At 70.3% G+C, this 56,051-nt stretch carries 51 protein-coding genes and 1 pseudogene (1 of these 52 running past the window's edge); 27 read left to right on the forward strand and 25 right to left on the reverse strand.

Going from position 1 to position 56,051, the window contains the following annotated elements; genetic code table 11:
- Nucleotides 1-133: 133 nt before the first annotated feature.
- The 9 genes from ACFXC1_RS09880 (at nt 134) to pssA (ending at nt 11,075) form a co-directional block, all read left to right on the forward strand.
- On the forward strand, nt 134-1,939 hold the full coding sequence (locus ACFXC1_RS09880; RefSeq protein ID WP_381241161.1) for a 3-hydroxyacyl-CoA dehydrogenase family protein: 1,806 nt from the start codon (nt 134-136) through the stop codon (nt 1,937-1,939).
- A 136-nt stretch (nt 1,940-2,075) separates the two neighbouring features.
- Nucleotides 2,076-2,885, forward strand: a complete 810-nt coding sequence (locus ACFXC1_RS09885; RefSeq protein ID WP_381241163.1) for a TetR family transcriptional regulator — start codon at nt 2,076-2,078, stop codon at nt 2,883-2,885.
- A gap of 434 nt (nt 2,886-3,319) precedes the next feature.
- Complete coding sequence (gene ccrA, locus ACFXC1_RS09890; protein WP_381241891.1) at nt 3,320-4,657, forward strand: crotonyl-CoA carboxylase/reductase; 1,338 nt, start codon at nt 3,320-3,322, stop codon at nt 4,655-4,657.
- 17 nt (nt 4,658-4,674) lie between these two features.
- The gene (locus ACFXC1_RS09895) at nt 4,675-6,714 is read left to right on the forward strand and encodes a protein meaA (protein WP_381241165.1); all 2,040 of its coding nucleotides are present in this window, start codon (nt 4,675-4,677) and stop codon (nt 6,712-6,714) included.
- Nucleotides 6,711-7,682, forward strand: coding sequence for an HpcH/HpaI aldolase/citrate lyase family protein (locus tag ACFXC1_RS09900; RefSeq protein WP_019071296.1), 972 nt, complete (start codon nt 6,711-6,713; stop codon nt 7,680-7,682). Before ACFXC1_RS09895 ends, ACFXC1_RS09900 begins: the two co-directional genes overlap by 4 nt.
- A gap of 5 nt (nt 7,683-7,687) precedes the next feature.
- The gene (locus ACFXC1_RS09905; RefSeq protein ID WP_019071295.1) at nt 7,688-8,200 is read left to right on the forward strand and encodes a MaoC family dehydratase; all 513 of its coding nucleotides are present in this window, start codon (nt 7,688-7,690) and stop codon (nt 8,198-8,200) included.
- Between the two features lie 2 nt (nt 8,201-8,202).
- Nucleotides 8,203-9,408, forward strand: coding sequence for an acyl-CoA dehydrogenase family protein (locus ACFXC1_RS09910; protein ID WP_381241168.1), 1,206 nt, complete (start codon nt 8,203-8,205; stop codon nt 9,406-9,408).
- 169 nt (nt 9,409-9,577) lie between these two features.
- On the forward strand, nt 9,578-10,234 hold the full coding sequence (locus ACFXC1_RS09915) for a phosphatidylserine decarboxylase (RefSeq protein ID WP_033279388.1): 657 nt from the start codon (nt 9,578-9,580) through the stop codon (nt 10,232-10,234).
- A 22-nt stretch (nt 10,235-10,256) separates the two neighbouring features.
- Nucleotides 10,257-11,075 (forward strand): CDP-diacylglycerol--serine O-phosphatidyltransferase, encoded by an 819-nt coding sequence (gene pssA, locus ACFXC1_RS09920; protein WP_381241893.1) that lies wholly within the window; start codon nt 10,257-10,259, stop codon nt 11,073-11,075.
- Nucleotides 11,076-11,148: 73 nt separating this feature from the next.
- Here the strand turns inward: pssA and ACFXC1_RS09925 are convergent, their stop codons facing one another.
- Nucleotides 11,149-12,267, reverse strand: coding sequence for a glycerate kinase (locus ACFXC1_RS09925; RefSeq protein ID WP_381241895.1), 1,119 nt, complete (start codon nt 12,265-12,267; stop codon nt 11,149-11,151).
- A gap of 190 nt (nt 12,268-12,457) precedes the next feature.
- Between ACFXC1_RS09925 and ACFXC1_RS09930 the strand changes: the two genes are divergently transcribed.
- Nucleotides 12,458-13,531: an ADP-ribosylglycohydrolase family protein gene (locus ACFXC1_RS09930; RefSeq protein ID WP_381241170.1), complete on the forward strand. Its 1,074-nt coding sequence runs from the start codon at nt 12,458-12,460 to the stop codon at nt 13,529-13,531.
- Here the strand turns inward: ACFXC1_RS09930 and ACFXC1_RS09935 are convergent.
- Entirely contained in the window at nt 13,528-14,124 is a 597-nt protein-coding gene (locus ACFXC1_RS09935) for a Rossmann-fold NAD(P)-binding domain-containing protein (protein WP_381241172.1), read from the reverse strand. The two genes, ACFXC1_RS09930 and ACFXC1_RS09935, sit on opposite strands and share 4 nt — an antisense overlap.
- A 7-nt stretch (nt 14,125-14,131) precedes the next feature.
- Between ACFXC1_RS09935 and ACFXC1_RS09940 the strand changes: the two genes are divergently transcribed.
- Nucleotides 14,132-14,314, forward strand: a complete 183-nt coding sequence (locus ACFXC1_RS09940) for a hypothetical protein (RefSeq protein WP_381241174.1) — start codon at nt 14,132-14,134, stop codon at nt 14,312-14,314.
- Here the strand turns inward: ACFXC1_RS09940 and ACFXC1_RS09945 are convergent.
- Complete coding sequence (locus ACFXC1_RS09945) at nt 14,283-15,173, reverse strand: SDR family NAD(P)-dependent oxidoreductase (protein ID WP_381241176.1); 891 nt, start codon at nt 15,171-15,173, stop codon at nt 14,283-14,285. The two genes, ACFXC1_RS09940 and ACFXC1_RS09945, sit on opposite strands and share 32 nt — an antisense overlap.
- 101 nt (nt 15,174-15,274) lie before the next feature.
- Between ACFXC1_RS09945 and ACFXC1_RS09950 the strand changes: the two genes are divergently transcribed.
- The gene (locus ACFXC1_RS09950; protein WP_381241177.1) at nt 15,275-16,132 is read left to right on the forward strand and encodes a helix-turn-helix transcriptional regulator; all 858 of its coding nucleotides are present in this window, start codon (nt 15,275-15,277) and stop codon (nt 16,130-16,132) included.
- On the forward strand, nt 16,129-16,626 hold the full coding sequence (locus ACFXC1_RS09955) for an NUDIX domain-containing protein (protein WP_381241178.1): 498 nt from the start codon (nt 16,129-16,131) through the stop codon (nt 16,624-16,626). Before ACFXC1_RS09950 ends, ACFXC1_RS09955 begins: the two co-directional genes overlap by 4 nt.
- A 22-nt stretch (nt 16,627-16,648) precedes the next feature.
- Here ACFXC1_RS09955 and ACFXC1_RS09960 read toward each other — a convergent pair whose 3' ends face one another.
- Nucleotides 16,649-16,849 (reverse strand): type II toxin-antitoxin system VapB family antitoxin, encoded by a 201-nt coding sequence (locus ACFXC1_RS09960; RefSeq protein ID WP_381241179.1) that lies wholly within the window; start codon nt 16,847-16,849, stop codon nt 16,649-16,651.
- A 318-nt stretch (nt 16,850-17,167) separates the two neighbouring features.
- Here ACFXC1_RS09960 and ACFXC1_RS09965 point away from each other — a divergent pair, with 318 nt between their 5' ends.
- Nucleotides 17,168-17,896 (forward strand): SIR2 family NAD-dependent protein deacylase, encoded by a 729-nt coding sequence (locus ACFXC1_RS09965; protein WP_381241181.1) that lies wholly within the window; start codon nt 17,168-17,170, stop codon nt 17,894-17,896.
- Here the strand turns inward: ACFXC1_RS09965 and ACFXC1_RS09970 are convergent.
- Both ACFXC1_RS09970 and ACFXC1_RS09975 read right to left on the reverse strand, forming a co-directional pair.
- Nucleotides 17,893-18,381: a methylated-DNA--[protein]-cysteine S-methyltransferase gene (locus ACFXC1_RS09970; protein WP_381241183.1), complete on the reverse strand. Its 489-nt coding sequence runs from the start codon at nt 18,379-18,381 to the stop codon at nt 17,893-17,895. The two genes, ACFXC1_RS09965 and ACFXC1_RS09970, sit on opposite strands and share 4 nt — an antisense overlap.
- 12 nt (nt 18,382-18,393) lie before the next feature.
- Nucleotides 18,394-19,872 (reverse strand): DNA-3-methyladenine glycosylase 2 family protein, encoded by a 1,479-nt coding sequence (locus ACFXC1_RS09975; protein WP_381241185.1) that lies wholly within the window; start codon nt 19,870-19,872, stop codon nt 18,394-18,396.
- A 147-nt stretch (nt 19,873-20,019) separates the two neighbouring features.
- Between ACFXC1_RS09975 and ACFXC1_RS09980 the strand changes: the two genes are divergently transcribed.
- On the forward strand, nt 20,020-21,306 hold the full coding sequence (locus ACFXC1_RS09980) for an aspartate aminotransferase type Ic (protein WP_381241187.1): 1,287 nt from the start codon (nt 20,020-20,022) through the stop codon (nt 21,304-21,306).
- 113 nt (nt 21,307-21,419) lie between these two features.
- Complete coding sequence (locus ACFXC1_RS09985) at nt 21,420-21,806, forward strand: luciferase domain-containing protein (RefSeq protein WP_381241188.1); 387 nt, start codon at nt 21,420-21,422, stop codon at nt 21,804-21,806.
- A 104-nt stretch (nt 21,807-21,910) separates the two neighbouring features.
- Here the strand turns inward: ACFXC1_RS09985 and ppk2 are convergent, their stop codons facing one another.
- The 3 genes from ppk2 to ACFXC1_RS10000 are packed head-to-tail and all read right to left on the reverse strand — an operon-like array spanning nt 21,911 to nt 24,245.
- Nucleotides 21,911-22,801 carry a polyphosphate kinase 2 gene (ppk2, locus tag ACFXC1_RS09990; protein WP_381241190.1) on the reverse strand — a complete coding sequence of 297 codons (891 nt, stop codon included), beginning with the start codon at nt 22,799-22,801 and terminating at the stop codon, nt 21,911-21,913.
- Nucleotides 22,802-22,839: 38 nt separating this feature from the next.
- On the reverse strand, nt 22,840-23,073 hold the full coding sequence (locus tag ACFXC1_RS09995) for a hypothetical protein (RefSeq protein ID WP_381241191.1): 234 nt from the start codon (nt 23,071-23,073) through the stop codon (nt 22,840-22,842).
- A gap of 17 nt (nt 23,074-23,090) precedes the next feature.
- Entirely contained in the window at nt 23,091-24,245 is a 1,155-nt protein-coding gene (locus tag ACFXC1_RS10000) for an inorganic phosphate transporter (protein ID WP_381241192.1), read from the reverse strand.
- Nucleotides 24,246-24,537: 292 nt separating this feature from the next.
- Between ACFXC1_RS10000 and ACFXC1_RS10005 the strand changes: the two genes are divergently transcribed.
- Nucleotides 24,538-26,397 carry a M1 family aminopeptidase gene (locus ACFXC1_RS10005; RefSeq protein ID WP_381241194.1) on the forward strand — a complete coding sequence of 620 codons (1,860 nt, stop codon included), beginning with the start codon at nt 24,538-24,540 and terminating at the stop codon, nt 26,395-26,397.
- Between the two features lie 55 nt (nt 26,398-26,452).
- Here the strand turns inward: ACFXC1_RS10005 and ACFXC1_RS10010 are convergent, their stop codons facing one another.
- Complete coding sequence (locus ACFXC1_RS10010) at nt 26,453-27,598, reverse strand: FHA domain-containing protein (RefSeq protein ID WP_381241195.1); 1,146 nt, start codon at nt 27,596-27,598, stop codon at nt 26,453-26,455.
- Between the two features lie 203 nt (nt 27,599-27,801).
- Here ACFXC1_RS10010 and ACFXC1_RS10015 point away from each other — a divergent pair, with 203 nt between their 5' ends.
- The 5 genes from ACFXC1_RS10015 (at nt 27,802) to ACFXC1_RS10035 (ending at nt 34,968) form a co-directional block, all read left to right on the forward strand.
- Nucleotides 27,802-29,535, forward strand: coding sequence for a serine/threonine-protein kinase (locus tag ACFXC1_RS10015; protein ID WP_381241196.1), 1,734 nt, complete (start codon nt 27,802-27,804; stop codon nt 29,533-29,535).
- A 127-nt stretch (nt 29,536-29,662) separates the two neighbouring features.
- Nucleotides 29,663-30,448, forward strand: a complete 786-nt coding sequence (locus ACFXC1_RS10020; protein ID WP_381241197.1) for an IclR family transcriptional regulator — start codon at nt 29,663-29,665, stop codon at nt 30,446-30,448.
- Between the two features lie 129 nt (nt 30,449-30,577).
- On the forward strand, nt 30,578-32,632 hold the full coding sequence (locus ACFXC1_RS10025) for an oxidoreductase (RefSeq protein WP_381241199.1): 2,055 nt from the start codon (nt 30,578-30,580) through the stop codon (nt 32,630-32,632).
- Between the two features lie 51 nt (nt 32,633-32,683).
- Entirely contained in the window at nt 32,684-33,937 is a 1,254-nt protein-coding gene (locus ACFXC1_RS10030) for an aromatic ring-hydroxylating oxygenase subunit alpha (protein WP_381241200.1), read from the forward strand.
- Nucleotides 33,934-34,968, forward strand: a complete 1,035-nt coding sequence (locus tag ACFXC1_RS10035) for an FAD-binding oxidoreductase (protein WP_381241202.1) — start codon at nt 33,934-33,936, stop codon at nt 34,966-34,968. The genes ACFXC1_RS10030 and ACFXC1_RS10035 overlap by 4 nt, the downstream gene beginning before the upstream one ends.
- Before the next feature lie 21 nt (nt 34,969-34,989).
- On the opposite strand, the gene ACFXC1_RS10040 is transcribed toward ACFXC1_RS10035, so the two are convergent.
- The 4 genes from ACFXC1_RS10040 to ACFXC1_RS10055 form a co-directional block, all read right to left on the reverse strand.
- Complete coding sequence (locus tag ACFXC1_RS10040) at nt 34,990-35,499, reverse strand: O-acetyl-ADP-ribose deacetylase (RefSeq protein ID WP_381241204.1); 510 nt, start codon at nt 35,497-35,499, stop codon at nt 34,990-34,992.
- Nucleotides 35,496-36,905: a phytoene desaturase family protein gene (locus ACFXC1_RS10045; protein ID WP_381241206.1), complete on the reverse strand. Its 1,410-nt coding sequence runs from the start codon at nt 36,903-36,905 to the stop codon at nt 35,496-35,498. Before ACFXC1_RS10045 ends, ACFXC1_RS10040 begins: the two co-directional genes overlap by 4 nt.
- A 109-nt stretch (nt 36,906-37,014) precedes the next feature.
- Nucleotides 37,015-37,857, reverse strand: a complete 843-nt coding sequence (locus ACFXC1_RS10050; protein WP_381241208.1) for an inositol monophosphatase family protein — start codon at nt 37,855-37,857, stop codon at nt 37,015-37,017.
- Nucleotides 37,858-37,966: 109 nt separating this feature from the next.
- On the reverse strand, nt 37,967-39,769 hold the full coding sequence (locus ACFXC1_RS10055; protein ID WP_381241210.1) for a gamma-glutamyltransferase family protein: 1,803 nt from the start codon (nt 39,767-39,769) through the stop codon (nt 37,967-37,969).
- 69 nt (nt 39,770-39,838) lie between these two features.
- Here ACFXC1_RS10055 and ACFXC1_RS10060 point away from each other — a divergent pair.
- Nucleotides 39,839-40,348, forward strand: a pseudogene (locus ACFXC1_RS10060) (alpha-galactosidase); the annotation flags it as partial.
- Between the two features lie 188 nt (nt 40,349-40,536).
- Nucleotides 40,537-40,836, forward strand: a complete 300-nt coding sequence (locus ACFXC1_RS10065) for a GH36 C-terminal domain-containing protein (RefSeq protein WP_381241212.1) — start codon at nt 40,537-40,539, stop codon at nt 40,834-40,836.
- Here ACFXC1_RS10065 and ACFXC1_RS10070 read toward each other — a convergent pair.
- A complete protein-coding gene (locus tag ACFXC1_RS10070) occupies nt 40,817-41,539 on the reverse strand; it encodes a response regulator (protein ID WP_381241213.1) in 723 nt (240 codons plus the stop codon). The genes ACFXC1_RS10065 and ACFXC1_RS10070 overlap by 20 nt on opposite strands.
- On the reverse strand, nt 41,536-42,651 hold the full coding sequence (locus tag ACFXC1_RS10075) for a sensor histidine kinase (protein WP_381241215.1): 1,116 nt from the start codon (nt 42,649-42,651) through the stop codon (nt 41,536-41,538). Before ACFXC1_RS10075 ends, ACFXC1_RS10070 begins: the two co-directional genes overlap by 4 nt.
- A gap of 166 nt (nt 42,652-42,817) precedes the next feature.
- Here ACFXC1_RS10075 and ACFXC1_RS10080 point away from each other — a divergent pair, with 166 nt between their 5' ends.
- Together ACFXC1_RS10080 and ACFXC1_RS10085 are read left to right on the forward strand one after the other, a co-directional pair.
- Nucleotides 42,818-43,822, forward strand: a complete 1,005-nt coding sequence (locus ACFXC1_RS10080; RefSeq protein WP_381241216.1) for a carboxymuconolactone decarboxylase family protein — start codon at nt 42,818-42,820, stop codon at nt 43,820-43,822.
- A 163-nt stretch (nt 43,823-43,985) separates the two neighbouring features.
- Entirely contained in the window at nt 43,986-44,657 is a 672-nt protein-coding gene (locus ACFXC1_RS10085; protein WP_381241217.1) for a hypothetical protein, read from the forward strand.
- 19 nt (nt 44,658-44,676) lie between these two features.
- Here the strand turns inward: ACFXC1_RS10085 and ACFXC1_RS10090 are convergent, their stop codons facing one another.
- From ACFXC1_RS10090 to ACFXC1_RS10130, 9 genes are all read right to left on the reverse strand, one after another.
- Entirely contained in the window at nt 44,677-46,227 is a 1,551-nt protein-coding gene (locus ACFXC1_RS10090; RefSeq protein WP_381241218.1) for an NCS1 family nucleobase:cation symporter-1, read from the reverse strand.
- A gap of 129 nt (nt 46,228-46,356) precedes the next feature.
- Nucleotides 46,357-47,376: a TIGR03842 family LLM class F420-dependent oxidoreductase gene (locus ACFXC1_RS10095; RefSeq protein ID WP_043678720.1), complete on the reverse strand. Its 1,020-nt coding sequence runs from the start codon at nt 47,374-47,376 to the stop codon at nt 46,357-46,359.
- 11 nt (nt 47,377-47,387) lie between these two features.
- Nucleotides 47,388-48,791 carry a dihydropyrimidinase gene (gene hydA / locus ACFXC1_RS10100; RefSeq protein WP_381241219.1) on the reverse strand — a complete coding sequence of 468 codons (1,404 nt, stop codon included), beginning with the start codon at nt 48,789-48,791 and terminating at the stop codon, nt 47,388-47,390.
- Nucleotides 48,792-48,915: 124 nt separating this feature from the next.
- A complete protein-coding gene (locus ACFXC1_RS10105) occupies nt 48,916-49,758 on the reverse strand; it encodes a nitrilase-related carbon-nitrogen hydrolase (RefSeq protein WP_019071248.1) in 843 nt (280 codons plus the stop codon).
- Between the two features lie 155 nt (nt 49,759-49,913).
- Nucleotides 49,914-51,476 (reverse strand): PucR family transcriptional regulator, encoded by a 1,563-nt coding sequence (locus ACFXC1_RS10110; RefSeq protein ID WP_381241221.1) that lies wholly within the window; start codon nt 51,474-51,476, stop codon nt 49,914-49,916.
- Between the two features lie 27 nt (nt 51,477-51,503).
- On the reverse strand, nt 51,504-52,790 hold the full coding sequence (locus ACFXC1_RS10115) for an aspartate aminotransferase family protein (RefSeq protein WP_381241223.1): 1,287 nt from the start codon (nt 52,788-52,790) through the stop codon (nt 51,504-51,506).
- Nucleotides 52,787-53,629, reverse strand: coding sequence for a nitrilase-related carbon-nitrogen hydrolase (locus ACFXC1_RS10120; RefSeq protein WP_019071245.1), 843 nt, complete (start codon nt 53,627-53,629; stop codon nt 52,787-52,789). The genes ACFXC1_RS10115 and ACFXC1_RS10120 overlap by 4 nt, the downstream gene beginning before the upstream one ends.
- A 158-nt stretch (nt 53,630-53,787) precedes the next feature.
- On the reverse strand, nt 53,788-55,536 hold the full coding sequence (locus ACFXC1_RS10125) for a hypothetical protein (RefSeq protein WP_381241225.1): 1,749 nt from the start codon (nt 55,534-55,536) through the stop codon (nt 53,788-53,790).
- Nucleotides 55,537-55,702: 166 nt separating this feature from the next.
- A complete protein-coding gene (locus ACFXC1_RS10130) occupies nt 55,703-55,954 on the reverse strand; it encodes a helix-turn-helix domain-containing protein (protein WP_019071243.1) in 252 nt (83 codons plus the stop codon).
- A 32-nt stretch (nt 55,955-55,986) separates the two neighbouring features.
- Between ACFXC1_RS10130 and map the strand changes: the two genes are divergently transcribed.
- Nucleotides 55,987-56,051, forward strand: the beginning of a protein-coding gene (gene map, locus ACFXC1_RS10135; protein ID WP_381241226.1) for a type I methionyl aminopeptidase. It continues 703 nt past the right edge of the window; 65 of the gene's 768 nt are visible here — the first part of the coding sequence; it begins with the start codon at nt 55,987-55,989; its stop codon lies off the right edge, out of view.

Consider the following 56,051-nt stretch of genomic DNA (forward strand, 5'->3'; position numbering starts at 1 on the left):
GCGAACTCCCGGGCCCAGAGCGGTTGTCCGACGGCCGTGAGCACCTCCGCCAGTTCGTCGAGGTCGTCGGTCGACACAAGCCGCTCGTACGGCGCGCGCTCCCAGTCGTCACCCTCATTCCAGGAGTCCCGCGATGGCAGCTCCCCTGTCCGACGCTCCCCTGTCCCCGTTCAAGACCATTGCCGTCGTCGGTCTCGGCACGATGGGCACCGGTATCACCGAGGTCCTCGCCCGGGCCGGCCGCGAGGTCGTCGGCATCGACGTCAGCGAGGCCGCTACCGCCCACGCCGTCGCCGCCCTGGAGACCGCGACCGCGCACGCCGTGCGGCGCGGCCGGCTCACCGAGCAGGAGCGCACCGACGCCCTGGCCCGTGTCCGCACCTCCACCGACCTGAGCGCGGCGGCCGACGCCGACCTGGTCATCGAGGTGGCCCCGGAGTCGTACGAGATCAAGCACCAGATCTTCCGTGAGCTGGACGGGATCGTGCGCCCCGAGACGATTCTCGCGACCGGCACCAACGCCCTGTCCGTCACCCGGCTCGCCGCCGACTCGGCGCGGCCCGAGCGGGTGCTCGGGCTGCACTTCTTCAACCCGGCGCCCGCTATGAAACTGGTCGAGGTCGTCTCCTCGGTGCTGACCGCGCCCACCGCCGTCGCCGCCGTCACCGAGCTGGCGATCGAGCTGGGCAAGGAGCCCGTCGCGGTCGGCGACCGGCCCGGTTTCGTCGCGGACGGGCTGCTGTTCGGCTACCTCAACCAGGCCGCCGCGATGTACGAGGCGAAGTACGCCTCCCGCGAGGACATCGACGCCGCGATGCGCCTCGGCTGCGGACTCCCCATGGGCCCGCTCGCGCTCCTCGACCTGATCGGTATCGACACCGCGCGCACGGTCCTGGAGGCCATGTACGCCGAGTCCCACGACCGCCTGCACGCCCCGGCGCCGATCCTCAAGCAGCTCAGCGAGGCGGGCCTGACCGGCCGCAAGACGGGCCGCGGCTTCTACTCCTACGAGACTCCCGGCAGCGCGACCGTCGTGCGGGACGCGCTCACCCCTCCGGAGGGCGCGCAGCTCGCCCCGGGTCGTACGGTCCGCTCGGTCGGTGTCGCGGGTTCCGGGACCATGGCGTCCGGTATCGCCGAGGTCTTCGCCAAGGCCGGCTACGACGTGGTCCTCGCCGCCCGCAGCGAGGAGAAGGCGCAGTTCGCCAAGTCCCGTATCGGCAAGTCGCTTTCGCGCTCCGTCGACCGGGGGCGGATGACGGCGGAGGCCGCCGCCGAGACCCTGGACCGGATCACCGCGGCCGGCTCCTACGACTCCTTCGCGGACGTCGACCTGGCCGTCGAGGCGGTCGCCGAGGACCTGGAGATCAAGCAGCAGCTGTTCGCGACGCTGGACAAGGTCTGCAAGCCGGGGGCGGTCCTGGCCACCACGACCTCGTCGCTGCCGGTCGTCGCGTGCGCCCGTGCCACCTCGCGTCCGCAGGACGTGATCGGCATGCACTTCTTCAACCCCGCACCGGCGATGAAGCTGGTCGAGGTCGTCCGTACGGTGTTGACGGATGTTGACGTCCACTCAACAGTTCACGAGGTCTGCGTCAAGATCAAGAAGCATGCCGTCGACTGTGGTGACCGAGCAGGATTCATCGTCAATGCACTGCTTTTCCCGTACCTCAACAACGCGATCAAGATGGTGCAGGAGCACTATGCGTCTCTTGACGACATTGACGCCGCCATGAAGCTGGGCGGCGGCTACCCGATGGGCCCCTTCGAGCTGCTGGACGTCGTCGGGCTCGATGTCTCCCTGGCGATCGAGAAGGTCCTGCACCGCGAGTTCCGCGACCCGGGCCTCGCTCCGGCGCCGCTCCTGGAGCACCTGGTGGCCGCGGGCTGCCTCGGCCGCAAGACGGGCCGCGGCTTCCGCGAATATGCCCGCCGCTGAGCCCTACGGCGACCGGTCCGCGGCCGAAGGAGAGTGGGGCGGGCTGCTCGACCCCACCGGAGGACCCCTGCCCACGGCGGGCGGGGGAAACCCCCGACGTGCGCGGCAGGCTGCGCACATGCAGTACGTTCGGGTCATGCCCCAGCCCGCCAAGCCCTCACGTACCGCAGCCGCGCCCGACGCACCGGAGAGTGCCGCGGGCAGTCGCGCCGCCGCCCAGCGCCTCAAGATGCGGCGCGAACTGGCGGCGGCGGCGATGGAGCTGTTCGCGACGAAGGGGTACGAGGCGACCACCGTCGACGAGATCGCCGCCGCGGCCGGGGTCGCGCGCCGGACGTTCTTCCGTCACTTCCGCTCCAAGGAAGAGGCGATCTTCCCGGACCACGACGACACGTTGATCCGGGCGGAGGCGGTACTCAACGCCGCCCCCGCGCACGAGCACCCGCTCGACACGGTGTGCCGGGGCATCAAGGAAGTCATGCGGATGTACGCGGCGCAGCCGGAGATCTCGGTCGCCCGCTACAAGCTGACGCGCGAGGTGCCCACCCTGCGCGAGGCCGAGATCGCGTCGGTGGCCCGCTACGAGCGGCTGTTCACGCGCTATCTGCTGGGCCACTTCGACGAGCACGCGCACGACGACGACGCCAACGACGACCCGCTGCTCGCCGAGGTCGCCGCCTCGGCCGTGGTCACCGCCCACAACCACGTGCTGCGGCGCTGGCTGCGGGCCGGCGGCCAGGGCGACGTCGAGGCACAGCTCGACCACGCCTTCGGGATCGTACGGAAGACGTTCGGCAACGGCATCGGCGCCGGCCGCACCACGACTCCCAAGCCGGCCACCGCGATGGTGCACCAGCAGGGCGAGGTCCTGGTGACGGTCGCCCGCACCGACGCCCCGCTGGACGAGGTCATGCGGACCATCGAAGAGGCACTGAGGGACCGCTGAGCCCCATAAGCCCCTGCGCTCCCATGTGATGACGGCCACCCTCCGGGGTGGCCGTTTTGGCATGTCAGAGCACCTTTTCACGCGGCTTTCAGACCCCGTTCGATCGATCATCGCTCATTTGTTACGTAAAGATTTCACCTGAGAGCAATTCGTGGCACTCGGTGCCTTGCGGGGTGACACGCAGTGTCATACGTTGAAGGTGTCCGGGCGGCCGGCGTACAGAGATCTCCCGTACGTCGGCTGTCCCCGCAACCCACCACTGGGCTGCGCGCCCGGACGCCTGCGTCACAGGCACCCTCCCGCGCCACAAAGCGCTGCCGAAGCACCACCCGCCGAACCGACGGCACCTCTCCACCCACCCTCAGCAGCAGCACCGACGTAACCATCGGCGCCCCTCCCTCAGGGCGCACTTCGCCGGAGGCAACACCGTGACCGTGAAGGACATCCTCGCCGCGATCCAGTCGCCGGACTCGACTCCGGCCGATTTCGCCGCCCTGCCGCTCCCCGAGTCGTACCGCGCGATCACCGTGCACAAGGACGAGACGGACATGTTCGCGGGCCTCAGCACCCGCGACAAGGACCCCCGCAAGTCGATCCACCTGGACGACGTCCCGGTGCCCGAACTCGGCCCGGGCGAGGCGCTGGTGGCCGTGATGGCGTCGAGCGTCAACTACAACTCCGTGTGGACCTCGATCTTCGAGCCGCTGTCCACGTTCGGCTTCCTGGAGCGCTACGGAAAGCTCAGCGAGCTGACCAAGCGGCACGACCTGCCGTACCACGTGATCGGCTCCGACCTCGCGGGCGTCGTCCTGCGCACCGGCCCCGGCGTCAACGCCTGGAAGCCCGGTGACGAGGTCGTCGCGCACTGCCTGTCCGTCGAGCTGGAGTCCTCCGACGGGCACAACGACACGATGCTCGACCCGGAGCAGCGGATCTGGGGCTTCGAGACCAACTTCGGCGGGCTCGCCGAGATAGCGCTCGTCAAGTCCAACCAGCTGATGCCCAAGCCCGACCACCTGTCGTGGGAGGAGGCCGCCGCCCCGGGGCTGGTGAACTCCACCGCCTACCGGCAGCTGGTCTCCCGCAACGGCGCCGGCATGAAGCAGGGCGACAACGTCCTGATCTGGGGCGCGAGCGGCGGACTCGGCTCGTACGCCACGCAGTTCGCGCTCGCGGGCGGCGCCAACCCCATCTGTGTCGTGTCCTCGCCCCAGAAGGCGGACATCTGCCGGTCGATGGGCGCCGAGGCGATCATCGACCGCAACGCCGAGGACTACCGGTTCTGGAAGGACGAGCACAACCAGGACCCGCGCGAGTGGAAGCGGTTCGGCAAGCGGATCCGTGAGCTCACCGGCGGCGAGGACGTGGACATCGTCTTCGAACACCCCGGCCGCGAGACCTTCGGCGCAAGCGTTTACGTCACCCGCAAGGGCGGCACGATCGTCACTTGCGCGTCGACCTCCGGGTTCAACCACGAGTACGACAACCGCTACCTGTGGATGTCCCTGAAGCGGATCATCGGCTCGCACTTCGCCAACTACCGCGAGGCCTGGGAGGCGAACCGGCTGGTCGCGAAGGGCAAGATCCACCCGACGCTCTCCAAGGTGTACTCCCTGGAGGAGACCGGACAGGCCGCCTACGACGTCCACCGCAACCTCCACCAGGGCAAGGTCGGCGTCCTGTGCCTCGCCCCCGAGGAAGGCCTCGGTGTGCGCGACGAGGAGAAGCGCGCCCAGCACATCGACGCGATCAACCGCTTCCGGAACATCTGAGGTCTGGGGTCCCGTACATGACTGAGCGCCAGAAGGACCGGCCGTGGCTCATGCGCACGTATGCCGGTCACTCCACGGCAGAGGCGTCCAACGAGCTGTACCGGCGCAACCTCGCCAAGGGCCAGACCGGTCTGTCGGTCGCGTTCGACCTGCCGACGCAGACCGGCTACGACTCCGACCACATCCTCGCCCGCGGCGAGGTCGGCCGGGTCGGCGTGCCGATCGCGCACCTCGGTGACATGCGCCGGCTGTTCCAGGACATCCCCCTGGACCAGATGAACACCTCGATGACGATCAACGCCACCGCCATGTGGCTGCTGGCGCTCTATCAGGTCGTCGCCGAGGAGCAGGGTGTCGACATCACCCAGCTCCAGGGGACGACCCAGAACGACATCGTCAAGGAGTACCTGTCGCGGGGCACGCACGTGTTCCCGCCGGTTCCCTCGCTCCGGCTGACGACCGACATGATCTGCTACACGGTCAACCACATCCCCAAGTGGAACCCGATCAACATCTGCAGCTACCACCTCCAGGAGGCCGGGGCCACGCCGGTCCAGGAGATCGCGTACGCGATGTCCACCGCGATCGCCGTCCTGGACGCGGTGTTCGCGTCCGGGCAGATCCCCGAGGACCGCAGGGGCGATGTCGTCGCCCGTATCTCCTTCTTCGTGAACGCGGGTGTCCGCTTCATCGAGGAGATGTGCAAGATGCGCGCCTTCGGCCGCATCTGGGACGAGATCACGCGCGAGCGCTACGGCATCGAGGACCCGAAGCAGCGCCGGTTCCGCTACGGCGTCCAGGTCAACTCGCTGGGGCTGACGGAGGCGCAGCCGGAGAACAACATCCAGCGGATCGTCCTGGAGATGCTGGCCGTGACGCTGTCGAAGGACGCACGCGCGCGTGCCGTGCAACTCCCGGCGTGGAACGAGGCGTTGGGGCTCCCCCGGCCCTGGGACCAGCAGTGGTCGCTGCGCATGCAACAGGTGCTGGCGTACGAGAGCGACCTCTTGGAGTACGCGGACATCTTCGAGGGCTCGCACGTCATCGAGGCGAAGGTGGCCTCCCTGGTCGAGGAGTCCCTCGCGGAGATCGACCGCATCGAGGAGATGGGCGGCGCGATGGCCGCCGTGGAGTCGGGCTACCTGAAGTCGCAGCTCGTGTCCTCGCACGCGGAGCGGCGGGGCCGTATTGAGTCCGGTCAAGAGAAGATCGTCGGCGTCAACATCTTCAACACGACCGAGCCCAATCCACTCACCGCAGACCTCGACACGGCGATCCAGACGGTCGACCCGGCCGTCGAGGCGCGGGTCATCGCGTCGTTGCAGCACTGGCGGGACACGCGCTACCAGCCGCCGTTCAACCACCCGCGCCCGTGCAAGGCGCTGGAGCGGCTGAAGGAGGCCGCGAAGGGCACCGACAACCTCATGGAGGCCACCCTGGAGTGCGCCCGCGCCGGTGTCACGACCGGCGAGTGGGCCGGGGCCCTGCGCGAGGTGTTCGGCGAGTTCCGGGCTCCCACGGGCGTCTCGTCGGCGCCGGTCGCGGTGCCCGCCGAGGAGGGCTCGGCGATGGCCGGGGTGCGCCGCAAGGTGGATGTGACGGCGCGCGAGATGGGCGTCGGCAAGCTGCGCTTCCTGGTCGGCAAGCCGGGCCTGGACGGGCACTCCAACGGCGCCGAGCAGATCGCCGTACGCGCGCGTGACGCCGGCTTCGAGGTGGTGTACCAGGGCATCCGGCTGACCCCGGAGCAGATCGTGGACGCGGCGCTCGCGGAGGACGTGCACGCGGTCGGTCTGTCGATCCTGTCGGGCTCGCACGCCCAGCTGGTGCCGGACGTCCTCGAACGGCTCCGTGTGGCCGGTGCCACAGACATACCTGTCATCGCCGGTGGGATCATCCCCAATGGTGACGCCGAACAGCTGCGGGCCGCCGGAGTCGCGGCGGTCTTCACACCGAAGGACTTCGACATCACCGGAATCATCGGCCGCATCGTCGACGAGATCCGGAAAGCGAACAAGCTCGACCCCCTGCTCGACCCCTTGGAGGTCCCCGCATGACCACGCCCGCCCCCGTCAACCGGCTTCGCCCGCGGCGCTCCTGTCTCGCGGTTCCGGGCAGCAACCCGCGCTTCCTGGAGAAGGCGCAGGGCCTCCCGGCCGACCAGGTCTTCCTGGACCTGGAGGACGCGTGCGCGCCGCTCGCCAAGCCCGACGCGCGGCACACCATCGTCAAGTTCCTCAACGAGGGCGACTGGACGGGCAAGACGCGGGTCGTGCGCGTCAACGACTGGACGACCGAGTGGACGTACCGCGATGTCGTCACGGTCGTCGAGGGCGCGGGCCAGAACCTCGACTGCATCATGCTGCCGAAGGTGCAGGACGCCCAGCAGGTCGTAGCGCTCGACCTGCTGCTCACGCAGATCGAGAAGACGATGGGCTTCGAGGTCGGCAAGATCGGTATTGAGGCGCAGATCGAGAACGCGCAGGGACTCAACAACGTCAATGCGATCGCTCAAGCCAGCCAACGTGTCGAGACGATCATCTTCGGACCGGCCGACTTCATGGCGTCGATCAACATGAAGTCCCTCGTGGTGGGCGAGCAGCCGCCCGGCTACCCGGCGGACGCCTACCACTACATCCTCATGAAGATCCTGATGGCCGCCCGCGCCAACAACCTCCAGGCGATCGACGGCCCCTACCTCCAGATCCGCAACATCGACGGCTACCGAGCGGTCGCCCAGCGGGCCGCCGCGCTCGGTTTCGACGGCAAGTGGGTGCTGCACCCGGGCCAGGTCGAGGCGTCCAACGAGATCTTCTCGCCGTCCCAGGAGGACTTCGACCACGCCGAGTTGATCCTGGACGCGTACGACTACTACACGTCCGAGGCCGGCGGCAAGAAGGGCTCGGCGATGCTCGGCGACGAGATGATCGACGAGGCCAGCCGCAAGATGGCGCTGGTCATCTCCGGCAAGGGCCGGGCCGCCGGTATGCAGCGCACGTCCACGTTCGAAGCCCCGGAGGCCTGAGCACCATGCAGTTCGGACGCACCTACGAGGAGTTCGAGGTCGGCGCGGTCTACAAGCACTGGCCCGGGAAGACCGTCACGGAGTACGACGACCACCTCTTCTGTCTCCTGACGATGAACCACCACCCGCTCCACATGGACGCCAACTACGCCGAGAACACGACGGACTTCGGCAAGAACGTGGTGGTCGGGAACTACATCTACTCGCTGCTGCTGGGCATGTCGGTGCCGGACGTGTCGGGCAAGGCGATCGCGAACCTGGAGATCGAGTCGCTGAAGCACGTGGCGCCGACCTTCCACGGGGACACGATCTACGGCGAGACGACGGTCCTCGACAAGACGCCGTCGAAGTCGAAGAACGACCGCGGGATCGTCTACGTGGAGACCAAGGGCTACAAGCAGGACGGCACGCTGGTCTGTGTGTTCCGCCGCAAGGTGATGGTGCCGACCGAGACGTACATCAAGGAGCGCGGCGGCGAGCAGCCCGGCCGCCCCCAGCTCAAGGAGCAGGAGAAGTAGCCATGGCGCGACTCGCCCAGACCGCCGGTCTCACCGACATCCAGCGGGAAATCCTGTCCACGGTCCGCGACTTCGTGGACAAGGAGATCCTCCCGGTCGCCACCGAGCTGGAGCACCGCGACGAGTATCCGCAGCAGATCGTCGACGGGCTCAAGGAGTTGGGCCTGTTCGGCCTGATGATCCCGGAGGAGTACGGCGGCCTGGGTGAGTCGTTGCTGACGTACGCCCTGTGCGTGGAGGAGATCGCGCGCGGCTGGATGTCGGTCTCCGGGATCATCAACACGCACTTCATCGTGGCGTACATGCTCAAGCAGCACGGCACGCAGGAGCAGAAGGAGCACTTCCTGCCGCGCATGGCGGCGGGCGACATCCGGGGCGCGTTCTCGATGTCGGAACCGGCGCTCGGTTCGGACGTCTCCGCGATCACGTCGAAGGCGGTCAAGGACGGTGACGAATACGTCCTGACCGGTCAGAAGATGTGGCTGACGAACGGCGGTACGTCCTCGCTCGTGGCCGTCCTGGTGCGCAGTGACGAAGGGCACCCCGAGGGCACCGCGCCGCACAAGTCGATGACGACCTTCCTGGTGGAGAAGGAGCCCGGTTTCGGGGAGGTCCGGCCCGGTCTCACCATCCCCGGGAAGATCGACAAGATGGGCTACAAGGGCGTCGACACCACCGAGTTGATCATGGACGGTCTGCGGATCCCGGCCGACCGCGTGCTCGGCGGACAGACCGGCCGAGGTTTTTACCAAATGATGGACGGCGTCGAGGTGGGCCGCGTGAATGTGGCGGCGCGTGGCTGCGGCGTCGCTCAGCGTGCCTTCGAACTGGGCGTCTCCTACGCGCAGCAGCGTCACACGTTCGGGAAGCCGATCGCCCAGCACCAGGCGATCCAGTTCAAGCTGGCCGAGATGGCCACCAAGGTCGAGGCCGCCCATGCGATGATGGTGAATGCGGCACGCAAAAAGGACTCCGGCGAACGAAACGACCTTGAGGCAGGGATGGCGAAGTACCTCGCCTCCGAGTACTGCAAGGAGGTCGTCGAGGACGCCTTCCGGATCCACGGCGGGTACGGATTCTCCAAGGAGTACGAGATCGAACGCCTTTACCGCGAGGCGCCGATGCTGTTGATCGGCGAAGGTACCGCCGAAATCCAGAAAATGATCATCGGGCGCAGGTTGCTCGAAGAGTATCGATTCCAGGGCTGATTGTCCGTTTCGGGGCGTTTTCATCGAGAAGAAGATCACACCCCGTCAACGCTCTTCAGCCGCCGACTCGACTTACTGGCTTAGCCAGTTGTGGCCCGCGACCGGTACGATCCCGGGAAAGCCGCCGTCCCCCGTTACAGTGCGGCATCATCCGCTACGAAGGTCATCCATGCCCCACAGCCAAACCTCTGCACCACGCGACAGCCTGGCAGGCGTACGCCTCGCGCGCGGAGCATCGCCGTGGCTCCTGCCGACCGTCGCCACCGCAGCCCTCAGCCTGGTACGTGCGCGCAAGTCCGGCGCCGCCAAGGCCGTGGCCGTACCCGCCACCGCGCTCGCGGCGGGCATGCTGTGGTTCTTCCGCGACCCCGAGCGCGAGATCACCCAGGGCCGGGTCATCTCGCCCGCCGACGGTGTGGTGCAGAGCATCATGCCGTGGAAGGACGGTCGCACCCGCGTCGCCATCTTCATGAGCCCGCTGAACGTCCACGTCAACCGCGCGCCGCTCTCCGGCACGGTGACTTCGGTCGAGCACATCCCGGGCGGTTTCGTTCCCGCGTTCAACAAGGAGAGCGAGAACAACGAGCGGGTCGTCTGGCACTTCGACACCGAGCTCGGTGACATCGAGATGATCCAGATCGCCGGCGCCGTCGCCCGCCGCATCGTCCCCTACGTCCCGCAGGGCACGAAGGTCGAGCAGGGCGAGCGCATCGGACTGATCCGCTTCGGTTCGCGTGTCGACATCTACCTCCCCGAGGGTGTCGACGTGGACGTGGAGGTCGGTCAGAAGACGGTGGCTGGGGTGACTCGCATTGACCGTGGTTGATCCGGAGACACAGGCGGGCTGGGTGCCCGAGGCCGACGAGGTGGACGACGAGGAGGAGATGCCTCTTTCTCTCCGCCTCTCAATAGCGGACACCCTCACCCTCGGCAACGCCACCTGCGGCTTCATGGCGGTGTACTTCACCACCACCGGCATTCTGATCCCGCACCTGACGGGCAACGACGAGTCGACCGGCATGGCCCGCCACAGCGCGGCCACCGCGGTCATCCTGATGCTGTGCGCGGCGGTCTTCGACCTCTTCGACGGCCTCGTCGCCCGCAAGCTGCGCTCCTCCCCCATGGGCGCGGAGCTGGACAACCTGTCGGACCTGATCAGCTTCGGCCTCGCACCGGCGTACTTCGTCCTCGTCTACGGCATGGTCGCGGACGACGCGCACCAGAGAGTGGCCGCGGTCGGCGCCATCGTGGTGCTGCTTGCGGTGGTGCTGAGACTGGCGCGCTTCTCCTGTGTGACCCCGCCGAACGGCATGTTCCAGGGCATGCCCTCCCCGTTCGGCGCGCTGACGGTGGTCTCGATCGTGCTCCTGGAGCTGCCCTTCGTGGCGACGCTCCTGGCGATCCTGGGCACCGCCTGGCTGATGGTGAGCCGGGTCGAGTACCCGAAGCCGCGCGGTCGCCTCGCGGTCGCGATGCTCGCCTGGATCGTCCTGTCGATGGGCCTGCTGGCGGCCTGGGCGTTCGACGCCCCGAGCGGCCAGCTGCTCCTCCAGACGGGCTGCGCGCTCCAGCTGGTCATGGGCGCGGTGATCCCCCTGTTCGCGACGGCCCGCCGCGTGAACACCTTCCGCGACAACCGGCGCGAGGCGCGAGCAGCGCAGCCGTAACGGTCGTAGCAGACGAAACGAAGGGCCCCGAGCCACTTGGCTCGGGGCCCTTCGGCGTTCCTCGTGCGGGGTATCAGACCAGGAAGTCCCGGGCGATGTTCTCCGCCACCCGCTCCAGGATCGGTCCCGCGTCCGCGATGCACTTCACCACGTCCGGCTCGACCGACGTGAGCGGGTAGGCGCGGCGGATGCCGGCGTGGCCGAGGGCCTGTGGGGGCAGGGCGAGGCGGCCGCAGACGGCGACGACCTCCTTGCCCTCCGCGCGGGCCGCCGCGGCGACGCCGGCCGGGGCCTTGCCGTGCAGGGTCTGTTCGTCGAGGGAGCCCTCGCCGGTGATGACCAGGGTGGCGCCCTCCAGGGCGGAGGCGAAGCCGAGGACGTCGAGCATGACCTCGATGCCGGGGCGGAAGCGGGCGCCGAGGAGGAGGGCGCCGTAGCCGATACCGCCCGCCGCGCCCGCGCCGGGGGCGACGGCGTACTCGGCGGCCCTGGCGCCGATCGTCTCCTCCAGGATCTTCGCGTAGTGGCCGAGGGCCGCGTCGAGGGCGTCCACGTCGTCCGGTGCGGCGCCCTTCTGGGGGCCGTAGACCGCGGCGGCGCCCTTGGGGCCGGTGAGTGGATTGTCGACATCGCTGGCGAGGACGAGGGCGACGGAGGCGAGACGCGGGTCGAGGCCGGAGAAGTCGGCCGAGGCCAGCTCGCTCAGGCCGCCGCCGCCAGGGGGCACCGGTTCGCCGTCCGCGTCCAGGAAGCGCGCCCCGAGCGCGGAGAGCATGCCCGCGCCGCCGTCGGTGGTGGCGCTGCCGCCGACGCCGAACACGATCGTCCTGGCGCCCGCGTCGAGCGCGGCCCGCAGCAGTTCGCCGGAGCCGTACGTCGAGGAGGTGAGCGGGGCGAAGACGCCCTTGGGGAGTCTCTGCAGCCCGCTGGCCTCGGCCATCTCCACGACGGCCGTGTCGCCGCGGACCGCGAAGGCCGCGGTGACCTCGTCGCCGAGGGGTCCGGCGACCCGTATCTCCCGTCGCTCGAACCCGGCCGCGACGGCCGCGTCCACCGTGCCGTCGCCGCCGTCGGCGACCGGCATGGCCTCGACCTCCAGATCGGGCACGACCCGGCGCAGCCCGGCCGTCACCCGCTCGGCGACCTGGACGGCCGTCAGCGACCCCTTGAACTTGTCCGCGGCGATGAGCACCCTGTGGGTGCCCCTCTGTGCAGCGTCCGCCACCTTGCGATCCCCTTGCTCTACGGGCCCTTAAGGACCAGTCGCGCCGCTGCGACCTTAGCCGCCGGACGCCCCCGCCGTCATGCGCCGCCCGAACGCTGGGACCGGGCTGAGCGCCTCCTGTGCCACTGCCCCGCCCGGAATCGGGTACACCGGAAACATGACCCCAGAGCGCACCGAGCCGGCACTCGCGGACCGCATCCTCGGGGGCTGGCTGGGCCGGATCGCGGGCAACATGCTCGGCAAGCCGGTCGAGCAGGGCGACCTGTGGACGCGCGACCGCATCGACCGCTACCTCCGGCGGGCCGCCGCCCTGCCGCTCACCGACTACCTGCCCGAGCCGGCCGGCGAGGACGACGGCTTCGAGCTGCGCCCCGAGTGGCAGCGGTGCGTGCGCGGCCGGATCCACGGCAGCTGCCGTGACGACGACGTCGACTACGCCATTCTCGGCCTCGACCTCCTGGAGACCCACGGCTTCGGCTTCAGCACCGAGCAGGTCGGCGAACTGTGGCTGCTGCGCCTCCCGTACCTCCAGACGTACACGGCCGAGCGCGCCGCCTACCGCAACCTCGCCAACGGCCTCAAACCGCCGCTGACGGCGACGTACGACAACCCGTACCAGGAGTGGATCGGCGCCCTGATCCGCGCCGACATCTACGGCTGGACCAGCCCGGGCGCCCCGCGCCGCGCGGCCCAACTGGCGCGCAGGGACGCCGTGTTGTCCCACACCGGGAACGGTGTCTACGGCGCGATGTGGGCCGCCGCCCTGATCTCGGCGGCGTTCACCGCGCCGACCGTGCGGCACGCGCTGGACACGGCGCTGACCGTGATCCCGCCGGGCTGCCGCCTCGCGCGCACCGTGCGCCGGGTCCTCACACTGCACGAGACCCGGATGACCTGGGAGGACACGCTCGCCACACTGTCCGAGGAGACGGCCGGCCTCGGCTGGATCCACACGATCCCGAACGCGGCGGTCCTGACGGCCGGACTCCTGTACGGCGACGGCGACTTCACCCGCACCATCACCCTCACCGTCCGCGGCGGCCTCGACACCGACTCGAACGGCGCGACCGCCGGTTCGGTCGCCGGAGTGCTCACCGGCGCGGACGCGATCCCGGGGCAGTGGAAGGACCCCCTCGAAAACACCGTGCGCAGTGCGGTGTTCGGGTTCGACGGCGCGCGGATCACCGAACTGGGCGAGCGGACAGCGCGGTTGGCGGTCGCGGACAGCTAGACGGCTCCGTGCGCGATGAGACTCCGGGCGCAGTCGAGGACGGCTTCCCGGGCCGGGCGCGGTTCCCAGCCGAGGACGCGGCGGGCCTTCTCCGTGCTGTGGCGGTTGCGGCGGCCGAGCGCGGGCGTGATCTCGCGCAGGGACCGGTCCAGGAAGCGGGCGGCGAGGCGGACCGCGAAGTCCGGGAGGCGGCGCGTGGAGACGGTACGGCCGTGCTCGCCGAGGCCGTCGCGCAGGGTGCGCGCGATGTCCTCCATCCACACGAACTCCCCGGTGGCCAGGAAGCGTTGACCGGCGGCGGCCGGTGAGGTCATCGCGCGGATGTGGACGTCGACCAGGTCCCGCACGTCCACGACCTCCAGGCCGATGCGCGGGACGCCCGGCATCTTCCCGCTCACCATGCGCGCGATGATGCCGACGGAACCGAGGTTCGCGGCGGTGAGGACCGGTCCAAACACCGCGCCGGGGAGCACGGTGGTCAGCTCGGTCGGACCGTCGTAGCCGCTCATGAAGTCCCAGGCGGCGCGCTCGGCGAGGGTCTTCGAGCGGCGGTACGGGATCAGGGTCGGGTCGTTGGGATCGGTCCACAACATCTCGTCGGTGACGCCTTCCGAGGCGTACGACGAGGGGCTCGCGGCGTTCGCGGCCGCGATCGACGTACTCCTGAAGGCCGGGGCCGCCGACGGTTCGCTGAAGTCCGGGATCGATCCGGCGCGGGGCGGGGAGGCGCGCGCCGGGCGGATCCTCGACCTCATCGTGGACGGGCTGCGGGCGACTCCCTAAGGGGCGCGTCCTCGAACGCCTCCGCCGTCACTCCGAACGCCTTCAGCACCACCCGGTCCCGCAGCCCGTCCGGCAGGAACCGCAGCAGGGCGAGGGCACGGCCGTCGCGGCCGCTGGTGGTGAGGGTCGCGGGGCGGCGGGCGGTGAGGGCGCGGACGACCGCGTCGACGGCCGGGGTGACCGGGCCGAGCGGCTGGCGGGCGGCTGTCGCTCGTACGGCGTCCAGGGCGCGGGCGTAGTGCTGCCGCGTCTCCGGCGAACCGGCCCAGCCCAGCTCCGCGCTCGCCTTGTCCGCCGTGGCGAAGATCGGGGTGTCCATGGCGCCGGGTTCGACGAGGGTGACCTTGACACCCTGGTGGCGGAGTTCCGCGCGCAGGGAGTGGGTGAGTGCGGCGAGCGCGGCCTTGGAGGCGGCGATGGGGCCGAAGAAGGGCGGCGGGACCCGTGCCGAGACGGCGCCGATGTTGACGATACGGCCGCCGGAGGCGCGTAGTGCGGGCAGGAAGGCGCGGATGACGGTCGCCTGGCCGATCACGTTGATCTCGAACTGACGGCGCCATGCCTCTGCGGGCGTCAGTTCGACGGGACCCTGGCCCATGATCGCGGCGCTGTTCACGAGTCCGTCCAGGCGCGGTCCAATCTGGTCGGCCGCGGCGAAGACGGAGTCCTCGTCGGTGAGTTCGAGCCGGACGGGGGTGAAGCCGGCGTGCCGCAGCGCTTCCGCGTCCTCGGGGCGGCGGTGGGCGGCGTACACGGTCCAGCCGGAGGCGTGCAGGGCTCGGGCGACGGCGGAGCCGACGCCGCCGGTGGCGCCGGTGACCAGGACGGTGCGGGGAGTGGACAGGGGAAGCTCAGCCACAAGGGCCGCCTTTCACAAGGGAGTTCAGAACACCATGGAGTCCGGTGTCCCTCTCACCCTGCGCCGGGCCGCCGCCCACTTGAAGAGTGCAGAATTAACTGGTGCCAGCGACACCACCACCAGAATCCGGGGATCACGGCCGCAAGGCCCTCGCCGCCTTCCTGCGGTCCCGCCGTGAGCGGGCGGATCCGGACGGGACGGGGCTGCCGGCGGGCGGCCGGCGCCGAACTCCGGGTCTGCGTCGCGAAGAGGTCTCCCTCCTCTCCGGTGTCAGCCTGACCTGGTACACGTGGCTGGAGCAGGGCCGTGACATCAATGTCTCCCCGCAGATCCTGCTCGCCCTGGCCCGGGCGCTGCAGTTGGACGAGGTGGAACGCGCGCACCTGTTCCGGCTGGCGGGCAGGGCCGCGCCCGAACCGGCCGAGCGGTCCCTCCAAGTGCCGGACGCCGTACGGACGTTCCTCGACACGCTGATGCCGAACCCGGCCTTCGTCATCGACCGCTGCTTCGACGTCCTGGCCTGGAACCCGGCCCAGGAGGCCGTCCTCGGCGCCGCCCTCCTCGACCGGCCGCGCCGTGAACTCAACAGCGCCTGGCTGCTGTTCAGGGAACCCGGCATCCGCGCCCTGATGCCCGAGTGGGAGGCGGAGACGGAGTGGATGGCGGGCCTGCTGCGACAGCAGGCGGCGTACGAACTGGACAACCCGCGCTTCGCCGAGCTGATCGACGAACTCACCGCCACCAGCCCGCACTTCGCGCGGCTGTGGGAGGCCCACGAGGTGGTGGAGTTCCGCTCTTCCCTGCGCCGCTACCACCACCCCCGCGCGGGTGACATCGAGGTGTCGTTCGTACGGCTCGCGGTGCAGGAGGCGCCCTGGCTGAGCCTGGTCTGTCACTTCCCGGAGCCGGGCAGCGAGTCGGAGAGACGGCTGCGCGGGCTGGTTACCCTTCCTCAATGACCACCACGCCAGACTTCGCCACGTACCTCGCGGGTCTCCCCCGTATCCTCGCCGGGGCCGCCGCCCTCTTCCGCGACACCGAGGGCAACGTCCTGCTCGTCGAGCCCAACTACCGTGAGGGCTGGGCTCTTCCGGGCGGCACCATCGAGTCGGACGACGGCGAGACACCACGCCAGGGCGCGCGCCGCGAGACGCTGGAGGAGATCGGCCTCGACGTCGAACTCGGTCCGCTCCTCGCCGTCGACTGGATCTACCACGGCCCGGACTACCCACCGCTGGTGGCCTACCTCTACGACGGCGGAGTCCTCACCCCGAACGACCTCAAGTCGATCCGACTCCAGGAGGAGGAACTCCTGTCCTGGCGCCTCGTCCCGCGCACGGAACTCACGGAGTACCTGCCGGGTTCGCTGGGGCTCCGCGTCCTGGTCGGGCTCGATGTGCTGGCGGAGGGGTCGGGGACGGCGGAGCTGGAGAACGGGCGGCGGGTGGGCTGACGCCTTCCCGCCGGCGCGGCTCTCAGCCCTCGACCTCCCGGGGCTTCACGTCCACCTCGCGCAGCGCGTCATCGCGTTCCTCGGCCCTGGCTTCCGTGCGGTGGCCGCGCTGGATGAAGTCGCGCAGGACGAGCTCGACGGCGTCCTGCGGGTTGCTCACGCCTGCAAGCACCATGACTTCCACGACGAGCGCTGCGTCGAGCGAGACGTTCACCTTGGCCATGGGCGGACGCCAGCACTCACGGGCGCATCCCGAACATACGGACGAGGCCGGGAGCCCACGGCACCGATGCCCGGCCCTTCCCCCGTCGGGGCCCTGGGACGACGACGCGTACGCCGGGATCGTGCTCTCGTGCGTCCTCGCGATCGGTGCCGCCGGTGCGGTTGTGGGGGTGTGCCGGCCGCCGTCCGTGCGGCGGATCACGGGCTGGTGGTGGACCGGCCCGGCCGTTCTGGCCGCTCTGATCGCGGCGACCCGCTGGGGCGACGGGCGGTTGATATCCGTTCGCCTACCGGCGCCCGGGCGACCTACCCTCGGCCCATGAACAAGCCTCTCGTCGCCCTGCTGAGTGGCGCGGGCATCTCCACCGACTCCGGGATCCCCGACTACCGCGGGCCCAACGGGGTGTGGCGGCGGGATCCCGAGGCCGAGAAACTCGTGACGTACGAGTACTACATGGGCGACCCCGAGATCCGGCGCCGGTCGTGGCAGATGCGGCGGAAGAACCGCACGCTCCAGGCCGAGCCGAACGCCGCGCACCGGGCGATCGTCGAGCTGGAGAAGTCCGGCGTACCCGTGCGGGTCATCACGCAGAACGTCGACGGACTGCACCAGCTCGCCGGCCTGCCCGCCCGCAAGGTGCTCGAACTGCACGGCACCGCACGGGAGTTCAGCTGCACCGGATGCCATGCGCGCGGGCCGATGCAGGACGCCCTCGCCCGGGTCGCGGCCGGCGAGGCGGATCCGCCGTGCCTGAAGTGCGGCGGGATCCTGAAGTCGGCGACCGTCTTCTTCGGCGAGCGGCTCGACCCCGTCGTCCTCGGCGAGGCCGCCGCCATCACCAAGGCCTGTCAGGTGTTCATCGCCGTCGGCAGCAGCCTCCAGGTCCAGCCCGCCGCAGGGCTCGCCGGGGTCGCCGCCGACCACGGGGCACGGCTGATCATCGTCAACGCCGAGCCGACGCCGTACGACGAGCGGGCCGACGAGGTCGTACGGGAGCCGATCGGGACGGCCCTGCCCGAGCTTCTGCGGACTCTGCAGGGCGTCTAGAAAAGCGCCGCCCCGCTCTCGAAGTCCAGCAGCCGCTGCTTGCGGTCCAGGCCGCCGCCGTAGCCCGTGAGGCTGCCGTTCGCGCCGACTACCCGGTGGCAGGGGACGATGATCCCGATGGGGTTCTTGCCGTTGGCGAGGCCGACCGCGCGGGAGGCGCCCGGGTTGCCGAGGGCGTCGGCGAGGTCGCCGTAGGAGCGGGTCTCGCCGTAGGGGATGCGGCGGAGCTGGTCCCAGACCATGCGCTGGAACGGGGTTCCGTGCAGGCGCAGTTCGAGGGTGAACTCCTTCAACTCGCCCGCGAAGTAGGCCTGTAGTTGCGCGGTGGCCTCGGTGAAGGGGATGTCGTCGGGGGTGCCGAAGGATTCCTCCGGGGGACGGTGGCGCTGGTCGACCATGTAGAGACCGCAGAGGGTGCCGTCGTCGTCAGCGACGAGGGTCAGTGGGCCGTAGGGGCTGTCGATCACCGTGTGGTGCTTCGTCACTTCTGTTTTCCCTTACACAGGAAGGAAGTTGATCGGATGGTTGTCGGTCGCCCACAGGTACTGGACCGCGTACGCCCGCCACGGCCGCCAGGCCGCCGCGCGGGCGGTGAGCGCGGCCGGGGTCGACGGGAGGCCCAATTCCTGTGCCGCGCGCCGGATTCCGAGGTCGGTGGGGAGGAAGGCGTCGGGGTCGCCGAGGGCGCGCATGGCGATGACGTCGACCGTCCAGGGGCCGAAGCCGGGGAGGGAGAGGAGCCGGGCTCGTGTCTCCGTCCAGTCGCTCTCCACGCCCAAGTGGAGTGTTCCGTCGGCCAGTTGGGTGATCAGGGTGGTGAAGGTGGTGCGGCGGGTGTGTGGCATCGCCAAGGAATCCGGGTTCACCGCCGCCAGTGACTCCGGGGACGGGAACAGGTGGGTCAGGCCGCCCTCGGGGTCGTCGACCTGCTCGCCGTGGGCGGTGACCAGACGGGCCGCGTGGGTGCGGGCCGCCGCCGTGGAGACCTGCTGGCCGAGTACGGCCCGTACGGCGAACTCGGCCTCGTCGACCGTACGCGGGACACGTCGGCCCGGTGCCTTGTCCACCAGCGGTGCCAGTACGGGATCGGTCCGCAGCTGGTCGTCCACCGCGACCGGATCCGCGTCCAGGTCGAGCATGCGGCGGCAGCGGCTGATGGCCACGGGCAGGTCGCGCAGGTCGCTGAGGGTGAGCCGGCAGGCGATGTGGTCGGACCGGGGGGTGAGGGACGCGATGCCGTGGCCGTAGGGGAGGCGGAGGGTGCGGCGGTACGCGCCGGCCCGCCACTCCTCCACGCCCGGTACGGCGGTCGCCGCCAGATGACCGAAGAGGTTGTCGGGGTTGAGCGGAGCCCGGAACGGCAGGCGGAGGGTGAGTGTGCCGGGGGTGAGGACGGTCGTCCTGGGGCGCCTGTTGCGCAACTCGCTCGGTGTCAGGGCGAAGACCTCGCGCACGGTGTCGTTGAAGGTGCGGATCGAGGAGAAGCCGGCGGCGAAGGCGATCTCCGCCATCGGGAGCGCGGTCGTCTCGATCAACAGCCTTGCCGTCTGGGCGCGTTGGGCGCGGGCCAGGGCGAGGGGGCCGGCGCCGAGTTCGGCGAGGAGCTGGCGTTCGATCTGGCGGGTGCTGTAGCCGAGGCGGCCGGCGAGGCCGGGGACGCCCTCGCGGTCCACGGTGCCGTCGGCGATCAGGCGCATCGCTCGCGCGACCAGGTCGGCCCGCTGGTTCCACTCCGGGGAGCCGGGGCTGGTGTCCGGACGGCAGCGCTTGCAGGCCCGGAACCCCGCCTGCTGGCAGGCCGCCGCGCTCGGGTAGAACGTCATGTTCTCGGGCTTGGGCGGTACGACCGGGCAGCTGGGCCGGCAGTAGATGCGGGTGGTCAGGACGGCCGTGAAGAACCAGCCGTCGAAGCGCGCGTCCTTGGACTGGACGGCGCGCACACAGCGCTCCGTGTCGGTGTGCATCCCGTTCTGCATGTGTCCAGCATCCGATACGGGCCGGGCCGGGGCTGGCGGGAATCCGACATCGACGTCGCGTGGCCTGGTCCTCGCCCGGGTCCCTCCCGGTGAGGGCCGCTCTTATCGGTTTGTGGTGCGAGACGCGGCTTTGTAGCGTCGACCTCCGTGACGTCTCCCTCACCCTCGCACAGCGCCGATTCCCTCCCGGCCCGCCTCGACGCGGCCCGGAGCGACTACGAAGCCCTCCTCACGAAGAAGCTGTCGCTCGACCTGACCCGCGGCAAGCCCTCCGCGCGGCAGCTCGACCTGTCCGCCGAACTGCTCTCGCTGCCCGGCGACCGCTACACCGCCGCAGACGGCACGGACTGCCGCAACTACGGTGGCGCGGAAGGGCTGTTGGAGCTCAGGAAGATCTTCTCCGGGTTCCTCCAGGTACCGGCCGGGCAGCTGCTCGCCGTGGGCAACTCCAGCCTGGAGCTGATGCACGACTGCCTGGTGCACGCGCTGCTCGGCACGCTTCCCGGGGCGGCGGGCCGCTGGGCGGACGAGGAGCGGGTCGCGTTCCTGTGCCCGGTCCCCGGCTACGACCGGCACTTCGCGCTGTGCGAACGCTTCGGCATCGAGATGATCCCGGTGCCGATGACCGCCGAGGGTCCCGACATGGACGTGGTGGAGCGCCTGGTCGCCGACGACCCGGCGGTCAAGGGCATCTGGTGCGTGCCCAAGTACAGCAATCCGGACGGCACTTGCTACAGCGACGAGGTCGTACGACGGCTCGCCGCGATGCCGACTGCGGCGCCCGACTTCCGGATCTTCTGGGACAACGCCTACGCCGTGCACCACCTCACCGACGAAGAGGTGGAGATCGCCGACCTGTTGGCCGCCTGCGCGGAGCACGGCAGCCCCGACCGGGTCTTCGTCTTCGGGTCCACCTCGAAGATCACGCTGGGCGGTGCGGGTGTGGCGTTCTTCGGCTCGTCCCCGGCCAACGTGGCCTGGCTGCGCGGCTACAGCGCGAAGCGCTCCATCGGCCCCGACAAGGTCAACCAGCTGCGGCACGCGATGTTCCTCCGCGACCCGGACGGGGTGCGCACCCACATGCGCAAGCACCGTGAGCTGCTGCGGCCGAAGTTCGACACCGTGCTGCGCATCCTCGCCGACCGGCTGGGAGACACCGGTCTCGCCACCTGGTCGACGCCCAGGGGCGGTTACTTCATCACCCTCGACGTCCCCGACGGCTGCGCCCGCGAGGTGGTCCGCCGCGCTGCGGACGCCGGCCTCGCCCTCACACCGGCGGGCGCCACCCATCCGTACGGCGACGATCCCGGGGACCGTACGATCCGGATCGCCCCCTCCTTCCCGGACGCCTCGGAGATCGAGGAGATCATCGACGGGGTGGCCACCTGTGTACGGCTCGTGGGCTACGAAAAGCTGGTGGCGGACGCGAGTTGACCCGGCGCGGCATACCGCACACCGGCCACTCCAGAGGTGTGCGGTACCTCACGCCACGGTTACAAATCGCTCAACCTCTGGTTGCGAAGCGGTGAGCAGTACACGATGGGTACATGACCCTGGCCGAGAGAGCCATGCAGCGACTGACAGGCTGGCCCGACCTCAGTGCGGGCCCGGCCAGTTGTGGCACGGGTCGGGCGCTGCGGTCCGTCCACAGCGAGATCGTGCATTTCCACTCCGATCACGATGTGGACCTGCATCTCACCGTCGGGGCCATCCTCCGGTTCCACCACGATCTGAGTGAGTCGACGGCGATCCGGATCATCCCGGGTTCCCGCTGGGTGACCGTCCACCTGGACTGCGAGACGGACGTCGACCTGCTGCTGAGCCTGGTCAGCGTCGCCCTCAAAGCACATGCGGGCGGGCCCCCTTCCGGGAACCCGCCCATGACCGGCTGCAACTTCCACCGGGTGACGCTCGTTCCGCGAGACGGCGACTAGGCGCTGCGCCGGCCGAGCGGCGATGTGTCGTCGTTCGGCTGCGGCGCCGTCGTGGCTGGTCGCGCAGTTCCCCGCGCCCCTTGCGGCGCGGGACCGACCCGCCCCTAGAAGACGGCCGCCGTGTCGTCCTCCCCCGCCTCCAGCAAGGTGGCCGCCGCGCCGACGATGCGTGGATCGGGGCTGCCGACGACGTCCTCGTCCTTGTCGGCGTAGTCGAAGCGGGCCAGCACGCTGCGCATGGCCTCGACGCGGGCCCGCTTCTTGTCGTTGCTCTTCACCACGGTCCAGGGTGCCTGCTCGGTGTCGGTCTCCCGGAACATGGCGACCTTGGCTGCGGTGTAGTCGTCCCAGCGGTCCAGGGACTCCAGGTCCATCGCACTGAGCTTCCACTGCCGTACGGGGTCCACCTGGCGGATCGTGAAACGGGTGCGCTGTTCACCTTGTGAGACGGAGAACCAGAACTTGATCAGGTCGATGCCGTCGTCCGTCAGCATCCGCTCGAACAGCGGGGCCTGCCGCATGAAACGGCGGTACTCGTCCTCGGAGCAGAACCCCATCACGCGCTCCACTCCGGCCCGGTTGTACCAGGACCGGTCGAACAGCACGATCTCACCGGCGGTCGGCAGGTGCTGGACGTAGCGCTGGAAGTACCACTGACCGCTCTCGCGCTCGCTCGGCTTCTCCAGGGCGACCACACGGGCACCGCGCGGGTTCAGGTGCTCGGTGAACCGTTTGATCGTGCCGCCCTTGCCGGCCGCGTCCCGCCCCTCGCAGACGATGACGAGCCGGCGTCCGGTCTCCTTGACCCAGCGCTGGAGCTTCAGCAGTTCGATCTGCTGGAGCCGCTTGTGCCAGTCGTACTCCTTGCGCTCCATGCGCTGTTCGTACGGGTAGTTCTCGCGCCAGGTGTCCACCGGGCTGCCGTCGGGCCGGATCAGCACCGGGTCGTCCTGGTCCGTGTAGTCGACGCGCAGCCCCGACAACAGCTCAGTCATCCCGGCCTCCTCTCGATACGTTCAGTGATCAGCGGTACTCAGTGGAACTGCGGCACGATGAGATATATGCCGTATGCCACGACAGCCGCACAGGCGAGAAAGCACAACCCCGCCTGGGCAAATCCGATCGCGTGCGTGCCGCCGTCCTGTTCGCGGGCGGCCTCGACCTGGGCGAGGCCCAGGATGCCCAGCGCGAAGATGACGACCACACCGACGGTCACTCCGACACTCACCGCGGCGACCTCGCCGAGGGCGTTCCAGTCCACACTCATCAGTCAACTCCCTTGACTCAGGCGGCCGTACGGACGTCCGGGGACGCCCCGCTGCGGATGGTGACCTCGTGGGTCTCGTTGACGTTGTCCGCGTGCACGGGGTTGCGGCGCGAGGCGATCACGATGAATCCGGCCACGGCGGCGGCGATCAGGGCGATCAGCGCCGTACCGAGGTTGCCGCCGTGCTTGACGACGGTCGCGGACAGGCCGCCGACCGCGGCGGCGGCCGGAAGGGTGACCAGCCAGGCGATGACCATGCGGCCGGCGGTGCCCCAGCGCACCTCTGCGAGTCGCCTGCCCAGTCCCGCGCCGAGGATGCCGCCGGAGCAGACCTGCGTGGTGGAGAGCGCGAAGCCCAGGTGGGCGGAGGTGAGGATGACGGTCGTGGAGGCGGCCTCGGCCGCGAAGCCCTGCGGGGACTGGATGTCGGTGAGTCCCTTGCCCATCGTGCGGATGATGCGCCAGCCGCCGATGTAGGTGCCCAGGCCGATGGCGAGTCCCGCCGCGGTGATGACCCACACCGGCGGACCGGCGTCGTGACCGAGCGCGCCCACCGAGATCAGGGTGAGGGTGATGACGCCCATGGTCTTCTGGGCGTCGTTCGTGCCGTGCGCGAGGGAGACCAGCGAGGCCGAGGCGATCTGGCCGAGCCGGAAGCCCTTGGTGACCGAGTCCTTGCGGGCCCGGGCGGTGATCCTGTAGGCGAGGTAGGTGGCGAGGAGAGCGGCGATTCCGGCCACGAGTGGGGAGGCCACCGCGGGGATCAGGATCTTCTCCACGACCTTGTCGAAGTGGACACCGTCGGAGCCAGCGCCGACCCAGACCGCGCCGATCAGGCCACCGAACAGGGCGTGCGAGGAACTGGAGGGCAGTCCCAGCAACCAGGTCAGGAGATTCCAGAGGATCGCGCCGACGAGCCCCGCGAAGATCATCCCCGGGGTCACGAGCGTGTCGTCGACGATGCCGCCGGAGATCGTCTTGGCGACTTCCGTGGACAGGAAGGCGCCGACGAGGTTGAGGGCCCCACTGATCAGAACCGCCGCTTTGGGCTTCAGCGCCCCGGTCGCGATGGACGTCGCCATCGCGTTGGCGGTGTCGTGGAATCCGTTGGTGAAATCGAAGGCCAAGGCCGTGACGATCACGACCGCCACGAGGAACGTGATGTGGTCCATCGCTCGATGGAAGCAATCGAAGGCGTACATTCGGCCAACCGGAGGCCAAGTCCAGGCATGACCCGGTCAACGTAGGCGTACGCCACGGCACCCTCGGGCCCTCGTTCGCACCTTCCTCCCCTTCATGCGCACACTTCCTCCTTTTTATGGCATGGCCCGGTCAAATCTGCGAAGCTTCCCCCGCGATCACGCAACCGTAACGCGCACCCCACGGCCGCTCTCCGGCGCACCCCAGCCGACCGGGCGGCCACCGAGCAGGCCGGAATCCCGGCCGCCGTAGAAGGAGTTCCGTGTGAGATCGACCCCCCACAAGGCCCTCGCAGCCGGTGTTTTCGCCGTAGCCGCGGTGGCCGCCCTCTCGCTCCCCGTCACCCCGGCCGCCGCGGCACCCTCCGCGGCTCCCGTGGCCGCCGCCTGCACTCCGGCGCAGGTGGTCGCCAACGGCGGCTTCGAGAGCGGTACTTCGTCCTGGACGCAGTCCTCGACGACCGTCATCACCAGCCGCACCGGGCAGAGCGCCCACGGCGGCACCAGCTTCGCCTGGCTCGACGGCACCGGCGGCACGCACACCGACACGCTCTCCCAGAGTGTGACGATCCCGTCCGGGTGCAGCAGCGCCACGCTCACCTTCTGGCTGCACATCGACACCGCCGAGACGACCTCGTCCACCGCGTACGACAAGCTCACGGCGAAGATCGGCAGCACGACCCTCGCGACCTACTCGAACCTGAACAAGGCCACCGGGTATGTCCAGAAGTCGTTCGACGTGTCGTCGTTCGCGGGCCAGACCGTGAGCCTCGCCTTCTCCGGCGTCGAGGACTCCAGTCTCCAGACGAGCTTCGTCCTGGACGACATCGCCCTCAACACCTCGGGCGACACCGCCCCGCCGGCCGACTCGACGCGCACGCCGGCCGCCCCGGCGTACACGGTGAGCCTGAGCAGCAACACCGCCGGCACGGTGTGGACCGGCCACGAGAGCACGACCTTCACCAACGCGTCGGCCACCCCGCTCACCGAGGTGTACCTGCGGCTGTGGGACAACTACCACGGCACCTGCTCCGCGCCGCCGATCACGGTCACCAATGTCACCGGCGGCACCGCGGGCGCCCTCTCGGTCGCCTGCACGGCCCTCCAGATCGCGCTGCCGACCCCGCTCGCGCAGGGTCAATCGACCACGATCGGCTTCGACTTGGGGATCACGGTCCCGAGCGGCGCCGACCGGTTCGGCTACGACGGCGCGTTCAGCATGATCGGCAACGCGCTGCCGGTCCTCGCGATCAAGGACGGCTCGGGCTGGCACCTGGACCCGTACACCAACAACGGCGAGTCCTTCTACTCCCTGGCCGCCGACTTCAAGGTGACCCTGGACCACCCGACCACCATCTCGGTGCCGGCCACGGGAACTTCGGTCGACACCGCCGGTTCCAGCGGTCGCACGATCACCACGGCCACCGCGTCCAAGGTCCGCGACTTCGCGTGGGCGGCGGGTCCGTTCACCAAGATCTCGGGTACGTCGACGGCGGGCACCCCGATCAACATCTACTCGGTGACGGGCATCAGCTCGGCCAACGCCCAGTCGATGCTCACGACCGCCAAGTCCGCAGTCGACGCCCACGCGGGACGCTTCGGCGCCTACCCGTACGGCGAGTTGGACGCCGTCATCGACAACAACTTCTGGTTCGGCGGCATGGAGTACCCCGGCTTCGTCCTCGATCTGGTCAGCACCACGGCCCTCACCCATGAGATCGGCCACCAGTGGTTCTACGGCATCGTCGGCGACGACGAGTACAACAGCCCCTGGCTGGACGAGGCGTTCACCGACTACGCCACCGACCTGGCCCAGGGCCTGACCGGCACCAACTGCTGGAACAACGTCTCCTGGGCGTCGTCGGCGGAGAACATCACCAACTCGATGGCCTACTGGGACGCCCACTCGTCCCGCTACTCCACCGTCGTCTACGGCTACGGCAAGTGCGCCCTGCACGACCTGCGCCGCACCCTCGGTGACACGGTGATGGCCAAACTCCTGAAGGACTACGCCACTTCACACTGGTACGGCGTCTCGACCACGGCCGAGTTCAAGGCGGCGGCCCAGGCCGCTACGACCACGGACCTGACCTCGTTCTGGACGACGCACCGCATCATCGGCTGACGGAAGGGGAGTTGGCGGTGCGGTCGTACATCGCACCGCCAACTCCCTTTCGCGGTCAGACCCGTCGCGTGGGTGCCGCCGCAGTGGGCGGTACGGCACTCCCTCCGGTCTCCGTGCGCCAGGCGTCGGCGAGTTCGGCGGGGAAACGCCGGCCGCTGCGGGTGAGGACGACACCGGGGGCGAGTTCGACCTCGTCGCCGGGCCGGAAGGACCGGTCGGCCCCCGGCGGCAGCGTCTCCCAGGAGTCGGGCACGCCTCTGCGGCCGGCTCCGCGCATGCGCGTCCCGTAGGTGCTGACATCACGGACCAGGACCGTCCCGCCCCGCGCGGAGAGCGCCACATGCCGACGGCTGACCTGCGCGGCGACCTCCGGCGACAGCAGACTGTGCAGGGCGATCCCCTCGGGTCCCGGCAGCCGTCCGACGTGCGCCTCGGAACCCTCGTCGAGGGTGTAACGGGCCACGCAGACACCGTCGATGACGACCTTGAGCTGGGCGGCGGCCGGCCTCGGCCCCTCGTCGGCCAGCGGAGCGCCGTGCAGTTCGCAGGTGGGGACTCCGCGCCGCATGCGCGGCAGCAGGACGCGATCACCCCTGTGGACGTCGTAGAGCGTGCAACGGGGTTCCGGGCAGCGCCAGTTGCGCATGATGACCTGCGTCAGCGGGGTGCGGGCCGGGCCGAGCAGGCCCTGCTTCTTGAGGGCCGCGAGTTCCATGCGGTAGGAGATCTCGGCCTCCGTGCGCACGCCCATGTCCATGGCCACGAGGGCGACCGAGCCGTCGGGCCGGGGCTCAGGTCTGAGGAACTGCCAGGTGTTGCCCTGGATCCACGGGTGTTCGACGCGATGGTCGACGTACTGGTCCCCGGTGACGACCCGGGTACCGGTCATCCGGGCCAGGTCCAGGATGCGCTCGTCGGCGTCGTCCACCTCCTCGACCAGCCCGTCGGCGACCCAGCGACGCAGCCGTCGTACCTCGGCCGGATCGCCGAACTCCCGGTGCCCGCCCAGCAGACTGGTGTCGGCGACCAGGTAGACGGAGACATCGGGGTCTCCGGTGAGTTCCGTCAACGCCCGCAGGACGAGCCCGAGTCGGCGCAGGGAGCGCGGTCCCCGGGGGCCGACGGAGGTCTGGCGCACGACGTTGGAGAGCTCCACCAGGTAGTCCGCGTCCTCCGCCGAGGGGACCAGATGTTGTTCCACGCACGCCTCCACAGTCCGACGAGACCCGTCAACTGCCTTGATTCTCCCCGACCTTCACCGTTCTTCCTTGATCTCCTCGGATACTTCCGGATGACCGGGTTGCGCCGGTACGATCACTCGCCTGGCGAGGGGGGACGTACATCTTGAACAACGATGGAAACAGCGGCCACTTGAGACCTCTGGGCCCCGACGACCCACGGGACGTGGCAGGTTACCGGCTGCTCGCCCGGATCGGCGAGGGCGGCATGGGGTCCGTCTACCTCTCGCGCACGCGCGGCAACCAGCCCGTCGCCCTCAAGGTGATCCGCCGAGAGTACGCCCAGGACGAGGAGTTCCGCCGCCGCTTCGAGCAGGAGGCGACCTCCGCCCGCCGGGTGCAGGGCTACCACATCGTCCCGGTGGTCGACCACGACACCACCGGTCCACAGCCCTGGCTCGCCACCGTCTACGTCCCCGGCCTCGCCCTGGACCGGGTCCTCGCCCTGCACGGGACGCTCCCGCTGCCCACGGTGCTCCAGTTGACCGGCTGCGCGGCGGAGGCACTGCACGCCGTGCACAGGGCCGGTGTGATCCACCGGGATCTGAAGCCGAGCAACATCCTCATCGGCTCCGACGGCCCCTGGATCATCGACTTCGGCATCGCGCGGGCCGCCGACGCCACCCAGCTCACCCGCAGCGGCGGGCTCATCGGCACCCCGCAGTTCATGTCGCCGGAGCACGCGAACGGCCAGGAACAGACCCCGGCCGCCGACGTCTTCTCTCTCGGCCTGATCGCCGCCGTGGCCGCGACCGGCCGCCATCCGTACGGCGACTCCGGGGCCATCACGCTGGCCACGAAGATCGCCAACACCGAGTTCCGCCCACCGGACTTGACGTCGTACCCCGAGCCGCTGCGCGCGGTCCTGGAACGGACGCTGGCAGCCGACCCGGCCGCCCGCCCCGCCCCCGCCGAACTGGCCGCCCTGTGCCAGGAGTTGGCCGAGCGCCCGCTGCGGGACTTCACCGACTGGCTGCCGGCGCCGGTTGCGGCGGACATTGCGCAGCGGGAGCAACTTGTGGGCGAGCAAGGGGAGTCGGCGAGTGATGTGAGCCTGCCGAGCGCCTCGCCGGACGCGGGCGCGGCGGGTGCGACCACCGTGCCTCCCGCCGCTGCGGCAGCCAACTCCGCGACGCCCGGCGGGTACACGCCCACCCAGACGTCCGGACCCGACCCGTCGACGCAGCACGCTCCGACGCGGCCCCCACAGCCACGGCCCGCCGCCGGCCCGGCACCCTCGTTCCCGCCCGGGGCACCGCCCTCGGCCACGACTCCGACCCGCAGCCGGACCCCGATGGCGGTCGGCGCCGCCGCGCTCGCCGTGGTGGTCGTAGCAGCGGCGGCCTGGGTCTTCACCCGTGACGACGACAAGGACACCGGCGCGCAGGGAGGCAAGGGACGGACCACCGCCTCATCAGCTTCCACCGGCACCACCGCGTCCCCCTCCACGAGCTCGACGGCCAGCGGCTACACCGCGGTCTTCAAGGACAAGCCGCTCACCCTGCGCGCCCAGTTCACGACGGGCCGCAGCTCGTACACCAACGTCGACCTGGACTCGCCGCGGATCGACACACACGCCTCCAGCTCGACGACGGGCGCCGAGCTCCAGTACGCGGAGTGGGGCACCGCCCACACGCTGAACCTCGTGACGACCATGGGAAAGAGCGCGGGCCCCACCCCCGAGGAGTGCGCCGAGGGTGCGGCGGCGAACGCGCTGCCCTCCCAACTCGCCGACGCCGACCAGGGCAAGGAACTGACCAAGGGCACGCTGTTGTGCACCGTCACCGACGAGAAGAACCTCGCGATGATCGAGATCAAGGACGTCGTCGTCCAGACGGACGCCTCTGGCATCAAGGCCCGCGACTACGTCGCCGAGCTGACGCTCTGGAAGACCGGCTGACGATCGAGCGGCGGCCTGAGGGGCGAGTGACGGCCTGACGGGCAAGTCGGGCACCCACGCACGACGGTCCTGGAAGCAGCCGTCCGGGGCTCGCGACCGGTGTCCGCCCCTCGATTACCCTTCCGCCATGACCAGCAACGGAAGCCGCCCACGTGATCACTCGGTGCAGTCCGTCGACCGGGCGGTGTCGATCCTCCAGGTGCTGGCCACGCGGGGTCCCAGTGGTGTGACCGAGATCGCCGAGGAACTGGGCATCCACAAGTCGACAGTGTTTCGGCTGCTGGCGACCCTGGAGTCACGGGGCCTGGTCGAGCAGGACACCGAGCGCGGGCGGTACCGCATCGGGTACACGATGGTCGAACTCGCCGCCGGGGCGAGCAAGGTGAACGACCTGTCCCTGCTGAGCCGTCCCGTCTGCCAGGAACTGGCCGCGGCCGTGGGCGACACGGTGAACGTGGCGATCCATGACGGGCACGACGTGATCACCATCGACCAGGCGATCGGCGCGGCGGCGATCGCGAGCATCGACTGGGTCGGCCGACGCGCCCCGCTGCACGCCACCGCGGCGGGCAAGCTCTTCCTGGCGCACATGCCCCCCGACCAGGTCGCGGAGATCCTCGCCAGGGACGCTGAGAAATACACCCCGCACACCATCGTCGACCCGACGACCCTGGCCGCGGCGCTCGAGACGGTCCGCGAGCGGGGCTACGCCACCACCAGCGAGGAGCACGAGATCGGGCTGGCCGCCATCGCTGCCCCGATCCGCGCCCTGGACGGCAAGGTCATCGCGGCCGTGACCCTGTCCGGACCGACCTTCCGCATCGACGAGGACACCGTGCCCGGTCTCGCGGAGCAGCTGCTGGCAGCCGCCGCGAAGATCTCCTGGCGCCGGGGGTACGTGAAACGCGGATGAGCGCCGCGCGCACGGCGAGTTAACACGGCGGGCTCTTGACGGCCGGGGATTCCCAGCTCCACCATTTGTCTCGTATGGCGATGCTGTTTTGCATCGCGAAACAGCGACAGCATCCTCCGAGGAGCAGCCGTGCCCTCAGCCACCCTGGATCCCCTGCTCCAGCCCTTCCGGCTCAAGCACCTCACCCTGCGCAACCGCGTGGTCAGCACCTCCCACGAACCGGCGTTCGGCGAGGACGGCATGCCCAAGGATCGCTACCGGGCCTACCACGTGGAGAAGGCGCGCGGCGGGGTCGGTCTCACGATGATCGGCGGCTCGGCGGTCGTCTCGCCCGACAGCCCGCCGGCGTTCGGCAACCTGCTCCTGTATCGCGACGACATCGTCCCGTGGCTGCGCCGGCTCACCGACGACGTGCACGAGGCCGGGGCCGCCGTCATGTGTCAGGTCACCCATCTCGGCCGCCGTACCAGCAACTTCACCGGCGACTGGCTCCCTGTGGTGTCCGCCTCACCGCTGCGCGAACCCGCGCACCGCGCCTTCCCCAAAGCCGCCGAGCCCTGGGACCTGGACCGGATCGTCGCCGACTACGCTTCCGCGGCGGTCCGTTGCCGGGAGGGCGGTCTCGACGGCATCGAACTCGAGGCGTACGGCCACCTGTTGGACAGCTTCCTCTCCCCCGCGACCAACCACCGCGACGACGAGTGGGGCGGCGGCCTCGAGAACCGTATGGCGTTTCCGCGCCGGGTGATCCGGGCGGTGCGCGAAGCCGTCGGCCCGGACTTCGTCGTCGGGATCCGGATGTCGCTGGACGAAGCACAACTCGGCGGCCTCACTTTCGACGAGGCGATCACCGCCGCCCAGCGATACTCCGCCGACGGCATCGACTTCATCAGCACCATCCACGGCTCCATAGAGCGGGACGCGTCCCTGGCGAAGGCCATCCCGTCCATCGGCACCCCGCTCGGCCCGTACCTGGACTTCACCGGCGAGATAAAGCGACGCCTCTCTATCCCCGTGATGCACGCGGCACGCATCGCCGACGTCGCCACCGCACGGCACGCCCTGCGCGAAGGACTGCTCGACCTGGTCGGCATGACCCGTGCGCAGATCGCCGACCCACACCTGGTCGCCAAGGTGAAGGCCGGCCAGGAGGACCGCATCCGGCCCTGCGTCGGGGCGAGTTACTGCCTCGACGCGATCTACGACTCGGGCGACACCAAGTGCGTCCACAACCCGTCCACCGGCCGTGAACTCCACCTGCCCCACCTCGTCCCCCGCACAACAGGTCGCCGTAGGAAGGCAGTTGTCGTCGGAGCGGGACCCGCCGGCCTGGAGGCGGCGCGCGTGCTGGGCGAACGTGGCCACGACGTCGTCCTGTTCGAGGCGAGCGACCAGCCCGGCGGGCAGATCAGGCTCGCCGCGTCGAACCCGCGCCGGGCCGACCTGATCCAGATCGCCGACTGGCGCCTCGCCGAGTGCAAAATCCTCGGCGTCGACGTACGCCTGGGCACGTACGCCGAGCCCGACGACGTCCTCGCCGAACACCCCGACCTCGTGATCGTCGCCACCGGAGGCATGCCCAACCGCAGCTTCCTCACCGCAGGCGAGAACCTGGTCTCCGACACCTGGGACGTGATGACGGGCTCGCTGCGGCGCCCGCGCGGCGAGATCCTGGTCTACGACGACCACGGCGGCTACCCGGCCATGGACGCCGTTGAGGTCCTCACCGCGTCGCCCGACCTCCGGATCGAGTACGTCACCCCGGAGCGCGCCCTCGCCCCCGACGTCGGCAGCATGAACTCCCCCGCCTACCTACGGGCGTTCACCGCGCACGAGGTCACCATCACGCTCGCCCGGCGGCTGCGCTCCGTGCGCCGCACCGGGGACGGACGGCTGGCCGCGACCCTCTACAGCGAGTACACGGAGACCGAGACCGAGCGGATCGTGGACCACGTGGTCGTGGAGCACGGGACCCTGCCGGCGGACGAGCTGTACGTCGAACTCCTCCCCGGATCAAGCAACTTGGGCGAGGTCGACCACCGCGCCCTGCTGGCCGACGAGCGACAGTCCGTGGTCCACAACGAGGCGGGCCGCTACCAGCTCTTCCGCGTCGGCGACGCCGTCGCCTCCCGCAACATCCACGCCGCGATCCACGACGCGCTGCGGCTGTGCCTGCCGGTCTGAGCGCCACCCCCCGTCCGCACGTCAACTCCCCAGTCGTACCGGAGAGATGAGATGAAGCAAGCGACCTCCGACGTCGGCGACCTCGTTGCCCGCCGTCCCGCCGGTCAGAGCCTCGAAGCGCCGTTCTACGTCGGCGAGGAGTTCTTCGACCTCGACATCGAGGCCGTCTTCGCCCGGAGTTGGCTGTTCGTGGCCGCCGAGGCGGAGCTTCCCGAGCCCGGCGACTATGTGACGGTCGACCTCGGGTCGTACTCGGTCATCGTCGTGCGCGACGACGACGAGGACGTCCGGGCCTTCCACAACGTCTGCCGCCACCGCGGGGCGCGCATCCTCAACGAGGAGCGCGGCTCGGTGGGCAACATCGTCTGCGGATACCACCGTTGGACGTACGGCGTCGACGGCAGGCTGCTGTACGCCGAGTCCCAGGCGCCCGGTTTCGACCCGTCCTGCTTCGGGCTGCGGTCCGTGCACGCGCGCACGGTGGCCGGGCTGGTCTTCGTCTGTCTCGCCCAGGAACCGCCGGAGGACTTCGACGAGGTCGCCGCGCGCATCGAGCCGTACCTCGCACCGCACCGCCTGGCCGAGGCGAAGGTCGCCACGCAGATCGACCTGGTCGAGAACGGCAACTGGAAACTGACCATGGAGAACAACCGGGAGTGCTACCACTGCGTGGGTCATCCCGAGCTCCAGGCCTGCTACTTCCCCATCTACGGCTACCAGGAGAAGGACATCCCGCCCGCGCTGCGCCCCGCCTACGAGCGCTTCCTCGTGGCCGACGCCGAGGCCCGCGAGACCTACGACTCCCTGGGCCTGCCCTACGCCGAGATCGAGGAACTGGACACCCGGCCCTCCGGTTTCCGCATCCAGCGCGAACCACTCGACCTCGCCGGGGAGTCGTACACCCCCGACGGCACGGCCGCGTGCAAGCGCCTGCTGGCGGACTTCCCCACGGCCCGCCTGGGCCGGCTGTCCATGCACATCCAGCCCAACTCCTGGTTCCACTTCATGGCCGACCACGCGATCACCTTCTCCGTGATCCCGCTCGGCCCGGACCGCACCCTCGTCCGCACCACCTGGCTCGTGCACGCCGACGCCGTCGAGGGGATCGACTACGACCTCGACACCCTCACCAAGGTGTGGCAGGCCACGAACGACCAGGACGCGGTGCTGGTCGCTCGCGCCCACCGGGGCATCAGCAGCCCGGCCTATCTGCCGGGCCCGTACGGTCCGACGGAGGAACAGGTCGAGGCGTTCGTCAACTGGTACGTGACCAGGCTCAAGTCCCACCTGGAGCTCCAGCCATGAGCGAGGACGAGGAGTTGCTGGTCTGCCGTCAGGTGCAGCCGGTCACGCACGACGTCTCCACGTTCGTGTTCGAGTGCGCCGAACCCCGGCTGTCCCGGCACGACCCGGGCCAGTTCGTGACACTGACCCTCGAGATCGACGGCCGGCCGGTGCAGCGCTGCTACACCATCTCCTCACCGCCCACCCGCCCCTTCCTGCTGTCGATCACGGTGAAGCGCGTACCGGGCGGTCTCGTGTCGAACTGGCTGCACGACCACCTCGGGCCGGGCGACACCGTACGGGCGCACGGACCGCTAGGCGACTTCTCCACGGCCCGGCATCCTGCACCCAAGTACCTGTTCCTCTCCGGGGGCGTCGGGGTGACGCCGTCGATGTCGATGACCAGGACGCTGTACGACCTCGCGGACCCCGCCGACGTGGTGTTCCTGCACAGCGCGCGCACTCCGGCGGACATCGTCTTCCGCCATGAACTCGACCTCATCGCAGCGACCGCGCCCAACATCCGGATCGTCCACATCTGCGAGGAGGACCGCCCGTACGCCCCCTGGGGCGGACACCGCGGCCGGCTGACCATCGAGACGCTGCGGCAGATCGCGCCGGACTTCCTCGAAAGGGAGGTCTTCACCTGCGGCCCCGCCCCCTACATGGCCGCCGTACGACGGATGGTCTCGGACGCGGGCCTCGACATGGACCACTACCACGAGGAGAGCTTCACCTTCGAGACGCCGACCGGGCAGGCCGCTCCCTCCTCCGGCGCCGCTACGGACACCGGTTTCAAGGTCGAGTTCACCCGCACCGGACGCACCATCGAGTGCGACGCCGACACCTCGCTCCTCGCCGCCGCGTCCCGAGCCGGCCTCAGCCTGCCGGCCTCCTGCGCGCAGGGCATGTGCGGCACCTGCAAGACGACCCTGCTCTCCGGCTCCGTCGACATGCGGCACAACGGGGGCATCCGGCCGCGCGAGATCGCCCAGAACAAGATCCTGCTCTGCTGCTCGAAGCCGCTGGAGGACGTCGTGATCGACGCGTGACGATCATCCCGCCGAGCTCTGTCAGGGGACCTGCCGACCGAACGCCTCGTACGCCGCCTCGTCGAAGAGCACGAACATGACCTCCTCGACCGACGTCTCCACCGCCCGCACGGTCTCTACGGCGATGCGCGCGGCGTCGTCCATCGGCCATCCGTAGATCCCGGCGGAGACGGCTGGGAACGCGACCGTACGGGCGCCGAGTTCGTCGGCGATGCGCAGCGACTCCCGGTAGCAGGAGGCGAGTTGGTCCGAGCGGTCCTCGTCGCGGGAGTAGACGGGTCCCACGGTGTGGATCACCCACTGGGCGTCCAGTTCGCCCGCCGTCGTCGCGACCGCCTGGCCTGTACGAAGGCCCTTGCCGTAGTGCGAGGCGCGGAGTTTGCGGCAGGCCTCCAGGATCGCGGGGCCGCCCCGGCGGTGGATCGCGCCGTCCACGCCTCCGCCGCCCAGGAGTGAGGAGTTGGCCGCGTTGACGATCGCGTCGGCGGTCTGGCGGGTGATGTCGCCCTGGACGAACTTGATGGTGGTCATGACTGCCTCAGTCTGCGCCAGACGGCCTTCGCCGCGTTGTGGCCCGACATGCCGTGCACACCGGGGCCGGGCGGGGTCGCCGAGGAGCAGATGAAGACGGCCGGGTGCGGGGTGCCGTAGGGGGAGAGGGAGAGTTTGGGGCGCAGCAGGATCTGGAGGCCGGAGACCGCGCCGGCGCCGATGTCGCCGCCGACGTAGTTGGCGTTGCGGGCGGCGAGTTCGGGCGGGCCCGCGGTCGCGCGGGCGAGGACGCGGTCGCGGAAACCCGGGGCGAAGCGTTCCAGTTGGCGTTCCAGGGCGTCCGTGAGGTCGCCGGTCCAGCCGCTGGGGACATGGCCGTAGGCCCAGAAGACGTGCTTGCCGGCCGGGGCCCGGGTGGGGTCGACGACACTGGGCTGCACGGTGATCATGAACGGGCGTTCGGGGGCGCGGTTCTCCCGGGACGCGGCGCGCAGGGCGTTGCCGATCTCCGTGCTGTCGGCACCGATCTGTACCGTTCCGGCGGTGCGCGCCTCCTTGGCGGTCCAGGGCACCGGGCCGTCCAGGGCGTAGTCGATCTTGAAGACGCCCGCGCCGTAGCGGAAGTTCTCGTAGTAGTTGCCCAAGTCCGCGATCTTCGCCAGGGCGGTGGGCGAGGTGTCGAAGACGTAGGCGCGGGCCGGAGGGAGGTCATCGAGGCGCTTGACCTCGTAGTCGGTGTGGATCTCGCCGCCGAGGTCCTTGAGGTAGGCGGCCAGGGCGTCCGAGATGGACTGGGAGCCGCCGCGGGCCACCGGCCAGCCGCGCGCGTGTGCCGCGAGGGCGAAGACCAGGCCGATGGCTCCGGTGGCGAAGCCGTTGAGCGGGGCCATGACATGGCCGACCAGTCCGGCGAACAGGGTCTTGGCGCGCTCGTCCTTGAAGCGGCTGGTCAGCCACGTCGACGGGGGCAGTCCGGCCAGACCGAAGCGGGCAAGGGTGACCGGGTCGCGGGGCAGCGAGGTCAGCGGCAGGGACATGAAGTCGCGGACCAGGGTGTCCCACTTGGGGAGGAAGGGCTCGACCAGCCTGCGGTACGCCCCCGCGTCGCGCGGTCCGAAGGAGGCGGCCGTCTCCGCGACCGACCTGGACAGCACGGCCGCGCTGCCGTCGGTGAACGGGTGCGCCATAGGCAGCTCGGCGTGCAGCCACTCCAGGCCGTAGCGCTCCAGGGGCAGGGCGCGGAACGCCGGCGAGTTGATTCCGAGAGGGTGCGCCGCCGCGCAGGGGTCGTGCCGGAAGCCGGGGAGGGTGAGCTCCTCGGTGCGGGCGCCGCCGCCGACGGTGTCCCGGGCCTCGAACACGGCCACGGAGAAACCGCGCCGGGCCAGCTCCACGGCAGCCGTCAGTCCGTTCGGCCCCGCACCCACCACGACCGCATCGAGCATCGACGGCACCTTCGGACCCCTTCGTCAGCCGATGGCAACTCAGGGTCAGGATATGCCGCGGCACTGACAACCCCGGGGCCGGTCCGTCCAGTGTGCGGAACCCGTGACCCTACGACGTCCTCAGCAGCTCCATCACGCGTCGGGCCGTCGCCGCGTCCCGGGCCGCCGTGAACGGCAGTGCGTTGCCGCCCGTGATGCGGAACGGCTCTCCGGTGAGCGTGAGGTGGGCGCCGCCCGCCTCCTCGACGAGGAGCAGGCCCGCCGCGTGGTCCCAGGCGGCCTCCCAACTGAAGGCGGTGGCGTCCAACTCGCCCTTGGCGATGGCGAGATACTCCAGTCCGGCCGAGCCGCACGGGCGCGTGCGCACACCGTCCGCCCAGAGGCCGAGCAGGGCGCGCTTCTGGGCGTCCGTCGTGTAGTCCGGGTGGGAGGTGGCCACCTCCAGGTCCCGGGCGGGGTCCGGGCCACCGGAGCGCAGCCGGACGCCGTCGAGGAAGGCGCCGCCGCCCTTCACCGCCGTGGCCAGCTGGTCGCGGGCGGGGGCGTAGGTCCAGGACGCGAGCAGTTCGCCCTGCCGGGCGAGCGCGACCAGCGTGCAGAAGCCGGTCTCGCCGCGCACGAACTGGCGGGTCCCGTCGACCGGGTCGACGATCCAGACCGGGGCGTCGCCCTGGAGCGCCTCGTAGGTCTCCGGGTCGGCGTGCACCGCTTCCTCGCCGACCACGACGGAGCCGGGCAGGAGGGCGCCGAGCACCTGCGTGAGGTGCCGCTCGGCGTTGCGGTCGGCGTCCGTGACCAGGTCGTGCGGGCCGCTCTTCTGGTCTATCTCGTGCGCGGCGAGCTGCCGGAAGCGGGGCATGATCTCGGCCGCCGCCGCCTTGCGGATCGCGTCCTCGACGTCGGCCGTGTGCTGTACGAGAAACTCGTCGATGGTTTCGGTGTCTTCGATCATGTCTCCATGAGAGCACGGGCCACTGACAATCCCCACCCGCCCGGTGCACTCCGGGTGGAATCACCATGAACACCCGGATTCGCGATCACCGTCCGAATCGCTGGGCGCATCAGCGCCCCACGGCATACCCCTGCATGCCCCGCGGATTCGCCGCCGCCGAGAGAATTCCGGCCGCCGGGTCCCGGGCGACCGCGCACAGTCGCCCCTCCGACCAGGCGTCCCCGACGGTCACGTCGTGGCCGCGCCGCCGCAGCTCCTCCACCACCGTCGCGTCCATGCGGGACTCGACGGTCACGCTGCCCGGTCGCATGCCGCGCGGGTAGAAGGAGCCGGGGAAGCTGTCGTTGTGCCAGTTCGGGGCGTCGATCGCGCCCTGGAGGTCGAGGCCGCCGCGTGTCTTCGCGCGCGTGGCGACCGCCAGGAAGAAGTGCAGCTGCCACTGGTCCTGCTGGTCCCCGCCGGGTGTCCCGAAGGCGAGCACTGGGACTCCGTCGCGCAGGGCGAGCGACGGGGTGAGCGTGGTGCGCGGACGGCGGCCCGGCGCAAGGGAGTTGGGCAGCCCCGGCTCCAGCCAGGCCATCTGCAGCCGGGTGCCGAGGGGGAAGCCCAGCTCGGGCACCACCGGGTTCGACTGGAGCCAGCCGCCGCTGGGCGTGGCCGCGATCATGTTGCCCCAGCGGTCGACGACGTCGAGGTGGCAGGTGTCGCCCCGGGTACCGCCGTCGGCCGTGACCCGCGCGACGGTCGGCTCCCCCGCCCCCATCGGGTCGAAGCCCAGTTCCGCAGGAGCCACCACGCGCGCGTGCCCGCTCAGCCGCGGAACGCGCCCTCCGGGACTGCCGGGCCGCAGCTCGTACGACGCCTTGTCGCCGATCAGCTCCCGCCGCGCCGCGTTGTAGTCCGCCGACAACAACTCCCCCAGCGGTACGGCCTCTTCGCCCGCGTCCCCGTACCAGGCCTCCCGGTCCGCCATCGCGAGCTTGCAGCCCTCGATCAGGAAGTGGACGTAGTCGGCGGACCCGTAGGCGGGCAACTCGGGCGGAAGAAGCGCGAGTTGCTGGAGGAAGGCCGGGCCCTGGCTCCAGGGGCCTGCCTTGCAGAGGGTCCAGCCGTTCCAGTCGTACGTCACCGGGGTCTCGTAGGACGCGGACCAGGAGGCCAGGTCGGCGGCCGTGAGGGTGCCGGTGTGGCGCTCGCCGCTGGTGTCCATGGTGGGCCGCCCGGACTGCCGTACCAGGGCCTCGGCGATGAACCCGGACCGCCACACCGCCCGCGCCGCCTCGATCTGGGCCTCCCGGTCCCCCGACCCGGAGACCTCGGCAAGGAGCCGCTTCCAGGTGGCGGCGAGGGCGGGGTTGCGGAACAGCTCTCCGGGGCGGGGTGCCTTCCCGCCGGGCAGGTACACCTCCGCCGAGGAGGTCCACTCCGTCTCGAAGAGTGCCCGTACGGTCTCGACGGTCGCGCCGACGTTCTCCACGCACGCGTGCCCGTCCTCGGCGTATCCGATGGCGTACTTCAGGACGTCGGCGAGGGACTTCGTGCCGTGGTCGCGGAGCAGCAGCATCCAGGCGTCGAAGGCGCCGGGGACGGCCGCGGCGAGCGGGCCCGTGCCGGGTACGAGATCCAGACCGAGTCCCCTGTAGTGGTCGATCGTGGCTCCGGCGGGTGCGACGCCCTGTCCGCACAGCACCCGGACCTCGCCGCCCGCCGGGGCGAGCAGGACGGGCACCTCGCCGGCCGGGCCGTTGAGGTGCGGCTCGACGACGTGCAGCACGAAGGCCCCGGCGACGGCGGCGTCGTAGGCGTTGCCGCCGTCCTCCAGGACGGCCATCGCCGACTGCGATGCGAGCCAGTGGGTGGAGGACACCATGCCGAAGGTGCCCTGGAGGGTGGGGCGGGTGGTGAAGGACATGTCTCACCTCGGTGGTCACGCGCGTGGTCGTCCTGATCGTTCAGCAGACTATCGACCGGGGAGCCGGAGATGATCAACCTCCACTCCGACCTGGCCCGCGGGCACCCTGACTGGGTGCTGGGCCCCGCCCGCGGGGTCGGCCCGGCCGCCCGCCACCAGCATGTGCTGGACCTGGCCAACCTCGATGCCTGGCAGTACCTGTTGGACGCGCTGGACGCACTCGTGGAGAAGTACGCCATCGCCTATCTCAAGTGGGACCACAACCGGGAACTCCACGAGACCGTGCACTCCGCCGCCGACCGCCCCGTGGCGCACGCCCAGGCAGTGGCCCTCTACGGGCTGATGGACGCCCTCGGGGAGCGCCATCCCGCCCTGGAGATCGAGAGCTGCGCCGCCGGTGGCGGACGGATCGACCTGGGCATCCTGGACCGGACCGACCGGGTCTGGGCCTCTGACTGCAACGACCCGGTGGAACGCCAGACCATCCAGCGCTGGACCGCGCAACTACTGCCCCCCGAACTGGTCGGCACCCACGTGGGCCCGCGCACCAGCCACACCACGGACCGCGTCAGCTCCGACCAACTCCGCCTGACCACAGCCCTGTTCGGCCACGCGGGCATCAAACAGGACCTCACCCGCGGCTCCCCGAGGAACTCGCCCGCCTCACCGCGTGGACCGCGCCCCACCTCGAACTCCGCCGACTGCTCCACGACGGTCGCACGGTCCGCGCCGACCTCACCGACGAGTCGACCCCGCTGCACGGAGTCGTGGCCCACGACAATTCGGCCGCGCTGTGCTGCTGGGCGCGGCTCGCCACGTCCCCCGAGGGCCAGTACGGACGCGTGCCGTTGCCCGCCCTCGACGCGGAAGCCATCTATCGGGTGCGGGTGCGCACCGAGCTGGGCCTGCCGTCGTTCCACGAGGTGGCGGATCCCGCCTGGTTCTCCGCAGCCCTCGACGACGGGCTGTCGCTGCCCGGCTCTTTGCTCACCCTCGCAGGCCTGCCCCTGCCGAACCTCAACCCCCAGCGGGCCCTGCTCCTCGAACTCACGAGGACGGCCGGCTGATCGTGGGTAGCGGGGCGTGCGGCTCCTCCTTCCGACGGGATTCCGGCGCGCGGGCCGTCACGAGGCCCGACTCGTAGGCGAACACTACGAGTTGGGCCCGGTCTCGGGCTCCGAGCTTGGTCATGGCCCGGCTGATGTGGGTCTTCGCCGTAAACGGGCTGATGACCATGTGGGCGGCGATCTCCTCGTTGGTGAGGCCGCGGGCGGCCAGGGCGGTGACCTCGCGTTCGCGGCGGGTGAGGTGTTCCAGGCCGGTGGCGGTGGAGCGGTCGGGGGGCCGGGAGACGAACTCGCCGATGAGGGTGCGGGTGACCGCCGGGGAGAGCAGGGCCTCGCCGCCGGCGACGATCCCGATCGCCTGGAGCAGGTCCGCCGGGTCGGTGTCCTTCAGGAGGAAGCCGCTGGCGCCCGCCCGCAGCGCCTCGAAGACGTACTCGTCCAGGCCGTAGTTGGTGAGGATGACGACCCGGACCGCGGCGAGGGCGGGGTCGGCGGCGATGCGGCGGGTCGCCTCGATGCCCGTCATCACCGGCATCTGTACGTCTATCAGCGCGACGTCGGGAAGTTGGGCGCGGACGAGGGCCACGCCCTGTTCGCCGTCGGCCGCCTCGCCCACCACCTCGATGCCGTCCTCGGCCTCGAGGAGGGCGCGGAAGCCCGCGCGCATCAGCGCCTGGTCGTCCACGACCACGACCCGGATCATCCCGCCTCCCCCAGCGGCAGTTCGGCCCGTACCGCGAAGCCGCCCTCCGCGCGCGGGGCGGTGTGCAGGGTGCCGCCCAACGCCGTGACGCGTTCGCGCATGCCGGTGAGGCCGATGCCCGGCTTCGGCGGACAGTCGGGGTCGGCCGCCCCGTCGTCCTCCACCCGTATCGTCAAGTCCTCTTCGCCGTAGTCGAGTTGGACGCTGACCTTGGCCGGGCCAGCGTGCCGGGCCGCGTTGGTCAGGGCCTCCTGGACGATGCGGTACACCGCGCGGTCGACCGTCGCCGCGAGGGGGCGCTCCTCGCCCGTCACCGCGAGTTCGACGGCGAGGCCGGCCGCGCAGGCCCGCTCGACGAGCAGCTCAGGGGTGCCGGTAGGCTCCTCGGTGGTGCGCAGGATCTCCAGGGTGGCCCGCAGTTCCCGCATCGCCTCGCCGCCCGCCTCCTGGATGGCGAGCAGCGCGGGCGGCACCTCCTCGCCGCGCTTGCGGGCGAGGTGGACGGCAACGCCCGCCTGGAGCTTGACGATCGAGATGCTGTGGGTGAGGGAGTCGTGCAACTCCCTTGCTATGCGCAGGCGTTCCTCACCCGCGCGGCGCAACGCGACCTCCTCGCGGGTGCGTTCGGCCTCCAGGGCGCGCTGTTCGGTCTGACGGAGATACGCCTGCCAGTTGCGGTCGGCGAGGCCGGTCACCACCGCGCAGAGGAACCAGCCGGCGATGAGCGCGGTCCGCTCGACCACCTGCTGGGTCGTGGGTCCCGTCGCGAAGTACGCGGCCAGGAACAGCCCGCCCGCTCCGGCCGACCAGCCGCGGTGTCCCACCCGCGCCGCCGTGTGCATGGCGGCGAGCACGGGCAGACCGGCGACCGGCCCCGGGTGTGCGTGCAGGACGTAGACCGCCTCCGCCACCGTGGACACGGCGAGGACCGCGCGCGGAGCCGTCTGGTAGAACGCCAGGGCCGCCGAGGCCAGGACGATCAGCGCGTAGTCGACGGCGGTCGTGTCCGCGTCGAAGGCGGCGACGGTCATGACGAGGGCGCCGATCACGACCGCGAGGGAAACGTCGGCGAGGCGCCTGCGTGGGGTCACATCGACCGGGTACCCGCTCATGACCGCACAGTAGACCGCCGCGCCCACGCGGGCGTCAGCCCTGTGGACAACTCCTGGACTACTCCCCACGCAGTACTTTCCGGGCCCGCGCCACCAGGCCGACGCAGCGTCGACTCCCTTCGGCCGTACGACGACCGGAGGCACCCGGGCGGCGCACGCTGCTGCCATGACCACACACTTCCGCCATACCCGGCCCCCGTCGCCGAAGTCCGCGAAGTCCGCCACGGGCCGCACCGCCGAGGTCTTCGACCAGATCGCCGTCGACTTCGGAATTGACCGCCCCCCGACCTTCGTGGTCCTGTCCTCCGTGCCCGAACTCCTCGCGCCCGCCTGGGCGTTGATGCGCGAGTCGCTGATCGCGGGCGACGGCAGCCGCACCGGCAAGGAGCTGGCCGCCCTCGGTGTCTCGCTCGCCAACAAGTGCCCGTTCTGCGCCGACGCGCACACCGTCCTGCTGCACGCCACCGGCGACCACGCCCTCGCCGAGCACCTGGCGCGCGGCGGCACACCGGAGAACGAGGAGCACGCGCGCGTGCTCGACTGGGGCCGCCGCACCCGGGTCCCGGGCGCGACCCTGGCGCCGTACCCGTTCCCGCCCGATCAGGCACCCGCCTACCTCGGCACCGCCCTCGCCTTCCACTTCATCAACCGCATCGTGTCGGCCCTGCTGACCGAGCAGCTCCTGCCGGGCAACGCCCAGCGGTTCCGGGCCGTACGCAGCCTCGCCGGCCGCAGCGTGGCCCGCACCGTGCGCCGCGGCGCCGTACCGGGAGCGGCGCTCCCCCTGCTCGACGCGCCGGGCCCCGGTCCGGACTGGGCGGCCGGAACCCCGGTGGGCCCGGCCTACGACGCCCTGCGCACGGCGGCGCTCGCGGGCGCGGACCTTCTCGACACGGACGACCTGACCCTCGTACGGGAGACGCTGTGGGCCTGGGACGGGGGGCATCCGCCGGTCGTGCTGCGCGGCTTCCCGAACCGGCGGGAGCGGCCGGCCGCGCGGCTGGCGGTGCTGGCCGCGCTCGCGCCGTACCGGATCACGGAGGAGGACGTGGCCGCCTGGCGGGAGCCGTCGCGGAGTGACGCGAGTCTCGTGCGGCTCGTGGCGTACGGTGCGTTCGCGGCCGTCGAACGGATCGAGACGACGATGCGGATACCCGCCGCTCGCGCCTGACTGGTGGACATAAGAGGACACACAACGCGTCCACAGTCGGGCACTGTCACCGCACAGGCACGGAGCGAGTTCATACTTCCGCCTCACAGGGAGTCATGTGACACTGGCGTCCCCGTCCGCAGTGCGGACCCGCTCCGCACCCTTCCCCCACGAGAAGTGCGACTTGCGTTCTCTTCCTCTGCCGCTCGCTCTCACCGCGCGTCTGTCGCCGGTCGTCGTGCTCGCCGCGATGGGCTGGGCCCTGACGTCCGGTCCGTTCGCCGCGACGACGACCGCCGATCACAAGGCGACGCCCGAGTCCGACTCCTCGTCCGGGACCTCGGCGCCGTCGACGGCGCCCGTGGTCAAGGCGTACTCCACGTCCCCCGCCCCGTGCGGAAGTGTGACGGTGGCGACGCTCAAGTCACTGGTGCCGGGCGCCAAGACGGCCGGCAAGGAGATCCCGTCGACGGACACGAAGGTGCGCCGCACCTGCTCGTGGAACGCGCTCAAGGGATACGACTACCGCTGGCTCGACGTGTCGTACGAGATCACGGAATCGGACGAAGCGGCGAAAAAGTCGTACACCGAGACGACTACGGAGAAGAGCGGCGGCGGAGTGGTGCCCGGGCTCGGGGACGCGGCCTACTCCATCGTGAACCTCACCACAGAGGACAAGCAGCAGACGCGTGAGGGCACGGTCGTCGTCCGCGCGGGCAACGCGCTGGTGACCATCACGTACAACGGCAGCGACTTCGAGAACAAGAAGGCGCCGAGCACGGACGTCATCAACAAGGGCGCGATCAAGGCCGCGAAGGAAGCGGTGACCGCGCTGGAGGGCGCCAAGGCCGGCTAGCCCCGGCGCCCTCCGAGATCTACGCGTCGACGGGCTCCGTCGCCGGCTCCGGTACCGGCTCCCTTCCGGTGAGCACGGTCAGCAGCACGTAGAGCGCCATCGACGTGCCCAGGCCCACGGCCCAGCCGTAGTCGGCGAGCGAGGACAGCCACGGGATCGGCCGGCCGTCGATCAGCGGGTGGAAGTCGGCGCCGCCCACGGCGAGTACGCCACCCACCAGGAAGGCGACGACGGCCCGCCAGTTCCAGCCGCCGTCGTACCAGTAACGGCCGCCCGCCTTGTACAGGTCGGTGAGGTCGAGCTTGCCGCGGCGCAGGATCCAGTAGTCGGCGATGAGGATGCCGGCGACCGTGCCGAGCAGACCGCCGACCAGACCGAGCCAGGTGAAGATGTAGCCCTGCGGGTCGGAGTACAGCTTCCAGGGGAAGATCAGCACGCCGAGGACGCTGGTGATCAGGGCGCCGGTGCGGAAACTGATCTTCCGGGGCGCGATGTTGGAGAAGTCGAAGGCGGGCGAGACCAGGTTGGCCGCGATGTTCACGGACAGGGTCGCCACCAGGACGGTCACCAGCGCGTAGAGCAGACCGACCACGTTGTCCGTCTTGGCGGCCAGCTGCACCGGGTCCCAGATCGCCTTGCCGTAGACGGCCTGCGAACCGGAGGTGACCAGCACCGACAGGAACGCGAACAGCGTCATGGTGGTCGGCAGACCAAGCGCCTGGCCCCATGTCTGGGCCTTCTGGCTCTTGCCGTAGCGGGTGAAGTCCGGGATGTTCAGCGACAGCGTGGACCAGAAGCCGATCATGCCCATGAGCGAGGGCCAGAACAGCTTCCAGAAGCTGCCGCCCCAACCGAGCTTGGACGGCTGGTCGAAGAGCGGGCCGAGGCCGCCGGCCTTGCTGCTCATCCACCACAGCATCACGAACGCGCCGACGAGCACGAAGGGCGCCGCCCAGTTCTCGAAGCGGCGGATCGTCTCCATGCCCCGGTAGATGATGGCCACTTGGAGCGCCCAGAACAGCGCGAACGACAGCCACATCGTCCAGGCGTACCCGCCGATCTGCGAGGCGTTGGCCCAGCTGTCCCCGATCAGCTTGCCGGCGAGGAAGAAGATCGCCTCACCGCCGATCCAGGTCTGGATGCCGAACCAGCCGCAGGCCACCAACGCCCTGACTACAGCAGGGAGGTTGGCGCCACGCACACCGAACGAGGCGCGCGCGAAGACCGGGAAGGGGATGCCGTACTTCGGTCCCGCGTGCCCGGTGAGCAGCATCGGCACGAGCACGATCAGGTTGGCCAGGGCGATGGTGAACACCGCCTGCTTCCAGTCCATGCCCACGGCGATGAGCCCCGAGGCCAGGGTCCAGGAGGCCGTGTTGTGGGCCATGCCGACCCACAGCGCGGAGAAGTTGTACGTGGTCCAGGTGCGCTTCTCGACGGGAACCGGCAGCAGATCGTCGTTGGCGTACGGCCCGCTGGGCTGCGGAGATCCGGGGGCGATCTCCACCCGCCCGTCGGCGAGGGTGACTTGAGCGGTCGGCTCTATGGCCGTGGGAGCGGTGTCGGTCATGGGCAGGCCAATCAATGAGGTGGGTCCGGAAAGGCCGTGCGGGGCTCCGGCCCCCCTCCCTCAGGACGGTGAGGGAGGGGGAGAACTGGAGTGGGGGGACGGGGAGTTGAGCGGTGGTGCGGGTGTGCGTCAGCCGTTGACGGCCGGGATCACCTTCGACCCGTAGGCGTCGATCGTCGCTTCCTGCGCGTCGTGCATGTCGTAGACGGCGAACTGGTCGACGCCCAACTCGCGCAGGGCGTTGAGCTTTTCGATCTGCTTCTCGGCCGATCCGATGATGCAGAACCGGTCGACGATCTCGTCGGGCACGAAGGCGGTGTCGGGGTTGTCGGCACGGCCGTGGTGCGAATAGTCGTACCCCTCACGGGCCTTGATGTAGTCCGTGAGTTCCTCGGGTACGGCGGCGGAGTGCTCGCCGTACTTGGAGACGAGGTCGGCGACGTGGTTGCCGACCATGCCGCCGAACCAGCGGCACTGGTCGCGCGCGTGGGCGAGCGCCTCGGGCGAGTCGTCCTCGGTGACGTAGGCCGGGGCGGCGACGCAGATCTTGACCTCGGACGGGTCGCGTCCGGCGGCGACGGCCGCGTCCTTGACCGCCTTCACCATGTACTCGGTGAGGTAGAGGTCCGACAGCTGGAGGATGAAGCCGTCGGCCTCCTCGCCGGTCATCTTCAGGGCCTTGGGGCCGTACGCGGCCATCCAGACCGGGAGTTGGGCGTCCTCCTTGGCCCAGGGGAACTTGATGACCGTGCCGCCGAGGTCCGCCTCCTGGCCGGAGCCGAGCGCCCTGATGACCTTCATGGCCTCGCTGATCCGGGCCAGGGTGTTCGGGGTGCGGCCCGCGACGCGCATCGCGGAGTCGCCGCGGCCGATGCCGCAGACCGTGCGGTTGCCGAACATGTCGTTCAGGGTGGCGAAGGTGGAGGCGGTGACCTCCCAGGTGCGGGTGCCCGGGTTGGTGACCATCGGGCCGACCGTCAACTTCGTGGTGTTGGCCAGGATCTGACTGTAGATCACGAACGGCTCCTGCCACAGCACGGCGGAGTCGAAGGTCCAGCCGTAGGTGAAGCCGTTGCGCTCGGCGCGCTTCATCAGGCTGATGACCCGCGAGGCCGGCGGGTCGGTCTGCAGGACGAGTCCGAAGTCCATGTGCGCCACTCCTAGTTGAGGTACTGACTGGTGGAGCGCGGGGTGTAGACGCCGTGGCCCGCGTGCCCGGTGTACTCCCGCTCGGTGATGACGAGTTCGCCGCGCGAGAGGACGGTCTCGACGCGGCCGGTGAGGCGCTTGCCCTCGTAGGCCGAGTAGTCGACGTTCATGTGGTGGGTCTCGGCGGAGACGGTCTGCTCGGCGTGCGGGTCGTAGATGACGACGTCGGCGTCGGCGCCCGGGGCGATGGTGCCCTTCTTCGGGTAGAGGCCGAACATCCGTGCCGGGGAGGCGCAGGCGATCTCGATCCAGCGGCGGCGGCTGATGTGGCCGTCGACGACGCCCTGGTGGAGCAGGTCCATGCGGTTCTCGACGCCCGGCATGCCGTTGGGGATCTTCGAGAAGTCGCCCCGGCCCAGTTCCTTCTGGCCCACGAAGCAGAAGGGGCAGTGGTCGGTGGAGACCACCTGGAGGTCGTTGGTGCGCAGGCCCTGCCAGAGCTTGGCCTGGTGCTCCTTGGGACGGAGGGGCGTGCTGCACACGTACTTCGCGCCCTCGAAGTCGGGCTCGGCGAGGTTGTCGGTGGAGAGGAACAGGTACTGCGGACAGGTCTCGCCGAAGACGGGGAGGCCCTCGTCGCGCGCCTTGGCCAGCTCGGCCACTGCCTCCATGGCCGAAACGTGCACGACGTAGAGGGGTGCTCCGGCGACCTGCGCGAGCTTGATCGCCCGGTGGGTGGCCTCGGCTTCGAGGAGAGCCTTGCGGACCTCGCCGTGGTAGCGGGGGTCGGTCTCGCCGCGCGCCAGCGCCTGCTCGACCAGGACGTCGATCGCGATGCCGTTCTCGGCGTGCATCATGATCAACCCGCCGTTGTCGGCGGCACGTTGCATGGCGCGCAGGATCTGGCCGTCGTCGCTGTAGAAGACGCCCGGGTAGGCCATGAACTGCTTGAAGGAGGTGACGCCCTCCTGCACCAGCAGGTCCATCTCCTTGAGGGTGTTCTCGTTGACGTCGGAGACGATCATGTGGAAGCCGTAGTCGATGGCGCAGTTGCCCTCGGCCTTGGCGTGCCACGCGTCGAGGCCCTCGCGGAGCGCTCCGCCCACGTTCTGGATGGCGAAGTCCACGATGGTCGTCGTACCGCCCCAGGCGGCGGCCCGGGTGCCGGTCTCGAAGGTGTCGGCGGCCTTGGTGCCGCCGAACGGCATCTCCATGTGGGTGTGGGCGTCGACCCCGCCCGGGATGACGTACTTCCCGGTGGCGTCGATGACCCGCTCGGCGGTCCAGGCGTCGGCCGTCGGGGTACCGGAGGTGGCCAGGGCTGCGATGCGGCCGTCCTCGATCAGGACGTCGGCGTGGAGTTCGTCGGACGCGGTGATTACTAGGCCGCCGCGGATGACGGTACGGGTGCTCATTGTTTTGACTCCGCTGGATTGTGGTCTGGTGCGGGTCTGTGGGGGCTGGGCGCGCCTCGCGGCGAAGCCGCTCATGGACGCTGCCCCGCGCCCCTGAAGACGGGGCGCGGGAACCCAGGGCGTTTTACGGTGCGGTCAACGGTCCGTACGCGTCCGGGCGGCGGTCGCGGTAGAACTGCCAGCGGTCGCGGACTTCCCGCAGCTTGGCCAAGTCCAGGTCGCGGACGACGAGTTCGGGCTCCTTGTCGCTGGCCACCTCGCCCACGAACTGGGCCTCCGGGTCGACGAAGTAGGTCGTGCCGTAGAAGTCGTTGTCGCCGAGCTCCTCGACACCGACCCGGTTGATGGCGCCGACGAAGTACTCGTTGGCGGCGGCGGCGGCCGGCTGCTCCAGCTGCCACAGGTACGCCGACAGGCCGCGCGAGGTCGCCGACGGGTTGAAGACGATCTCGGCGCCCGCGAGACCCAGCGCACGCCAGCCCTCCGGGAAGTGCCGGTCGTAGCAGATGTAGACACCGATCTTGCCGACCTTGGTGTCGAAGATCGGCCAGCCGCTGTTGCCCGGGCGGAAGTAGAACTTCTCCCAGAATCCGGGGACTTGGGGGATGTGGTGCTTGCGGTACTTGCCGAGGTAGGAGCCGTCCGCGTCGATCACGGCGGCCGTGTTGTAGAGGACGCCGGGCTGCTCCTCCTCGTACATCGGCAGGACCAGGACGATGCCGTGTTCCTTGGCGAGCGCCTGGAAGCGCTTGACGATGGGGCCGTCCGGGATCGCCTCGGCGTACTCGTAGAACGCCTTGTCCTGGACCTGGCAGAAGTACGGTCCGTAGAACAGCTCCTGGAAGCACAGGACTTGAGCACCCTGCGCGGCGGCGTCGCGCACCGCCTGCTCGTGGACCTGAATCATGGACTCCTTGTCGCCCGTCCAGGCTGTCTGGAACAGGGCGGCACGAATCACGGTGCTCATCGGGACCTCCGGTCGCTAGGTGTGCGAGGAGCTTAGGAAGCCCTGAAGTCCGGTTTGAGGTGCACGGTGTCACGTCTGCGGACGCTTGGCGTTCCACGGTGTCACCCTGTCGTGGCCGCATGTTTCACCGCCGTTTTCGCAGGTAGTCCCATGTTTCACCCCTGTTGCGCGTCGTGCGCGAGGAGCGCGATGTGCACCGACGCGGCCTGCTCGAAGTCGTCGAGGTCCACCCCGAGCCGGCCCTCTATCGCCTCCAGCCGGCGGTACAGCGCGGGCCGTGAGACATGGTGGAGCTGAGCGGTGCGCGACTTGTTGCGGCCGGTGGCCAGATACGTGCGCAGTACGGCGAGCAGATCCTCGTCGGCAGCGCAGAGCAGCCCGTCCAACTCCCGCTCGGCGAACGACTGCACCTGCGGGTCGTCCCGCAACAGCCGGATCAGGCCGCGCAGATGGACGTCCTTGAGGCGTACGACGGTGGGGAGTTCGAGGGCGTCGCTGGAGTCGGCCACGGCGTCGGCGACGTGCTGTGCCTCGCGCAGCCCGGCGGGCACGTCGTCCCAGACGGTGCGCGGTCCGGCGGCGGCCACCACCGCCTTCAACGCCCCGGATTCCGTGCGCAGTCGGCTCGCGAAGTGCGCGGCGAGGGCGTCCGCGTCCTGGTCCCGGGGCAGGCTGAGCAGGACGGCGGTGACGCCGTCGGCCAGTTCGGCGACGAGTCCTGGCAGCCCCAACAGTCGTAGCACCCGGTCGAGTTGGGCCGTGTCGCCGTCGCGTACGACCATCGGGACGAAGGTGCGGCGGTTGACCGGGAGTCCTGCGGCCCGGGCGCGGGGCAGGAGTTGGCGGGCCGGTACGACTCCGCTCGCCAGGTCGGTCAGCAGGCTCTGCGCGGACTGTTCCTCCCAGGTGTGGGCGGAGCCGCCGAGCATGCGGTGCAGGACGAGGGCCTCGGCGGCGCGGTCGGCGAGGAGACGGCCGGTGGCGGTGTCGCCGCGGTGGCCGCACAGCATGATCTGGCCCCAGCGCTCGCCGCGTCCGCCCAGTTCGGCGCGGATCCAGCCGTCGCCCTCGCTGCCGCCTGCCTGCCGGGAGATGCGCTCCCAGTCGCGCAGCACGTCGTCGACGGCGGACCGCTCCCCCGCCGTGGCGAGGACGCGGTGCGCGAGGTTGGTGACGACCACGGGGCAGGCACTGTGCGCGGCGACCTCGTCGAGCAGGCTCTGCAGTGGGGCACCGGCGGTGATGAGTCCGGTGAGCGCGGTCCGTACCGCCTCGGAGAGGCTGACGGCGGCGAACTTCCGCCGTACCAGCCGGGATTGGACCTCCTCCGTCAACTCCGCGAAGGGGAAGGGTCGGTGGAGCACCACCATCGGCAGCCCGCACCGCTCGGCCGCGCGGCGCATCACGTCCGGCGGGGCGGGGAAGGCACGGCCGAGACCGAGGACGACAGCCGAGGCCTCCGCGCGGTGCAGGGACTGGATGTACTCGGCCTGGGCGCCCTCGTCGCCGGCGAGCAGGACACCGGTGGTGAGGATCATCTCGCCGCCGCTGAGCATGACGCCGACGTCGGCGGCCTCGGCGACATGCACCCACCGCACGGCGCGGTCGAGTTGGCTCGCGCCGGCCACCACCTCGGGTTCCCCGGCCAGGACCCGTTCCAGGGCGAGGACCTGACGGACCGACAGAGCGGGTTCCAGGGGGTCGAGGGTGGTGGCCATAACGCGTTTCCCTTGCTCGTACTGCTGCTACTGCGTGCTCGCCAGAGCCCGTTCGAGGATGGCGGCGCCCTCTTCGGCCTCCGCGACGGTGAGGGACAGCGGCGGGGCGACGCGCAGGGCGCTGGTGTCGTGGCCGCCGCCCTTGCCGATCAGCAGCCCGCCCTCGCGGGCCGCTTCGAGCACGGCGGAGGCGGCCTGCGGATCGGCCTCGTCGGTGCCCGGTTTCACGAGTTCGATGCCGATCATCAGTCCGCGTCCGCGCACTTCCCGTACGCCGGGATGCTTCGCCGCGGCGGCCCGCAGCCGCTCGATGAGGAGCCCGCCGACGCGCCGGGCGTTGCCCTGGAGGTCGTGCTCCAGGAGGTAGGTGAGGTTGGCGAGGCCCGCCGCCATGGTGATCTGGGTGCCGCCGAAGGTCGAAATGCTGTTGGAGTCCAGGCAGTTCATGATGTCGGCGCGGGCGACGACGCCGCCGATCGAGCTGCCGTTGCCGATGCCCTTGGCGAAGGTGAGGATGTCCGGCGGACCGTTCTGGCCGTGTGCCTGCCAGCCCCAGAAGTGGTCGCCGGTGCGGCCCCAGCCGGTCTGCACCTCGTCGGCGATCCACAACACCCCGCGTTCGGCGAGGACTTCGCGGAAGGCGGCGTAGAGCCCGTCGGGCGGGGAGGTGAACCCGCCGACGCCCTGGATCGGTTCGGCGATGAGGGCGGCGGGCGGACGGACGTGACCGAGCAGGTCCTTCAGGTCGGCCACGCAGGCGGCGATGAACTCGGCGTCGGACAGGTGGGCGTAGGGTCCGCGCGTGCGCACACCGCCGTGGACGTACAGCGTCTGGAGCGGGGAGAGCGAGGTCGGGGACCAGCCGCGGTTGCCGGTGATGCCGACCGCGCTGAAGGAGCGGCCGTGGTAGCTGTTGCGCATCGCCAGGATCTGGTTGCTGCGCCGGTACGAGGTCGCGAGCAGCAGGGCGGTGTCGTTGGCCTCGGTGCCCGAGGTGGTGAAGAAGACGCGGGCGTCGGGGATGCCGGACAACTGGGCCACGCGCTCGGCGAGTTCGACCATCGGCCGGTTGAGGTAGAGCGTGGACGAGTGGAGGATCCGCCCGGCCTGCTCGCTCACCGCCTTGGTGACCTCGGGGAGCGCGTGCGCGGTCATGGTGGTGAGGATGCCGCCGAAGAAGTCGAGGTACTTGTTGCCCTCGGCGTCCCAGACGTGCCGGCCCTCGCCGTGCGTGATCTCGAGCGGGTCGTCGTAGTAGAGGGCGAGCCAGTCCGGGAGCACGGCCTTGTGCCGTCCCAGCAGATCCTTGGTCACGGTTGCACCAACCCTTCGTAGGCGTCGGGACGACGGTCGCGGTAGAACGCCCACTGCTGGCGGACTTCCTCGATCAGCCCGAAGTCCAGGTCGCGGACGACGAGTTCCTCGTCCTTGTCGCTGGCGACGTCGCCGACGAACTGGCCTCGCGGGTTGACGAAGTACGACGTCCCGTAGAAGTCGTTGTCCCCGTACTCCTCCTGTCCAACCCGGTTGATCGCGGCGATGAAGTACTCGTTGGCCACGGCCGCGGCGGGCTGCTCCAGCTGCCAGAGGTAGGCGGAGAGGCCGCGTGAGGTGGCGGACGGGTTGTAGACCAACTGGGCGCCGTTGAGGCCGAGTTGGCGCCAGCCCTCGGGGAAGTGGCGGTCGTAGCAGATGTAGACGCCGACCTTGCCGACGGCGGTGTCGAAGACGGGCCAGCCGGCGTTGCCCGGCCTGAAGTAGTACTTCTCCCAGAAGCCCTTGACCTGCGGGATGTGGTGCTTGCGGTACTTGCCGAGGAAGGTGCCGTCGGCGTCGATCACGGCCGCGGTGTTGTAGTAGAAGCCGTCCTGCTCGATCTCGAAGACCGGGACGACGATCACCATGCCGGTCTCGCGCGCGAGCTGTTGCATACGACGCACGGTCGGCCCGTCGGGCACCGGCTCGGCCCAGTCGTAGTGCTCCGGTTCCTGGACCTGACAGAAGTAGGGGGCGTTGAACACTTCCTGGAACCCGATGATCTTGGCACCCTGACGGGCCGCCTCGCGGGCGTGTTCCTCGTGTTTCGCCACCATAGACTCGGTGTCGCCGGTCCAGGTGGCCTGGACCAGAGCGGCGCGTACGACATTGGCCATGAGCTGCTCCTTCGACGGGGACGTCAGAGCCTCTACGCCCGTAGACAAGGCCGTAGAGGGATGAACGTAAGCCTCCGGAGGAGCCTTGCCAAGACCATCGTCGTTAACCCGCGGAGTCGATCGCGTTTCACACTCCGGTGGGCGAGCCGATGGGCCACTCAGGCAGTGAAACCCGCCACCCGGAGGGCATGGACAAGATCCCAGTGGCGTTCGTCCGAGACACCCCGGGCGGCTTCCACCAGCAGCGGGACGAGTTGCTGGGGGTCGGCCGCGACGCTGCGGGCCGCCTCCTCGGGGGTGCGGACCCGGACGTAGGCGTCGAGCAGGGCGTTGATCTCACGGCGGCGGCCCTCGGCGACGAGCGCGAGCACCGCCTCACCTATCTCCTCGGCCGGGCGGGCCACGCCCTGCCGCAGGATCTGCTCGGCGTCCGCCGTACGGCCGGCCGCGACCAGCGCGTCCGCCGCGCCGACCAGCCGGTCGGCGGGCAGCGAGGCGGCCTCCCACAGCAGCGTCGCCCAGTCCGCGCCGAGCCCGGCGCGCTGGAGCTCGGCCGCGAGCAGCGGGAAGCGCGCGGCGGGCCAGTACGCGGCCTCGGCGAGCAGCGCGTGCGCCTCGCCGCTACGGCCCTCCCGCCGCAGCCCCACGAGCCGCTGCACGGCCTCCACGGTGGCCTGCCGCGCCTCGGCGTCCAGCGCCTCCCGCTTCGGCTGCGACCGCTCGACCGGCCGGGCGGCCCCGGCGAAGCGGGCTCCGCGCGGGGTGCGGCGGGCGGCGGGCGCGGGGACCGGCAGCTCCGGTACGGCGGCTGCGGGGTCCGGGGCCGGGGCGGCGGCAGCGGCGTCGTCCTCGGTCATGCCGGCGAAGCGGGCGCTGCCACGGCGGCGCTTGCGTTGCTTGGGGCCGGGGGCCGCTTCGGGGACGGGGGCGGTGGACCGCGCGGGCTCGGCGGCCGTGGGCTGTGCGGGGTCGAAGGCGGCGGAGCGCGTGGCCTCGGGTGCGGGCCAGTCGGAGGGGCCGGGCGCGGGAGCGGCGGCGGGGCTCGGGAAGTCGTCCCGCAGGGGGGCCGGGCTGCCGTAGCCGGGGTTGGCGCGCTCGAAGTCCTCGTAGCCGCGGCGCGCCTCGCGGACCCCCTCGTCGTGGCGCAGGGGATCGGGGCCGCCGTGGGCCCCTCCGGTGTTGCCGGGGCCGCCGTAGCCGCCCTGTGGGCCGGTGCCGGGGGTCTGTTCGGTGTCGCGCTGACGGGGCAGGCGATGGGGAGCCGGGCCGTTGCCGTACGCCCCGTACGGATCATCGCCGCCGGACCGGCCGTCCTGGGCCTGTTCCTGGAAGGTGTCGTCGACCCGGAACACGTTGCCGTGCCGGTCGCGGTGGACCGCCCCGCCACCCCGGAGGTGGACGCGGTTGTCCAACTCCTCGATGCGGGCGCGGAGTTCGGTGCAGCGGGCGGTGGCGCGCTCGTGGTCGTCGCGGGCCCAGGCGAGGTCGAGGCGGAGGGCGTCGGCCGCCTCCTGCGTGGTGGCGGCGCCGAGCAACCGCCCCAGTTCCGCCTGCCGTTCGGCGGCGTACTTCTGCTCGCGGAGCATCACGTCGAGCCGGTCACCGAGGGCGTCCCGGCTGCCGGGCCGGGCGTCGAACGCGGTGAGCGCCGCCGCGTGCAGGGCGCGGGCCCGTTCCGTCTCCTGGGCGGCGACACCGGGTCCGTACTCGGCGGCGAGGTCCTGGAGCAGGGCCTCCACCACGTCCCAGGGGGGTATTTCACGCCCGCCCAGGCAGGCCTGCATACCATCGGGATCGCGCTGCCAGAACACCCCGCACCAGCCGCCGCCCTGGTCGAGGCGCGCCAGAAGCCGGTCGAGGTAGTTCGCGAACTCCCGCACCTGTCCGGGGAGTTGATCCACAGCCATGCTCCAACTCCCGCCAGACCGGAATGCTCCGATCCGTAGAAAACACCATTTGTGTTACGACGCGGCTACGGAAGCTTTTCGAGCCGGGCGCAGAGAGTTCGGAGCCTACGCCTCCCTCCTGTGTCACCGTCGGATTCCACCGTATCCGCCGCGTCCGCCACTCGATTCAGGCCGCCAACGGCGCACATCTGACCACGAGTTGGTCCATGGACAGCCCGAGCGCGTCGGCTAGTGCGGCGACGGTGAAGAAGGCCGGCGTGGGAGCCCGGCCGGTCTCGATCTTGCGGAGGGTCTCCGCCGAGATGCCGGCGTGCGCCGCCACGTCCGTCATGCTCCGGCCGCCACGGGCTTCGCGGAGCAGCCGGCCGAGCCGTTCGCCTCGTTCGCGCTCTTCGGGGGTGAGAGGGGTGCGTACCATGCCGCCATTCTAATACCGGTATAGTAATTGGCATGGTGGAACTCAAGACGGACACGTCTATCGATGCGATGTACGAGGCGGGCCAGGTCGTGGCCCG

Origin of the sequence: Streptomyces hokutonensis, from assembly GCF_042751305.1 — a bacterium.
Taxonomy (GTDB): Bacteria; Actinomycetota; Actinomycetes; order Streptomycetales; family Streptomycetaceae; genus Streptomyces; species Streptomyces hokutonensis_A.

What these genes read in the sequence shown, in the direction of transcription:
- ACFXC1_RS10080 (WP_381241216.1), top strand. Translation starts at nt 42,818, where the DNA reads ATGACCACACACTTCCGCCATACCCGGCCCCCGTCGCCGAAGTCCGCG.
- ACFXC1_RS10030 (WP_381241200.1), top strand. Translation starts at nt 32,684, where the DNA reads ATGAAGCAAGCGACCTCCGACGTCGGCGACCTCGTTGCCCGCCGTCCC.
- ACFXC1_RS09910 (WP_381241168.1), top strand. Translation starts at nt 8,203, where the DNA reads ATGGCGCGACTCGCCCAGACCGCCGGTCTCACCGACATCCAGCGGGAA.
- ppk2 (WP_381241190.1), bottom strand. Translation starts at nt 22,801, where the DNA reads ATGACTGAGCTGTTGTCGGGGCTGCGCGTCGACTACACGGACCAGGAC.
- ACFXC1_RS09985 (WP_381241188.1), top strand. Translation starts at nt 21,420, where the DNA reads ATGACCCTGGCCGAGAGAGCCATGCAGCGACTGACAGGCTGGCCCGAC.
- ACFXC1_RS10045 (WP_381241206.1), bottom strand. Translation starts at nt 36,905, where the DNA reads ATGCTCGATGCGGTCGTGGTGGGTGCGGGGCCGAACGGACTGACGGCT.
- ACFXC1_RS10105 (WP_019071248.1), bottom strand. Translation starts at nt 49,758, where the DNA reads ATGAGCACCGTGATTCGTGCCGCCCTGTTCCAGACAGCCTGGACGGGC.
- ACFXC1_RS10130 (WP_019071243.1), bottom strand. Translation starts at nt 55,954, where the DNA reads ATGGTACGCACCCCTCTCACCCCCGAAGAGCGCGAACGAGGCGAACGG.
- ACFXC1_RS09965 (WP_381241181.1), top strand. Translation starts at nt 17,168, where the DNA reads ATGAACAAGCCTCTCGTCGCCCTGCTGAGTGGCGCGGGCATCTCCACC.
- ACFXC1_RS09935 (WP_381241172.1), bottom strand. Translation starts at nt 14,124, where the DNA reads ATGTTGTGGACCGATCCCAACGACCCGACCCTGATCCCGTACCGCCGC.
- ACFXC1_RS10120 (WP_019071245.1), bottom strand. Translation starts at nt 53,629, where the DNA reads ATGGCCAATGTCGTACGCGCCGCTCTGGTCCAGGCCACCTGGACCGGC.
- ACFXC1_RS09995 (WP_381241191.1), bottom strand. Translation starts at nt 23,073, where the DNA reads ATGAGTGTGGACTGGAACGCCCTCGGCGAGGTCGCCGCGGTGAGTGTC.
- ACFXC1_RS10095 (WP_043678720.1), bottom strand. Translation starts at nt 47,376, where the DNA reads ATGGACTTCGGACTCGTCCTGCAGACCGACCCGCCGGCCTCGCGGGTC.
- hydA (WP_381241219.1), bottom strand. Translation starts at nt 48,791, where the DNA reads ATGAGCACCCGTACCGTCATCCGCGGCGGCCTAGTAATCACCGCGTCC.
- ACFXC1_RS09975 (WP_381241185.1), bottom strand. Translation starts at nt 19,872, where the DNA reads ATGCAGAACGGGATGCACACCGACACGGAGCGCTGTGTGCGCGCCGTC.
- ACFXC1_RS10110 (WP_381241221.1), bottom strand. Translation starts at nt 51,476, where the DNA reads ATGGCCACCACCCTCGACCCCCTGGAACCCGCTCTGTCGGTCCGTCAG.
- ACFXC1_RS09885 (WP_381241163.1), top strand. Translation starts at nt 2,076, where the DNA reads ATGCCCCAGCCCGCCAAGCCCTCACGTACCGCAGCCGCGCCCGACGCA.
- ACFXC1_RS09900 (WP_019071296.1), top strand. Translation starts at nt 6,711, where the DNA reads ATGACCACGCCCGCCCCCGTCAACCGGCTTCGCCCGCGGCGCTCCTGT.
- ACFXC1_RS10090 (WP_381241218.1), bottom strand. Translation starts at nt 46,227, where the DNA reads ATGACCGACACCGCTCCCACGGCCATAGAGCCGACCGCTCAAGTCACC.
- ACFXC1_RS10035 (WP_381241202.1), top strand. Translation starts at nt 33,934, where the DNA reads ATGAGCGAGGACGAGGAGTTGCTGGTCTGCCGTCAGGTGCAGCCGGTC.
- ACFXC1_RS09905 (WP_019071295.1), top strand. Translation starts at nt 7,688, where the DNA reads ATGCAGTTCGGACGCACCTACGAGGAGTTCGAGGTCGGCGCGGTCTAC.
- ACFXC1_RS10040 (WP_381241204.1), bottom strand. Translation starts at nt 35,499, where the DNA reads ATGACCACCATCAAGTTCGTCCAGGGCGACATCACCCGCCAGACCGCC.
- ACFXC1_RS10020 (WP_381241197.1), top strand. Translation starts at nt 29,663, where the DNA reads ATGACCAGCAACGGAAGCCGCCCACGTGATCACTCGGTGCAGTCCGTC.
- ACFXC1_RS10050 (WP_381241208.1), bottom strand. Translation starts at nt 37,857, where the DNA reads ATGATCGAAGACACCGAAACCATCGACGAGTTTCTCGTACAGCACACG.
- ACFXC1_RS09915 (WP_033279388.1), top strand. Translation starts at nt 9,578, where the DNA reads ATGCCCCACAGCCAAACCTCTGCACCACGCGACAGCCTGGCAGGCGTA.
- ACFXC1_RS10075 (WP_381241215.1), bottom strand. Translation starts at nt 42,651, where the DNA reads ATGAGCGGGTACCCGGTCGATGTGACCCCACGCAGGCGCCTCGCCGAC.
- ACFXC1_RS09930 (WP_381241170.1), top strand. Translation starts at nt 12,458, where the DNA reads ATGACCCCAGAGCGCACCGAGCCGGCACTCGCGGACCGCATCCTCGGG.
- ACFXC1_RS10000 (WP_381241192.1), bottom strand. Translation starts at nt 24,245, where the DNA reads ATGGACCACATCACGTTCCTCGTGGCGGTCGTGATCGTCACGGCCTTG.
- ACFXC1_RS09880 (WP_381241161.1), top strand. Translation starts at nt 134, where the DNA reads ATGGCAGCTCCCCTGTCCGACGCTCCCCTGTCCCCGTTCAAGACCATT.
- ACFXC1_RS09955 (WP_381241178.1), top strand. Translation starts at nt 16,129, where the DNA reads ATGACCACCACGCCAGACTTCGCCACGTACCTCGCGGGTCTCCCCCGT.
- ACFXC1_RS10125 (WP_381241225.1), bottom strand. Translation starts at nt 55,536, where the DNA reads ATGGCTGTGGATCAACTCCCCGGACAGGTGCGGGAGTTCGCGAACTAC.
- ACFXC1_RS10070 (WP_381241213.1), bottom strand. Translation starts at nt 41,539, where the DNA reads ATGATCCGGGTCGTGGTCGTGGACGACCAGGCGCTGATGCGCGCGGGC.
- ACFXC1_RS10055 (WP_381241210.1), bottom strand. Translation starts at nt 39,769, where the DNA reads ATGTCCTTCACCACCCGCCCCACCCTCCAGGGCACCTTCGGCATGGTG.
- ACFXC1_RS09895 (WP_381241165.1), top strand. Translation starts at nt 4,675, where the DNA reads ATGACTGAGCGCCAGAAGGACCGGCCGTGGCTCATGCGCACGTATGCC.
- ACFXC1_RS09960 (WP_381241179.1), bottom strand. Translation starts at nt 16,849, where the DNA reads ATGGCCAAGGTGAACGTCTCGCTCGACGCAGCGCTCGTCGTGGAAGTC.